We start from the raw sequence: 54,852 nt of genomic DNA, 5'->3' as shown, positions 1-54,852 counted from the left end.
CCCTAGGGTGCCCATTGCGCGCTCTCTAGACCACTCAGGGGGCTCGTAGGGCGGTAGTTCGTCACCGTCTGTGTCAGCCAGCTCAAACACGCTGTTGACCCACTTGAAGCCTTTGACCTGGTTCTCGAGAACGCCGTCCTTGTTCGCCTCTTTGTAGATCAGCGGAACTTGGACAGCCATCGCCTTTGAACCCTTGCGGACTTGTCGTCCTAGTTCGGTCCACTTCTTGTACGGTGCTACTGGGCCTGTGGCGCCCTGCATAAACAGAGCGACTTGATTGCCCAGCGAGTACTGCCGAAAACGGCTATACGTTGCCCCAAGGGCACCAGGTAGTGTCAGCGCTGTATCTAGTAGCTCAGCCCACTCAAGTTCTTTCGGGTTGATCTTCTCGCGTGGCCGGCTGTTCTGGATGAGTTCACTCATACACCAGCCTTCTTGCGAGCAGTGTGGTTGTCTGCCAATTGAATGAGGCAGTCAATGTGATAGTGGGTCTTCTGCTTGCGCGGTTCGCGGTTGAATACCCATTTGGCTACAAGAATCTGCTTATCGCATAGATCACAGAAGTACCCGGCGACCTTCAATACTCTTGTTTCAGGTCGGACTCGGTATGTCACAACCAACCGCATCTTCCTGCTCGCCCAGAACATGGGTGTTGCGCTTGCTGACGTGGACAGAAGCCGAGCCTGTGTTTCAGTTTTCTATATAGGTCTTTCATTCATGAGGTCTCCGTTTAGTTGTAGCTCTTTAGTGGCATAACGACGCCGGTAACTTCCACGTCACTACTGTTTGAACGAATGACTACAGGTGTGGCCGTTCCTTCGAAGAGTTCGAGAGTGACACTATCGATACCTTTGAACGCCTTAAGTACGTTTGTAAGGAACTCAGGATTGAGCTTTACTGTCGCGATTGCAGTGTCACTTGGCGGAATAAGCTCTTTGTAATCAGGGAAGTTCCCGCTTACTTGGTGATCATTGAACACAGTGGTGTGCTCTAGGTCAGTGATGATCACACCTGACTTGGTGACGTTGGCGTAGGCGAGAACTGGTAAGAGCTTCTGTGGTTTCATCATCGGCTTCAACTTCGCAGCTGTGGCACCCGTGATGCGCACATTGTCAATGGACGGGCTTCCGTTGGTTTCGGGGTATTGATCGGCGTCCTCTGCGTGTTGGCGTACTTCGGTAAGGATGTAGCCGTCCGTTGACGCCGCAACTATTTCATCGCCGTCTCGTTTGATATCAATGACTGTCAGTAGCGGCCGAGTTTGGTCCTTGCTTACTGTGTGTAATGCGCGCAGGTGGTCTTTACTAATTAGCATTCATAGTTCTCCTGTTTAGTTGTTTGATGGGCCAGTCACGGTCCAAGCAGGGCGCGCGGTGTATAGCAATTAAGCCCGCGTGCCCTGCTTGAATCACGATGCAGGTACTAGCTGGCTCGCAGTCCAGCTAGTACCTGTGGATAACTACCAGTAGGTTACGTATTTGACAGTCCTGAACGTTGATGCGTTGCCAAGCCTTTTATGTAATGACTTGGCTTGAATGTCTAACGTTTCAGCTAATTGACAAAGTGCAATGTTGTGGTGTTATTTGGTTTGAAGATGCGACCTCTGTTGGAAGCGTCGGGGAATACATGTTGGGCGACTCGACGTTATTGCGACCTGTCGGCATTCACGATCCGGACTAGAAGCTGCGTTCCACGAACACGGCAAGTCAAACAATCGCCTTCAATGATGCGAACGCCTGGGGGAATCGACACGGAGTTGACCACAAGGCAGTTCGTGCAATAGACCGTTGCGTCGTATCGTTTCTTACCTTCGGCTGCTTTTGCGTCGAGTTGCGCCTGAAGAGCTATTGCCCGGCGTTCCTCAGCGGAGGCTCGCTCTGATTCGAGTTGAGCAAGCTTTTTGTAGTTGTTGCGGGGCTTCTTTGATGGTGTCTTCGTTTCGGTCATATGACCTCCTGTGTTTAAATAGTCGTATTGTCTTCCGAACCGCTGATCTCGTTGGGCATAGAATTTCTTGCAATGACGAGCAAGCTAATTGCGCTCGATCTACTACTCAATGCGAGACCCTCGGCAGCAGAGATTTCCGGGTCATTCGATTTTGCTAAGTCTTCTTCAGCGGCTTCGAGTAGCCCAATGTTGTTACTTGCTATCCGTGACATTTTTGACCTCCTGTGTCTTAATGGATGTATTCATGAGTGACCTGTACGACCTAAATGAGATCCTCTTCCTCGCTAAACGCGGGATGTCCGCCTCGTTCATCCGAGAAGAGCTATCGCTCAATGTCTCGCTACGGCAGATCCAGAGAATCGTTTCTAGTCGTCTTGGCCGGCGCCCGACTCGAGCTTCCATTCAGAAGCCCAACATCCTGAGGGAAAGAGTCGTCGCCTACATGGTGTCTCGTGGGCTCAACCCGAAGCTCTGTTCAAACTGTGGGCGGGCGAGCGTGAGACCGGGCTTCATACGAGCGGTCAATAATGACCTGTCACTTGATGCCCTGGTGTTCGTTGGAGCTGAGTGCACTGTGCCTGGTGATGTCTAGGCGCTTACCTTCTTGCGTCGTCGAGAGATGAATCCACCTTTGGCTGAAGCCTCTCGAAACTTCACTGGGTCTACTTCTTTGAGGTAGGCGAACCCACCTGTGTGCCCGTTGGCACCTCCGATTTTTCCAATCTTCTTATAGTGATCAGGGTCGTTAGCGAGGTTCTTGGCGGCTGCTTTCAGCCCACCCGCTTTATTACCTGCCACAGTTACTTCACCAACGCAAGTATGAACATAGCTATTAATCCGATGAGCAATAGAACGAGAGATATACGGTGCGAGTTCACGGCGTACTCGACGTTTCTAACTCGTTTGTGTAGCACGGTGATTCGACCGTTGATTGCTCCGTCTATCAGCTCAAGCTCTGTACGTGTAGGAGTAGCTTCAAGCTTCTCTAACTCGGCTGCAAGTCTGGTCTCTTCCTGATCTATATACTTCTCACGTACCGCCAAGTCATATGCTTTCATGCGGTCCTCACCTGTGAGCGGTGAGAGGCCAGCTGCTTTTGCTCGTGCATAACGTGCCTTGGTTGACTGTGAAACAGTAGGCGATGTCGCACGTTTGCTTCGTACTGGCTTAGGAGCTTTAACCCCGGCTAAGTAGTTTCCCCAGGTGCCCGCCATATTGATGGAGTTAACCGAAGAGGCACTAACCCCATACTCCTTAGAGATGTCCGCTTGGAGGCGGGTGGTATTTTTGAGTTCACGCTTGATTGCTAAGAACTTGATTCGTTTGATTTTTCGTGGTCGTCCCATATTGAGTTGTTCCTTGGGCTATAGCCCATTATTTATTTAGAAGGGCATGCCTGCGGGATAGCGCTCGGCGCACATCCGACAGAGGTTGATGCCCTTGATGCTCGTTACGTAGGTGGTGTCGAGGCAGTTCTTGCAAGTGCCTTCGCTGTAGCCATCTGCTACCAATTTGTCGTGCTTTTGTTCGGCTTCCATGATGTCGCCTTCGGCTTTCATGTCCTCTTCGAAGGGGTTGTCATCGTTGCTGCGGAAGGAAGAAAGGCTGTCGTCATTCATTAGAGAGTCCCTTCATCATTCGGTGCTTCAGCCGCTTCATTCTCTAGTTGGTCCATTACCAGGTCAGCTTCATCGAGTGTGTCGATAGTGCTGTGCTTGAGAACTCTCACGATGAATGCCTTCTTGCCGACTGCGGTTCCATAGCCTTGTACCTCAAGCTCATCGAATATCTTCTTCTTTGCTCGGGCTAGAACATCTTCTTTCGGCTCTTCGGGATCATTCGGTGCAGATTGCTCTGGAGGATTTGGTGCGCCCGCTGCCTTACCGTCATCATCCACTTCTGTGGCTATGCCCAACGCTGCACCTAAGGCGTAACGCTTGTAGTAGGTGAACTGTGAACCAGCATCCTGAGCGCTCTTACCATTGGTGTTGATGTCCAGTAGTGAAGCCTTATGCTCCCCTGAGTCATGCCACACGATCGTTTCAAGCTGTGTCCATCCATCTTTTCCGCCACTCAGCTCCTGTGTCACTGCGAGTCCGTTAGCCATCATTGGCTCCCGGATGGCTGTAAATATATCGGCAAGATCAGCAAACTTGTAGCTGTACTTACCAGCGTCGGCAGTCTTGTTCTTAGGGATGATCGGCACTACACCTTGGAACTTGACCAGGGCTGATGCTAGCTTCGCTAGGTTTGGTTTCTCTACGCTATTGTTGGCCATACGAATCCTTGTGCTGCTGCTTTAAGCATCTGCTTTACATGTTGACGTGGTGTGGTGAAGTCTCTGCGGTTAGCAATGTGAACTTGGTCATTGTCAGCCAAGCGACGTGCGACACGCGCTCTGGTGGCCTTAGACGGTGTGACTACTCCGTGACGACTTATCTTTACTGTTTGCATGGCGATTGTTCTCCTTAGTTAGTTGGATGACTCGTTGGTTGAGTCGGCGGCGTACCTCTGTGAAGTAGGCGCTTCGTTGTGTGGCTAGGTTGCTGTTGAGTGTTGCGAATCCAATTTTTCGCCCACACTCGTTTGATACCTCGACCGCGATTTCCTTGGCTGCTTGCAGATAAATGGGGTTCCATTTATCCGTCTTTGTTTCTAGGCGGGTGCCGTATTGCTTACTGGGAAATACCCAGTTGGTTGCATCGTTCATGTGTAAATCCTTCTATGGCGTTTCCTCCTTGATATTGATGCTTTTGTAGCCGGTCAACTGCTGTCACGCTTTATATATTGAATGCGTCGCGTTTACCTGTGACGTATTATGAGCCATTGCTAGCAATAGTCAATACTTTTATTTGTGAATAGTTGCTACTACCTGTGGACAACTTCAACGCTTATCTGGGGGCTACTTTCTTGGTGTTCTTCTGGCTGTCCCTCTGATGTCATTTTCGCGGTACGCCGAAACGCCACCAGGACAGGGGAAAACCGCTGATTGACATGCGTACTACGTTCCCGCATAGTCACATATATGCTGACCCTCGATCGTGACCGCCAAATCATCCTCTCCGTGGACCGCTTCGGCCAGCTCGCAACGGCCCACATTGCCCAGCTCCATTTCGCCGACCTCACCCCGAAGCCAATGCAACGTGCTTTAACCCGCCTGGTTGAACGTAAGTACCTGGCACGTATTGAACGGCGCATGGTGGGTGGTACGGGTGCGGGGAGTGGGCAATACGTCTATCAACTGGGTTCGGCGGGGTGGAAGCTTGTCGGTCGTGTTGGGAAGTACTGGCCGTTTAGGACGGTGAACTATCACACGCTAGCTATTGCCGATTCATATATGGAACTACTAGCCCTAGAGCGTGAGAAGCGCATTGAGATTCTTGGGTTCACTACGGAGCCAGATACGTGGCTAGATATTGCGGGTGCTGACTTACGCCCTGACATGTTTATAGAAGTTCGCCAGGTATTTGAGAAGAAGAGTCTGAGCCTGTGGGTTGAGATTGACATGGGTACGGAACGGCAGAAAGCCTTGAAAGATAAGTTAGCGAGATACTGGCACGCATATCAACATGCGGATGCCGACAAGCTTCCAGTGTTCCCCCTGGTTCTATTCCTTGCCCCAGACCTCAAGAGAGCGCGTGAGATACGTTGGTTGATTGATAACGGGCCAAAGGAGGGGCAGCCATTATTCTTGGTTTCTACGGTGTCTGAGTACGCAGGGCTTATCTTTAGTTGATGTATATTTCGCAACGAAATAGTGTTGCCTATTTACGACCAAAGGCGCATAATAGTAACAGTTCGAAAGAGCATATAACTAAACAGGAACAACGCCATGAATACAGTCCCACTAAACGGTGCAGACGCTCACGTAGTAGCAAAACTAATTGGGGGCACACTTATACTCTGGAAAATCACAGACGACGAAGCGATGATTTCCGGCGGTGACTTATTCCTGCTTGAGGTAGTAGCGTAATGAACGACTATCGTACTCGCCGTCTAGCCCGTGCAGGCCGCCTCAGGGAATGGGCAGATAAACGTGCGCAAAAAGCGGAAGCCTCTTACAAAGCGTCGAACGCACTAACAGAGGGTATGCCACTAGGCCAACCGATTCTTATAGGGCATCATTCCGAGGGCGCTCATCGACGTCGCATAGCACGCGTTGATTCTCACATGAGTTCTGTCGTAGAGAACTCAAACAAAGCCGAAGAGATGCGCCAGAAGGCGGACAACATTGAAGCCGCCGATGCACGTGCAATCTTCTCAGATGATGAAGATGCTATTGCGCGCTTAGATGAACGCATCTCTGAAGCCACTGCTAAGAGAGTTGTAATGACGGCATTCAACAAGACAGCTCGCAAGGGAACGCCCGATTATGATTTGCTCACTGATGAACTGACCAATTCTTACGTTGACTACTACGTGTATAGCAGTATCAAGAAAGGTGAGCCCTTCCCTTCGTTTGCAATGAGCAACCTGGGTGCGAATACACGCCGCCTACAAAAACGGCTGGATGGCCTCAAGCGTGAGCAAAGTGCAAAAAATGCGCATTGCTTAACAGGCGCGCAGTCATGAGCGCTCTACAAAAATGCTCCAACTGTAGTTTCGTGTTTTCTGAGGGCTACTGCTACTGGTCCAACTGGGCTGTAGCTCTAGAGGTCGCAGCATGAGCCTCATCCCAGTCGAGAACCTAGACATGGGTGCGGGGCATGGAATAAGTGCGAGCTTCCTTCGTGAGATAAACCGGGTGTACGACAACATGCCTGAAGCTGAGCAGAACGACTTGGCTAAACGATTCAATACTTACGCGTTAGCACGCCGCAGGCTCCCTGGTGCAGTGGATCTGCTGTCTTCTGGTCGGTTCGCTTTTGATGCTGCCACCCGTCTGATTCCATACGACTACGCTGAGACCCACCTAACTGGATACATCGCAGAGTTGCGAACGGTAGCAGCCGACTTTGAAAAGTACGCTCGAGATTTGACCAGGGTTTTTGGGTGATAATAAGCACACCGTGGGGACCGACTCAAACAAAAACGGGGGAGATACTCGACCTCTCCCGTTTATCTCGTCCACCTAGGCGCACCAGGCACAACCGCCCAGTACGGCAGTACTACCCAAGTAGCCGGCCTCAGCCCCTAAATGACCTGGTTATCTGTCTTAGCGGTTGCTTCGTTGTCGCGGGCGCGCTTCTTCTCTTCTCGTAGGAGAGCAGCCTTACGCATATATTGACCAAGTTGGATGCCATAGTCTGGTGTCCATTTTTTGGTGTCGCTCTTACGGTCGTAATCTATAGCGCTCTGAGGGCGTGGTCCTTCTGGTGGGACTGTATGCCATTTACCTGTCAGGCCGAGGAGGTCATTACTGTGTTTGTTTTGCCCATTCATATCTGGGCAGTATTGTGCGGTAAGCCAAGCGGTTTGGCAATAGTGACTTATACCCCCGACCATGTTGCGGACGTGCGCAATATGGTTATCCACAGAAAGACCTAGATTGTCCACATACAGCATTCAATCGTCATTGACTATATGACGGAAATCTGACATAGTGATGGACAGCAAACATCTTAGTCGGTGCTTGCTCCTGAAGAACCTATAGGGGGTTGACTTCTAACACTAAAGCCTCATAATAAATGATGACTAAGATGTTTAGAGCGCTCCCTAACCGGGGCGCTCTTCTTGTATCTGTCTAGGGACGGTTTCCTACACCGACTTGGGGACGTAAAACAGCCAAGTAAATAAAGGGAACATGGCTATCCGTATGGCTTGTAATACGGAAGGTGCGTCAATAATGACCAGCACATTAACAATTCAGTTGTAGTTATAGATGGCAGTGAGCCGTGACCTATCTCGAGTGGGGTAAGTAAATACTAGTTGGGGCGTGCAAAGCGTCACACGGCTCTCTACTGTCTATAACAATTGAAGGTAACTGACCGGGCGCATTTGCTGGCGTTGCAACGTCTGACAATTCTTATGGTGAAATGAACTGATGCATCAGTTCTGGAGTCCATAGCGCTCGGCCACATACCTTCAATACCCATTTCTAATTACCTCGAATTCGATGGAATTAGCTTCAGGGGAATACACAACAGCAAGGAACATCAATGTCATTCCAATTTACACGAATCGGTGGGAATTAGAATTGAACACCTCGCACATGTCAGAGTCCCCCTGAGCGGTTACGTTCAAAAAAGGGGGACCACTTAGGGTTGGTTCCGCGGCGAAACCTCTGCGACCCAGCCCGACAAAAAGAAGACTGTGAAGCTAAATGCAAGGATGATGGCCGCAAGTCCAACACCAAAGACGATTTCCCGTACCTTGGGTGGAAGCCCAGATGTGAGTCGAGCAAACAGAACAACCGCACCTAGGAATGCCGCCAGTAAGAAACAGAGCCCTGATATCCACAGAGCGCTCAGTCCGATACTTAGAAGAACATCCGGTTGGCTAATCCAACCAAGGGCCGCCGCAATCCCAAGACCGACCAGGGCGATGACGCCCGCAGCGATTGATGCTGAGATGGTGCGCGTCGTTACGTCCTTCCAGAATGACTCATCAAAGCGCCAGGTCTTGGTCCAGCCCATGTACTGAACTATCCATATCGATTGCTTGGTCTTAACTGGTTCTGGGCTTTTTACGTTGGTCACCGGACAAGAGTAGTGGCCTACTTGACACCAAGAACGCGGAAGCTCACATTGGGCGCATGGAATTGCCAGTCACAATTTGGAAATCCTGGGTCGGATATTTCTGGATACTTCTCGTAGGTCTGACAGTGGCAGCAATACCTTGGGCCGGGATATTCACACTCGGTTACTCTGGTGACCTGGATGAGACTTCGTTCTGGATGTTAGTAATCACAAGCATCCTCGTACTCGTCGTAATGGTGGAACGCCTCTATGTCTACAACCTGAGCTACATCACGCTCACAAAGGATGGGATCAAGGCCGAGAACTGGTCCTCACTGTTTCATCAAGTAGATGCCGAAACTGAATGGCTAAGGGTCCAGGACGTTGCTATACATACGAACAATCTATTCTCCCTGCTCTTTAGCTTCGGAACAGTCACCATTCAAACAGCAGGCACCGGGCAAGAGATGCGCATGACTATGGTGCCGAATGTCGAAGCACTAAGAGATGTCATTTCACAGCTTGCAGACCAGGCGACAGGTGAAGACTCTGTGGAGTTATCCACAACTAACGCATAAGAATAGTGTTGACTATTTCAACCTATAAGCGCATATTTCCTCCAGTGTTACGACACAGCAATTAAACAACTCGAAACTGCGCATGGAAGTTAGTGGTTAATCCACCCACACCACCTACTAGCTTCCTTGTGCGAATTTGAGTTCATAACTAAATACAGGAGAAACGCCATGCGAATCAAAGCAAACCGAACCATCAAACCTAAAGCCATTGTCATAGTAGGAGTTGTCCTCTTACTGTTGGCCGGCTACCTCGCATTCATGGCGTGGACATTCAAGACCACTTCAGACGAGACGCGTACTCAATCCACTAGCCGCCAATCAAGTGTCAGCCAGGCAGTCTCACCATCCGAACCTGTAATCGAAGAGGCAACCACGGTTGAACTAGAAACGCCTGTCGTAACTGAACAACCAGCTCCATCACCAACAGCCAGGACAGCACCAGCCGAAACGATTCCAACTCCTGCTGCTACTCAACACTCCGTTGCAATGAGCGCAGCAGGTATCGCAGAGTCCGACCACGAGATAGCCGAGAGCATCGTGTTCATCGGCTCCGACTGGAACCTCTTCTACTGTGTCGCGGGACAGCTCGCCATGACCGCGACAGAGCCATCTGCTCGCCTCGGGGTAGTAAACCGCTACGTCATCAACAACTACGGCACTTGGTCCGCTGCACAAGCTCAAGCAGCTAAGGGGCAGTGGTAGTGAGTGAGTACCTACCAGTACCCGACCAAGAGCCAGCTGACGTCACCAAGCTCTCTGAAGACCAGCTACTCGACATAACAGCTGACATTGAAACTGCGCTCACTCCACTAGGTGAACAAGCCTTTGAGGAATACATGCGGCGCCAGGGCAAGAAGATCAACCAGGCCATTGAGGGCTCGCTATGAGTATGACTGATGAAGAAATCCGAATGGATTACCTGGTTGGCGTGGGCTTCCCGATTAAAGATGCCCGTCGGTACATTGTGGAACATTCAGACGGCGACTTGATGGTGGGGGAGGCGTTTGCAATCTTGGGCCAGCGATCGAAGGAATTTAATGAACCACTGTATAAAGGCCTAACTCCATTCAGGAAGTTCGTCTACAACCTACGCATGAGGTTCCACTTCTAATGGACTTCTCCTGCATCGTCTGCGAAACCGTATTCAAGCGCTACAGCACCATTCAAACGCGCTGTAGAGAGTGCGCGGCCATAAAGCTGCAAGGTAAGGCCCCGAAGCCTCGAACGCCCCTCAAGCGCAGCCAAAAGCCCGTCAAACAAAGAGGCAAGGCAGCCAAGCAATGGGACATCTTCCGCGACAAGGTAGCTCGCCCATATCTCGACAATAAGTACGGGATGCAATGCACCGACTGTGGTGTCTACCCACCGAAGAAGGAAGACGGCACTTACTACCGGCATGACGTCGACCACGTAATAGGTAAGGGCTCACACCCAGAGCTCAAGTTCGATGTAACTAACCTCGCTTACCGTTGTAGAAATTGCCACATTCAAAAAACTGGTGTTCCTCAGTGGACTCCGAGGGTGTCGGCATGATGGATAACGAACTATTTGGGCTATGTAAGGAAGTCTATGGAGCAACTGAATGGGGCTTGCATATAGCCGACCAACAACTGGCTTCATACGAAAAGTACATTTGGTTCTATCGTGATGACGGTTTAATTACAGACGAGCCAATTTATAACACAAGTTTCCAGAACCCAACGCCTCTTTACACCTCCGACTACCTACTAGAGAAGTTACCAAAAGAGCGAGGCGATGAAGAGCGTACGTATCTGACTTTAGACATCAACCCATTTGGAGATTGGTCTGCATACTATTCAGACGGTCAAGGTGGAAGCTCTATTTATATCGGCATTCACAACACCGCACTCAAAGCCCTCCTAAAGCTCACGCTAGCGTTGCATGCAGCGGGCGAACTCAAGTAGTGCTTGCGCCATCGAACACTGACTGGTACGTGCTCTACGAAGGCGACGACCCACTGGGAGTAGGGACACCCGAAGAGTTGGAAGCATCTTTCGGTATTCCAGCTCACATGATTGTCTATTACTCGTATCCATCAGCTCAGGCACGGGCAATGAAAAACGGTGCGATCAAACGGCTCATCTCTGTGCGAGTGAAGCAGAGCGAGCTACATGTACAGCCGAAGTGATTTGAGCGCCTGGTTTGTAGAGCAGCCGGCTGCGTCTTCTGGTTCATCTACATCAATAACTATTTAGGTGCAATTTAAAACCCCTCGAACGGGGTTAGCATTGCACACCCTTAGAGTGCCATCCCCCGGTAGCTTTAACGCGTGCCTCCTAAAACGCGTATTCCCGCCCTTCCAAGCTTCGTGAACCGGAAGCTCTATAAGACCGGTCAAACTCGCGGCGCTGACATGAAACAGATCTATCAGAATCGCGTTAGTCGAAACAGCACCGTCCTGATCCCGTTTTCAGATTGGGAAGAATGCAGGGAGCCAGCGCCCGGTGAGAAGTATGAAAATGGTTTCATCGTTCTTCTTCAACCGTCCTGGTATTTCGAAACGCAAGATGCTGACGGTGTCCTTGCAAAGGAAGGACTCGAGCTAGGAGTGAACGCACTGCTTTACTATCAGCGGCGTTCGGACTGGAACCACTACACCAATTACGGGACCGGACCGTTGCCCAACGGGAAGCTATTTCGTCCTGCCAACGCGCGACAAGGCGACCTCGACGGTATCTACGTCGCCCGTATCCATGGGACCACGGCTACTGAAGGTGTCGCGCAACTCGTGCACGGCTTCAACGAGACTTCCAGTCGCGGCGCTGGCATCAGGGTCTATGAATATGCTTCGAACGAGAACCTCGAACATACTCGCCTTCAGCTCGAAGCGCTTCTTTGGCTCTGTGAAGACGCGGTAGACGCACTAACGGATGCTGGTATGGACCGTAAGGACGCGGAAGCACGCCGAATCCTTCAGTTGAGTAATGCGGATGCCGCCGGGTTGTTAGACCTAGACCGTTTAGAGAAGATCCGCATGATTGATGGTGAGCACAGGACTGTTTGTCCCTTGTGTCTTATTCGCATCCCTGCGGCGGACTATCTGAAGCTTACAGTCCAAGCTGAAGGCCGTGAAGTCGAAGATCTTACGACCACCGAAGTCAGCCTCTTTCATATTCAAGAACTACGTGTCGGAAAGCTTGAGCACCGCCCCTACAACCTTGGCTGGGGTCATCACTTCTGCAATGTGGTCGTTAAGGATGCCGGTCTCATACCAACCCTTCAGTGGATGAAAGGCGTTCTCGACAACAACGGCGATAGCTGGGAGGCTATCGCGGAGGTTGCCGAGTCAATCGAAGAGGGCGTTGGAGACTAGTTCGAATGATCTTTGAGGCGCTTGTTTTACTGAACGCCGAGGGATGGCTTCTTCCGCGAGTGGTTCGACCTGTGCCAGGTCGCGAGTAATACGTTCTGCCCAGTCTTCTTCTATGTCCATACAGACGGCGAGACGCTCGAGTTCTAGAGCAGCTACACCAGTCGAACCCGAACCGGCAAAGCAGTCGAGCACGACGTCGCCGGGGTAGCTTGACGCGGTGATGATGTGCCGCAGCATGTCGATCGGCTTCTCCGCTGGGTGCTTCCCCTTATAAGGACGCACGCTCATGAAATTCCACACGTCTGTGAACTCAACGCCCCCATGGACGTTCATGGGCCGAATGATGTCCTCGTAGGGAAGCATCGCTTCAACTCCACGGCTCTCAAGTGCGGCAACTATCAGTGCATACTGCGCCCGACTCGGAATGTTGCGCCCCGCTTCCCAATTCGCAACGGCACCACCATGATTCACTTTTCCGTACGCGCCAGTTATCTCAGTTAGCTCTTTGCCAGAGATTCGAGCTGCTTTCCGGCACTGAGTTAGATACTCACCCATCAATGACTTACGGTTTGCGTTGATGTCGCCGTATGAGCCATGTTCGAACACCAAAATGCGCTCGGAATGCGGGTACCAGGTGCGTAACTGCTCCTTGTTCATCTTCCCCTTCCATCCGTCGTAGCCCGGAAGGTTTGGCTTCGTCCACGTAACGTGATTTATCGGACGCACATACTTCGACATCATCACTTCAAGTCGTGCGGACATCTCAGCTGAGCAGAAAACGTACAGCGTCCCGCTCGGGCGCAAGATTCGCTTCCACTCAACGGCGAACTGCTCCATCCAGTCGAGGAAGTGCTCGTCCTCTTGGAATGCCTTGTCGCCGTAAATGTTCCCCTTTTTGGTGGAATGATACGGGGGATCAGTCAGAATTAATGAGACGGATGCGTCGGGGAGCCGCTTCAGCAATTCAAGGGAGTCGCCGAGCGCCACTGTCGAATGCGGGGTAGATCCGGTGACGTGCTCAGCCAGTGAGAGGGTGATCGCTTCAAAATCGCGAAGTCGAGATGTGGAGTATGACACCGGATAATCCTACCGATGCTCACCTGTCACGCCGCGTAAAATCTCTCTGACGCATCATCAACACCACCAAACCGTGGACGCGAAGTAGCGCCGCAGGCCGGACGCAATTTTTCTAAGTGACGTGCGCTCGGTTCTCGCTCGGCGCTAGGCTCGCGCCATGGATTTCGGAAGCGTCGCAGATTGGCTAGCCGCCGTGGGCACGGTCGGGACGCTGTTATTGGGGCTCATTATTCTTGATCACGATCATCAACGTCAGCGCCGTCAGGAAGCGGACCAAGTATTGACATGGTTTGAGGGCGGTCACCGGGTGTTCACCGGAAGCATCTTCGATCGTGAATGGACCAGGCAGCGCTTCCTCAAGCGACGTAGCCACAACTTTTCTGAGGTGGTTTCTAAACGGGTGCTGCATATTCACAACACGGGACCCAACCCAATCCGGATGCTTTATGTTTACAGGCAGGACCCGAGAGAAGGCTGGGTTGCGGTGGCGGTTATCCACCGGAATTACTTCGCGGGGCGTGGTCACGATCAGCAGGCGGCAATATGGCTGCCAACCTACGCCATGCCGACGCGCATCGGCTTCATAGATTCCAGGGGGCAGAAGTGGGTGCGTGACGTCGGTACCGGTAAATACCTTTCTAAAAGGCAGACAAAAAGATTCTCGCCTCCCTACGATTTTGAGTACGAGGAAAAATGGAGCGGACTAAGAGGGCTCTTCACAAAACTGCGCCAGTGTGTATAAATAGACGCACATAATGTTGAAACCTGAAACACCAGTAATAGAAGATGATACAGCTCCCGTAGGACGACCGCTTCTATTCAAGAGTGCCGCCGAACTGCAAGAAGCTGTTGATAGCTACTTCGAGGACTGCGATCCTCACATCGAAAACCAGATGGGCCCGACTGGTACTTCGCTGAAGGGCGAGACCACTTTTGGTATGCGCAAGGTCATGACCGGGCAAAAGCCTTACTTGCTTTCCGGCCTGGCGCTTCACCTAAATGTTGACCGAAAAACCTTGCTCAATTATGCGAATAAAGCTGAATTTTTCCCCACGGTGCAGCAAGCTAAGGCCCGCTGTGAGGCCTACGCCGAGGGGCAGCTTTATACTGGTGCGTCTAGTGGCGCGCGCTTCAGTCTCACTAACAACTTTGATGAGTGGGTAGAACGATCGTCTATCGATCACACCACTAAAGACCAACCGATCGCGTTGGTGGAGTTTATCGGTGGCGTCACAACTCCCGACGGTAAAGATCAAGTTTCTTGACGAGTTCAAGGAGCTGTTCAATGAGTCCTGGCGAAACATCGTCTTCTACGGTGGGCGTGGTTCAGGTAAGTCAAAGCACGTAGGTCTCGCCCTCATACTTCGCGGCCGGCAGAAGCGCCTACGCATCCTCTGTACGCGTGAAATTCAAAACACCATCAGCGACTCAGTTCACAAGCTGCTGCGCGACATCATCGAGGAGAACGGCTTCATCGACTATGAGGTGACGGACAAGATCATCCGCAATAAGGTGACCGGCACCGAGTTCTTATTTGCTGGACTCAGGCACAACGTCAACGAGATCAAGTCGATGGAAGGTATCGACATCGCATGGGTGGAGGAAGCTCAGAGCATCAGTGAGGCCAGTCTTAAAGTGTTGGCTCCGACTATCCGTAAAGAGGGCAGCCAGCTAATATTCACGTTCAACCGATTCGCCGAGCTCGACCCTGTCTATGTCCGGTACGTGATGAAGAAACCAGCTCACACCTACAGCGCCCAGGTGAACTATGACGTTCTGGACCGCGCAGGGCTCTTCCCTGAGACACTGCGCATGGAGATGGAAGAAGATCGCAAGGATCCTGGTCTGTTCGCCCACGTGTGGCTAGGTGAGCCGGTAGACCAGGCAGACAACTCCATCATCAGCCGCCGCGCTGCACTCGATGCAATGAACCGGGTAGTAGATGACGAAGGTGCTATCCAAGTGGGTGTGGACGTTGCTCGCATGGGTGACGACCGGACAGTGTTCAAGAAGCGTAAGGGCCTCAAGCTGGTGGACAGCGCTTCATATACGCATCTACGGACCACTGAGGTGTGTGACAAGCTCGAACTCTTCGTGGCCCACGACAAGAACGTGCTCATCAAGATTGACGACACGGGCGTTGGTGGGGGAGTGACCGACGAACTGATTCTCCGCGGCTACTGGGTGATGCCGATTAACTTCGGTTCTATGTCATCAGAACCCGACAAGTACCCCAACCTCATCAGTGAGATGTGGTTTTATCTGGCCTCTATTATGCCGACAATAGATCTTCCAATGAATGACGGCTTACTAGGTGAACTTACGAGTCGCCTCTGGAAAATGGACACTAAGGGTCGTAGGGCAATTGAGAGCAAGCAGGACTATAAGAAGCGTGGCAATAGGTCACCCGATGAAGCTGATGCATTGATACTCGCCTTCTATGAAGCCAACATTGCAGTTGATGAAGTGACAGAAGACGATTACGACGATTTGGAATTTGAAGGATTGCTAGACCGCGACTTTTAGGTTATTTTGAAAGGAGATATGGCGTCTATTGAAGTAAAAGTAATCACCTCTAAAGAGTCCGGTAAATCCGGAACTACAATCAGCTCCGGTCAGATTACCGGTGAAGAGTACAACTTCAACCTAAGAGACGACCAAGCAATGAAGACCTACAACGAGATGCGCAGCAATGATGCAACTGTTGAGGCTTCTCTCGCAATCGTCAAGACACCTGTACTGGCCGCTGACTTTACAGTTGACCCGGCCAGTGATGAAGATGCTGACAAAGAAGTAGCTGACTTCGTTTACGACTGCCTTCGCCACATTATTGATTGGGACCAGTTCATTGGAGAGTGCCTGACCTACCTAGAGTTCGGCTTCTCACTGTTTGAGGCCGACTATAAACCACGAGTAGTGAACGGAAAGCTGCGTATCGCACTCGTGAAGCTGGCGTACCGCAAGCAGACAACCATCAAGGCGTGGGAGACAGCGGACGGCAAGCCAGGTGTTACACAGCACGTTGGCGCCGACCGTTTCAGCATCTCTCAAGTGAAGTTGGTCCGGTTCACCAACCGTCAAGAAGGCGACAACTATGTCGGGCGCTCTATCCTTCGGCCGGCTTACAAGCACTGGTACATGAAGGACAAGCTCTACAAGATCGATGCAGTAGGTCACGAGCGACAAGCTCTCGGCGTCCTGGACATCACCGTGCCTAAAGGTGCAACTGATTTAGACAAGCAGCGTATCCGGGCGGCTGCAAGGGCTCTACGCGCGTCTGAGAACTCATTTATCGAGCACCCAGAGAACTGGATCATCCAATTCCTCGACATGAAGGCAAAGAGCATGAAGGACACCGAACCTTCTATTAATCACCACGACCGTCAAATCATGAAGAACGTTCTGGCTGCATTTATGGAGATCGGCGCAGCAGGTTCAAGTGGTACACGTTCTACATCAGAGGACCAAAGCACCATTCTTGAGAAGGCTGTCGAGAACATCGCTAAATACATCGTCAACGTGCTTCAAAACACTGTGGTCCGTAACCTGGTTGACCTGAACTTCACAGACCGGGACTACCCGACTCTCCGTGTCAGCAAGACGAGTGATGACAACGTACCGGTGCTGAGTGAAGCCGTAGCTAAGTACACAGCTGCAGGAGTCCTCCACGCCCGACCTACTGATGAGAACACAGTCCGCAAGCAACTCGGCTGGGCTCAAGTCCCTGTGGATGATCTTGAAGAGGATTACAAGAAGCCCGAGCTGAAGCCTGTGGAAAAGGTTGATGCAAACCTCACCGCATCAATCAGGGAACTAAAAGCGCTCCGTGCGAGCGTAGAAAAAGCTCTTTATGCCCAACCGCCGGCAGCTGCTTGATGCGCATACGCACCTAAACGCGGCCATCCTCGAGAGTGAACCTTGGGAGGCTAGCTATAAGGCGTCTCCTTCTACGTTCAAGCGATTAGTACATGAAGAGGCTGCATTACAGGCCAGTGCCAACGAGTACCTTCTAGGGCTTGCCGAGCGCATTCCTAAGCTCATCAACTGGAACGACCCGAAGCTGATGCAGTTGAGAGCCGACACCACACTTCCAATGAGCGACGAGGTTTGGAAGGCCGAAGCGGCGCTGCTTATGGCCTCAGTCCTGGCAAACATCACTGAGCTCCAAGTAATCGGAGCAAACGCCGGAGAGATCATCTACAGCATCCCTATGGGCTTCTCAACGCTGAATGAAGCCATCCTTGTTGCAGCTGAGACACAGACGGCCCAGATGGTCAGCCAAGTCAATGAGAGCACCAGGCGATACATCCAGCAGTCGATTAAAACGAGCATCGAACTAGGGGAAGACGGTGCAGCAATGAAGGCTCGAATTATGAAGCGGATTTCTAATCCAGTACGTGCCGAAATGATTGCTCAAACGGAAGCCGTTACTGCTTACCAGTCAGGCATTGAACTCTTCGCAGTTGAGACCGGGGCTGAGAGCAGCACGTGGGACTGCCTCTTGGGCGCTTGCACACTCTGTAAGCCGCTGGACGGCGTCACTAAGCCAATAGGTGAGTATTTCATCCTAGGTAACGGCGACGAGAGACGGATGCCCCCTGGACACGTTAGGTGCCGTTGCGGACGCATCATCAATTACCCAAAGTAACCAAGTAAAGAAGCGCCACTGCGAGTAGGCGCTTCTTTGATGTTTGTTTAGGAGGTTTGGAGTGAGAGAGAGGTGCGAGTTCGAATTGTTTCGAACCTGTGCTTAATGTAAACCAATTCCTATTGACAAGGAATAGCGAACACCGCATATTCAGGGAAGATGAAGACCACTAAGACCCAGAAAGCCGTTTTACTAGCACACGCTCTAAAGGCTGATGCGACTGGTAAATATCCAACAGAGATTGAGATTGCTCAAGTTGGGTCTTGGCGAACACCTTGGCACGGCAACTTTGAACTTACAGTAAATGACTTCAATGAGGCTGTAACTCACTTTGATGCGGGTATCTACCGTGTAAACGGTACTGAACCGCTTCCTGGCACTCTTGACCACTTAGGTGGTGACACTCCTGCTGCATTCCGAATCAACAGTGTCTACGTCGTGGACAACAAGTTCATGGCATCCGTTACCTGGACTGCACTAGGCAAAGAAAAACTCGACCGTGATGAGTACCGGTACATCTCGTTTGAGTTCAATACTCGGGCTCAACCTTTCGTGAACCCTGAGAACGAAGACGAAGTACTGGTCAATGTTCTGACCGGCGCGACATTAACCAATGACCCACTATTCAAGAAGCTGAAGCCAGTAATGGCATCGGCCCGGAGTGGTTCAAATAAAGATGAAGGAGAAGATATGGATTTGAAGACAATCCGCGCAAAGAAACTGGAAGATCTCTCTGCTGAAGAGAAAGCATTCCTCGAAGAGAACAAAGCTGAACTGACTGCCGAAGAGCTAACTGCTTTTGGACTCGAAGTTGAAGCTGTCGAAACAGACGAAGCGAAGACCGCTCGTGAAGCCAAAGAAGCTCAAGATGCAATCGACGCTCAGAAGGTCATCGATGACCAGGCTGCTGCTGATGCACAGGCCGCTGACGAAGCGACAAAGCTCGAAGCTTCTACAAAAGGTATGAGCAAAGACCAGAAAGCAATGTTCACCAAGCTCCAAGCATCTGTATCAGCCCTAGAAGCTGACGCGAAGGCTGGACGTGAAGCACAGCAAGAACTTCTGAAGACTCGCCTCACCTCATCAGTGAAGGCACAAGTAGAACGCGGCGCAATCAAGAGCGACCAGCTCGAACACGGCGTTGAACTACTGATGGCATCTACGGAAGCCAACCGCACAAAGCTCACATCATTCCTAGAAGCGCTTCCTAGCAACCCACTGATGGCCTCAGCTGAGGGATCAGGCAAGGAAGAAGATGAAGAAGTCGAACTGACCAAGGAAGAAATCGAGCAAGCTGAACAGTTTGGCAACGACCTTGAAACAGTGAAGGCGTACAAGAAAGAACAACTTAAAGCAGCAGCTAAGAAATAGAAGGAGATCAGAATGGCAAACCTAACAGCATCACGACCAGATCAACAAAAAGACGGCATCTTACTCGATGTCGACCTTGCACCAGCAACGAAGGTGTTCTCAGGAAGCATTGTAAGTACCAACGCAGCAGGCTTCGCTAAAAAGGGCGCTGACGTCGCAGGCGAAAAATTCGCTGGTGTAGCGATGGAGACTGCGGACAGCAACATCGCAGCACAGTCATACGTACGCGTATGGAGAGAAGGAAGCTTCTCATTCCCGATCGTCGGAGCAACACAAGCAGCAGTGGGCAAGCCGGTATACGCCGTAGACGACAACGTAGTTGGTCTGACCACTACTAACCTCGTCCTCGTTGGCACCGTGGTGAAGTTCGTATCAGCAACCGAAGTGCGCGTAAAAATCTAAGGTCTGTAGAAAGGAACTTAACTAGATGACAGTAATTACAAAAGAACTCCTAGGAGCACTAAACACAAACATCAACGTGACATGGCAGGAACGTTTCAAGAACGCAACTGATGCCGACGCTTGGAAAGAAATCGCTATGCCAGTCAATAGCAAGAACCTCAGCGAGCAATACGCGTGGTTAGGTTCAATCCCAGGCCTTCGTGAGTTCAAGTCTGAACGTATCCCTGGCACATTGAGCAAGTTCAACTACGAGATTACGAACAAGAAATGGGAATCAACTCTTGACGTAGACCGCGATGCAATCGAAGACGACCGTACTGGTCAAATCATGATGGCTGTAAACGCTCTAGCTACTAAAGCTGGCAAGCACTACACATCATTGATCACTAAAGCCTTCGACCTAGGTTGGACAACTCCTGTATTCGATGGACAGAACTTCATTGATGCTGCTCACGCCACTGGTGGCAACAACCTGGGAACAGCTAAAGACATCACACCAACCAACATCGACGCAATGGAAGTATTGCTAGCTGGCCAAGTCGATGATGCTGGTGACCCACTTGGTTACAGCGGAACTCACTTGATTGTTGGTCCTGCATTGAAGTCAGCTGCGAACACATTCGTAAACTCAGCAATCATCAACGTTGGCGGAATCGCAGTAAGCAACCCTTACTTCGAAGCTTACAAAGTTGTTGTTTTGAAGAACCTCGACAAGACAAGCAAGAAATGGGCAATTGCAGACCTCTCACAAGGCCTCCTACCATTCGTACTTCAAATCCGTGTAGCTATCACTCTTCTCGCGAAGACTGACCTCAACAGCGACCGTGCGTTCGATAAGGACGTATTCACATGGGGTACTCGTGCTCGTCACAACGCCGGTTACGGCAACCACCAACTAATCGTCGGCGCAATCGCTAACTAGGAGGACTGAGAATGTCAGAAGTAACCTACAAAGTAACTCTTCCGTTCAACTTCCTAGCTGAGAGCCGAACTCGTGAGGGCGTTATCGTCCCTCGCGACGGTGGCTATGAAGGTCCATTGACTGATGAGCAGTACAAAGCCATCAGCAATGACCCAATCTTCACACTAGAAGGTGAAGCGCCGGCTGTTGAACGAACACTCACGATAAAGGAGAAGATTGCAGCTGCTGAAGCTGAAGGCCTAATCCTCGACGTGACTGGGTTGAAGACTCACAAAGACATCGACGCTGCTATCGAAGCAGCTCGTACACCAGTAGAGGTTGTGGAACCACCTGTTGAAGAAGTCCAAACTGAGACTCCAACTGAACCACCTGTTGAAACTGAATAACGTCAGTCAACTAGAAGGACTAGAGAGCACTCCACTACGGGGTGCTCTTTGCTTGCCTTAGCTGATTCCGAAGTGCTTTCGAACAGTCGACTCCAGTGCATCCAAAGACTTGGTTAGCCTCGTTGAGTCTTCATGCATCTGTTCCACGTTAGTAGCCATGAGCAAGAGAAAGCTATTGTCTCGAACCTCATTGACTTGGGCTCGTACCTCAGCGGTCGTCACGAGGCGCATCGATACTAGTTCGCTGGAAAGCGATTCGTATGTCGCCAGCAACTTGCTCAGCGTGGTTTCACTAATCGGCGACGACAGGGGCTCGCCTGGTTTTATCTCCACCGCCCTTCTGTGATCTCCGGAGTCTTGGATGAACTGGATTGTTAAGAGGATGACTCGTGAAGTGTGGTCGAGAACGTTCTGATCCCAGCGTCGTAGCTGTTCTCGCTTTGCCTTCTTTGTGTCCTGAAGACTGTTGGATACGTACCCCAGAACAGCACCTATGACGAGGAAGCTACCCGCAATGATCGGGACACCCCACCACGGCGCTGGCATAACAGCTACAGCTGCTTGGAGGAGGGGGGACAGACTGAGAATCGGGGTCACACCGCACTGTAGCAGCGCGCCACCTGGCTGAGTATGGTGACCAGCGTGGATGAAATTGATACGCCGAACTGCCCGGCCTGCTTGCAGCGCCTTGATGTCGCTGGCTTTGCGGAGTCGCCTTACTGGTTCTGTCCGTCTTGCAAGGTCGCTTACCTGGTTCCGTAGCTTCCGGGTACGTTCACCACATGGAGCACAAGGTCATCACTATTTCCGCACCCGTACACAGCTATGACGTGGACTACCTGCTAGCCAGCACCCGCGTCAGAGGTTGGACACTCGTATCAGTCAGCCAAAGCTACCCAACTGAGCCTATGTTCCTGTTCTGGCGTAAGGACTAGAGCTCTTTACATTCCTGCCCTGTTCGTTCATATTCAGGGCAGATGAGCGGAACGTATGACTTCACGATTGAACAAGGGATCACCTTCAGCAAGACGGTGTCTTGGAGCGTTCACCAAGACCCAACCAATCCACTCAGCCCCTTGATACCTGTCAACATGACCGGCATGGAAGCCAAGATGGCGATCCGCACACGTGATGGTCTTCCAATAGTTGAACCTCTCTGCACAGTAAATGGCGTAGCCGGCGAGATCGTAATCGGGATGCCTTACACGGTGACTGCAGCCCTGGACTTCGACACTGCTATCCATGACCTCGATATCTTTCAAGGGGGAGTGCCCATCAAGCGGCTGTTGAGAGGGATGGTGACACTGAGCAAGGACGTACCTGATGTCTGATCAGATCAAAGTTATTGAGGACCGCGTTTACGTCAGCGTTGATGAGACACGAATAGAAGTCGTTTCAGTGGGTAGCCCTGGAATTAATGGTGTCGGCGTCCCAGCTGGCGGAACAACTGGTCAGGTGCTTACGAAGACCGCTTCTGGCGACTTTTACACTGCATGGGCTAATACTGCCGCATCTGTAAACGGAAAGGTCGGGACCGTACTGCTCAACCAGGACGAGATCCCGGACGGCACTACAGCAAAGCAATACAGCCAGGTCGAGAAGACGAAGCTCGCAACGATCTCGTCTGGCGCTACTCAGAACGCATCGGACAATGCCTTACGTGACCGAACGACTCATACAGGGGTTCAACCAATAGCGACCGTCACAGGGCTTCAAACGGCGTTGGATGCTAAGTCGAGCAACGCGGCACTCACTGCTCACACATCAAACGTGTCTAACCCTCACGCTGTTACCAAAGCTCAAGTTGGCCTAGATAACGTAGACAACACCTCAGACCTCGCCAAACCTGTCTCTTCTGCCACTCAGACCGCCCTCGACACCAAACAGCCAACAGGTGACTACGCAACCAACACCGCCCTCACCTCTGGGCTATCAGGCAAGGCAAACACAGCTCACACTCACGCTCAAGCAGACGTAACTAACCTAACGACTGACCTCGCTCTGAAAGCCCCTCTTGCTTCTCCTACGTTTACGGGTACACCAACAGGCATTACTAAAGCCCATGTAGGCCTACCACTCGCTGATAACACAGCAGATACCGCTAAACCAGTGAGTACGGCCCAGCAGACGGCTTTAGATGGGAAGCGAGATATCCTCTCTACTCCCACTCGTCTTTACGCAACCGATGGCGCTGGCGCTCAAATAGCCTACCAATACGCCTATTCAGCAACACCGAACAGTGTCCCATCAAGAAACGTAAGTGGACTATTTCAAGTGGGCACTCCGACTGTAAGTGCTGAGGTTGCTAACAAAGGCTATGTAGACACAGCAGATGCACTAAAGCTGAACATCACAGATAACCGAGTAATACGCCAAGGCACTGGCTTCCCTAACGGAGTAGTAACCGCAAACGTCGGTTCTATCTACATTGATACAGCTTTCACTAACGGTGCAAGCTCTTGGATTAAGAAAAGTGGTACGGGGAATACTGGTTTTGAAATACTCGAAGGTGATACAAAGTGGCGTGAAATTAGCACCTTAGCGCCTGTAGGAAATATTACGAGTGGAAGCTTACAAATACGGCGGATTGGTTCTCGCATTTTTATTCAAGCTAGCAACCTTTATATACCCTCTACGTCAAACACCCCCCTAATAGCCGATATTGGGGTTAGCCTTGGCTCTTCTTTCAGGCCAATAGAAAACAACAGTGCGATTATAAGCGCCTCGGTTGCTTCGGGCGTAACTAAAATGCTGTCAATTGCGCCCCTAAGCACTACAAATGGCATTACTCATAGTGGAGAAATTAGTACAAGGTACTGGGCCGCCTCTTATGACACAGCTCAGCCTTGGCCGTCAACCCTCCCAGGAACAGCAGCCTAATAACTTAAACGAGAACTAAACTATGCAAGACCTAACTCAACTCACCGACCCACAACTAGAAGAACACCGAGTAGCACTACTCGCTGAACTTGATCGTAGAAACAAACTCCACGACATCCCTAACGATATTAAGCGGCTCGCCCAAGACTTCGCTCAGCTTGGCGGAGACAACGCCAAATTAGTAACCGCGGTTCAAGACTTGGAGACGCCGAGCAGCAATGAAAACCCGACGCTCGAATAGAGACTCTCAGAAGCCCCAGTGAGCCTGCACCGAATATGCGTTCTCAGTCGCTTCTTCAGCATCCACTTTGATTGCGTCTAGATCACTCTGAAGCTGCTCACGCTCACGCTCAGCGTCGGCGATTTCGTCGTCCTTCTCACTTTCGCGTGCATACACGAGCGTCTGCTCGGCAAACGCTAGGTTTTCCTCAGCAAGGGCAACAACGTAGTCCGCCTTAGAAGCAGCGTCACTTGCGGCTCTGATTTCCGCTTCGGCCTGTTCCGGGTTTTCGTCATATTTGGGCATGAGTTGATTATCTATCCTGAACGCGCATGTCGGTGGCAGTAGTTGACGAACTTGCTTTGCTGGCGCATATTGAGACCAGATATGGCGATAATTACTACCTACGCAACACTCGAAGACATCCGCATGAAGGCGGGCTTTGAAAAGGCAAGTAACCTAGCTGACCGCCACGTACGAGAAGCACGCAGAAGCGCACAGGCTGAAATCGACTCTGCCCTAGCTATCCGCTACACAGTTCCATTCGTTCCGGTCCCTGAGAAGATACGGACACTCACCATCAAGCTCGCTGCATACACACTGAAGCACGACGCCTATGGAGACGTAGCCAGTCAGAAGGCCCTAGAAGCTCTACGTAAGCAGCTACAAGACCTCGCAGACGGTGACACCCCTATTACTGATGAGCTCGGTGTGGACCTGTCGACTTCTGAGGGTGTCGCCTATGACTTTGGAGACCAGGACAGAGCGTTCACGATTGGGCAGAGGTTCTAATGGCTGATAGTGACATCACTGTCACGATCCAGGGGGACAAGGAGCTCGTGGCAAAGCTAAAGGGATTCATTGGCTCTGACGGTGTGAACTTGAAGCGAGGCCTGGGAGCTTCGGGACTGTACCTAACGAAGTTCTTTTCGGGTGAAGTGTTTGCCTCACGCGGTGGTGTTATCGGTAAACCTTGGCCGCGACTAAATGACAGCTACGCGGCTTGGAAAGCAAGACGCTGGCCTGGTCGTCCACCGCTCATCCAGTCCGGGGAAATGTTGCGCAGCTTTCAATTTAAGGACAGCGCAAGAAAGCTTGAACTTTGGAATAGCTCTGATCACTTTCAATTTCATCAGGACGGCACGAAGCACATGCCGCAGCGCATGATGATGCGCATCGACCAACAACGTGCAGCCCGCGTTGTGAAGTACATGATTGGTGACATTACCGAGCAGATGGATAAGGCGGATCTCCTATGAACGAAACAAAAGAATCAGTTGGCCTAGTTCTGGACCTTATGAAGCTCACGTTCGGTAAAGACGTGAAGACCTACTACAACGGCGACCCTGAAGTGATTCCATCGTTTAACCTGCCAGCCATCATCGTTGTGCAGCTCACAGATGACACCAAAGAGGCTCAGCAAGGCGAGGATGACGTGTCGGATCAGATACGCATCAAGGTTCTACGAGACAAGCGTGAGGATTACACCGGCGATGTCATAGACCCACTGGACCTAACGGAAAAGAAGATTCGTGACCTCATTGCAGGGCAGGAGTTTGTGGATGGCTCTCGACGCTACAAAGCCAAAACCGTAAAGGGTGCACTTCGCAATGCGCTTCTCGATGGCGTTGATGCCATTGCTTCCAATATGAGTTTGCAATATGGCGTAAACCCACGCGAGACGCTTGGAGACGCTGAGAACAACGCTGAGTGGACGTCTGAAGGATGGGTTACCTTCAATATCGAATACAGCGTCGATACGTATCGATAACTCTTGCAGTTTCCTAAGTCATAGTTCATATTGAGGGCACATGACAAAGAAGAAGGAAACTAACCCAACAGAAGCACTTATCAAGACTTGGTATTTCCCTACCTTGGGCCTCAGCGTGAAAGCTGATACATACGAAGAAGCATTGAATAGTGACGAGGTAACAGCGGCACTTAATCCAGCCGAGAAAGAAGAGGACGGTGATGTCGACTCATAATTCATATAAGAAGCGACGAGAGCTTGCCGTACTTAGCCTTGAAACGGCTCCTGGCGTTGCAGCTACTAAGAAGTACACATTTGGTTGGCTCAATAAGGGCCTTCGTTCAATTCCCTCAATTATCGAGAACGTGTCTGCGCTTGGTAGCGACATTATGGTCAACGACTCGGCCATCGATGTATGGCACTCTGAAGGACCACTAGGCGGCAAGGTCACAGAAGATGGCTTCGGACTCCTGGCGAATGGGATGTTCAACAAGATCACGTCTATCAGCAATGGCGACAGCACTTATACGCACACGCTTGAACGAGACCCATCTCTTCCTCGCAAGACCTTCTCTTTCTGGGATGTGCGCCCGGCTAATATCCGCCTCTTCAAGTCTCTCTACATGGACAACTTGAACCTGAACATCGAAGTCGGCGACGCGGGTGCCTGGTTGGAGTGCAGCACTGCCTTCAAGGGCTGGAAGCACCAAGACATCGGTAGCTTGACACCTCCTGCGTACATAGCTGGGGAGAAAGAGTTCACCAGCCGCCAGGTCAAATTACTCATCGCAGCAAACACAGCTGGACTCGTGAATGAAACGACTTCAAAAGTTCGCCCTCGCAGCGTCGAGTTCAACTTCGAAGAATCAACCACTGTTGACCACTACCTAGGTGAGGTCAATGACGACCCAGAGTTCGACAGCGCTCCTGCTGTGGTCAAGGGCTCAATGGTGGTCAAGTACCGCAAGACTGACTTTGAGGACGAATACTTCACCAACGCTGTCCACGCCATGAGCTTCAGTGCTATCAACGGCACATCAAAGATTGAAGTCATCGGTACCAAGGTTCGTTTCCGTGAGGTCACTGACTCGGACGGTATGGACGACACCGTGATACAAACAATCAGCTTCTATTTTGAATCTGACCTAGCGAACGCTGGAAAAGACTGCGTTATTAAGATCACTAATAACTTAGCAACCTTCACTGTCTAGTTACATCGTTGACTAATAATCCACCCTATGCGTAAATAGGGTGGATTTTATATTGATAAACAAGGACAACTACATATGCCATTGAATTTGAGAGCGACCCGAAGATTAAGCCTAAGTGGATTCGGCATTGGCTGGGATGAATGTTACCTCATCGTGAAAGCTGTGAGTGGTTCGGAAGCTCAAGAGTCCGCAGACCAGATCGAGGAGCTTAAAGAATCTAACGATGTTAAAGGTTTGAACAAGCTTGTTCGAGACTACTGCATTCAAAACATCACTAAAGGTGTCGTCATCAACACTAAGGACGATGGAAGCCAAGAACCGTATGAATTCACGTCTGACGAAGTTTCGGGCGTTGTAGACGCTCTCAACCTTGCATGGCAATTGGAAGTCCTTGCCGTCTCTACTGGTTCCGACCGTTTAAAAGCGTAGAACTACTCCGGGACCATATAGTTCATGGTCTCACTCAAAGCATCCCCGAAGATATTCGCGAGATGCTTTTTGAGTTTCGTTATAGAGAGCACTTTCATCTCTCAGGTGCGCAGTATGAAGCCGACTCTTATGATGCTAAATGGCTTGTTCGTACTATCTGGGAATTGAAGGACGAACGTGTTAATTTAGGTGCAGGAAGCGGCAATAAACCTTATAACTAAATAGCGCCGCCACGAGAAGTTCTTAGTGGCAAACAACATCAACATCGTCATCACCGCTGAAGACAAGGCCTCAAAGCCGATCCGTTCGATTTCAGATGAGATGGATGGAGCGTCAGGTAAGTCCAGCAAGTTCAAGTCTGCCCTTGGGTCTCTAGGTGGCGTTCTCAAGACGACGGCCATTGCAGGCGGTATTGCAGCTGCCGCATTTGTAGGGACGGGTGCAGCGCTCGGGTTTAGCTTCAACAACTCTGTCGAGCAGGCCCAGACGAAGCTCCTGGCCTTCATGCAGGACGGTGACAAAGTCGCCAAGACCTTGTCCTGGGTGAAGAAGGAAGCAGCGCTCACTCAGTTCAGCTTTACAGACCTCGCTAATGCGACCGCAAACCTGGTGCCGATGGCAAACAGTTCTGGCATTGCGCTAGAGGACCTCGTGAAGCAGGCCGAGATTCTGGCTTCAGTAAATCCGGAACAGGGATTGATGGGCGGTATGTTCGCCCTGCGTGAAGCTCTCTCAGGCGACTGGGTATCTATAGTCGACCGCTTCAACCTGCCACGCAAACGTATCAATGAGCTCAAGGCTCAAGGTGTCCCGGCAATGGAAATCATCTCTAGGACCCTTGGCGAGATGGGTATCAACTACGACCTTGTTGCTAAGCAAGGTAAGACGACTGCAGCACGGTTCGAGCAGGTAAAGGACAAGCTGGTCATGATGGCCGGCGCCGCGTCTAAGCCAATCTTCGACCGTGTGTCGAGCGAGCTGGGGAAGCTGGGCGAGTTCAACTTTGAAGCTCTTGGTGACCAGCTCGGTGGCATCGCGTCCGGAAGCATCGCAGCCTTTGACTCGTTCATTCCGAAAGTCCAAGAGGTCGCAAGACAAATTGGTGACTACCTCGGTCCGAAGATTGATGCCCTCTGGCAAAGCGTGAATACTAACCTGGTGCCGATTCTTGAGGATCTCTGGCACAACGTCATCGAGCCTCTCATTCCAGTTCTCGGAACGTTACTCGTCGGGGCACTTGGCTTAGTAATAGACGCGTTCAAGTTTGTCTCAGACGGCATTGGCTGGCTGGTTGAAGGAATTGAAGGTGGAAACCCTGTCATCTGGGGTCTTGTAGGCCTATTCGGCACTCTCGCAACGGCTATGGCATTCAACGCCGTGTTCAACGCTCTCACGGTCGGCTTCGCCACCTTTCAATTGGTGACCATCCCTTCCATGATGACATCGCTGGGTCTTTTGAAGGCCGCCATCCTGGCTCCTATCGTCATGCCCGCAATCGTCATTGCAGCCGCGCTTGCTTCGATGGGACTAATACTCGATGCAGCGAACAAAGCTAAGGACGCGATTGACAACGCTTCAAGAGCTAAGCAAAAAGCATCCGACGACGACATACGAGTTATTAAGAACGTGAATGACCGCTACAACCGTGGCGAGATAACACTCGAAAAGAAGAAACAGCTTCTCAAGATCGTCAGCTCGAATGCAGCCGGTACCAACTCTGACCGCGGTGGCTGGTCACTTGTGGGTGAGCACGGTCCTGAGATCGTGAACCTTCCTACTGGGGCTGGGGTTACGCCTGCGTACCAAACTCGCGCACAAGGCTCACCGGGAGCAAGTGGGCACACTGTCCTGGTAGAGAACATCAATATCAATAATGGAGGCGATTATCACCGAATGCTCAACGACATCGGTTTCGCCTTGGAGCTAGCGTCATAAAAATCTTTCTCAACAACTTCGAACTCAACAACCCTGCAACCAGGACATATCTTGATGCGCCTATCGACGGTCTTGAAATGCCAGCGATTAGAAGCAGCCGCGGGAGTCGAAGCGGTCAGGCGGGCGGCTACTTTGGCGCTCAGCTTTACGACGTTCGGCGCATCACACTAAACGGGCGCATCTTCAGTACTGACATCGCTGAAGCGAAAGCTAAACGTCGAGCCATCCAGCAGGCTCTTCCTCTGTTCCCTATGCCAGTCACCATGCGCTACGTCGATGATGACGGACAGGTATATCTGATCTACTGCCAGGTCATGGACTTCAAGATGCCAATCGCCCGCTTTCAAGGGAAGTCCATCTTCAAGATTGAACTCGAGGCGTCTGATCCAGTCATCTATGACGACACGGCCGGCAGCGCACTAAGCGCGACCATCTTGCAGGCGCTACCAGGCGGTGTTCAATTCACGGACACGACTCCGCTGTTCGATTCCTTCTACTTCTCGGCTGGACAGACTGATGTCACGGTCACGAATACAAGTGGCATTGCATCTTTCCCTATCATCACCATTCCTGGGGCAATTAACAACCCGGTATTCACAAACAGAACTACAGGGGAGTCCTTCAGGCTCGCTGGCTACTCAGTAGGAGCTGATGCCGTCACTATCATCAACATGGGGGAGCGCACGGTCACTCTCAATGGAGGCAACGCCTTTGCTTACGCCCCTTCAGACGTTAACTGGTGGGCATTAGTTCCCGGAAACAACCGCATTGAGTTCTCATCTGGCGGTGGAAGCGACGGCACTCAAGCGACAATGACTTGGCGCCCCGGCTACTGGGGTATCTAGGAATGGCCCGACTACCTAAATATGAAGTCGAGCTATGGACGAAACAGGGCAGTCGCATTGCCGACATCACATGGCTCTGTAAGAACATCGCTTTTACTGAGGAGCGAAACGAAGCTGAAGACCTCCGCTTCTCACTCGACCTCGACGCCTTCGAGGGATACATGCTCAAGGCTGGTGCAGACCCGGTCAGTAACTTCCGAGAGGGCCAAACAGAAATCAAGGTCAAGAAAGACGGCCAGTATCTCTTTGGCACTCAACTCTTCGACGCCCCGATCAGTCTGAATCAGGACAACGAGCTAACCATAGACGTGGTGGCCACCGGCTATCTCAACTTTCTCAAAGACCGCTACCCGAACCCTGTCATCAAGTACACAAACATCGAGACCGTGGAGATCTTCTACGACCTCATTAGACAGGCTCAGGTAGTAGCGAATGGAAGCTATGGCCTGATTATCCCAACAAGTGGCTACTACGTCACAGGCGTCCTGAGAGGCCGTGAATACGAGTACTACACGTCCAGTACCAAACTCAACATGCAGCGCCTCACTTCATTGGTAGACGGCAACTTCGACTTCAAGGTACTCGCGGATAAGACCGTCATGACCTACGAATCGGTTGGCTCACCTCGAACTGACTTCAAGCTGGTGTTCGACCGAAAGAACAATCGCTCCTCCTTTAGCAAGGCAAAGCTGAACCGCAGCTCCAATGGGCTCTACAACTCCGTCATTGGCCTTGGCTCAGGTTTCGGCGGCGACATGATGCTGTCCACTCAAAACGACGTACCGAGCCAAATTGAGTTCGGGCTTCGACAACTCCCGGCACAGTTCAATGAAGTATCCGTACAAGGCACGCTCAATGAGAATGCACTCGCCCGACTAGGCCAAGTGAAGAAGCTCCTCCGTCTCCCACAGATCACCCTGTCAGGTAGTGACATGCCGGCCAACGGGATAGAGATTGGCGACTTGATTCCCCTTGAGTTCACCGGGCGAAAGCTCATAGAGGACATGACTGGTGTGTACCGAGTGGAGCGCAAGGAAACCACGCTTGATGAAAACGGCTTTGAGTCTTCAATCACCCTCTACTTCGAGCAGATGGACATCGTCTAATGAGCGACCTCATCAACCGGATACCCGGTAACGAGTCCGCTATGGCAAGTCTTGCCACCATTTCACGCAATACGAATCAGACGAAAGCTCGCCAGCGCATCACAGGTAGGGCCGGACAACTTGGCTATGCCATTCAATCGGTGAACGCTTGGGATCTCACCGAGACCTTTCCCACAACATCGGGAGTCGCCTTCTCGAATGCAAGCTACCGCGTCACCTACACCTCAGATGGTACGCAGCGATTCCCTATCGTCATCCCCGCAACTGACATCCGCATAAACGGCACAGGGGACGCCAACAAACCGAGCATCATCCCTAACAGTGGTCTCTACAGCTATGCAGACGGCTCCGGGGAGGTGCAGATACAAACATTCGAGCTTCCAGACCAGGCGTACTTCGCAAGTGAGACGCAGCTTGCTTGGCAATTCGACATGCTCTATCGAGGCGCTGTAACTGTGCGCTTCAAACTACGCGGCAACGCAACCAGTAACGGCGCGTTCAGCATCGTGAGGACTGCGTAATGGGCGTCACCCAGCTCGACAACCTGCCCGAGAATCAACTCGTCCGGACGATTGTCGATGCACGTCAGACCGCCAGAGAACTGAAGGGCTCTAACCAGCTCGTGAGTGGGGCTAACCTCGCCTTCTTCGTGAGCCAAAGCGCAAGCACCTATGACTGGTCTGGTCTTCTTGATGGACTGGCTGGCATACCTACATATGGTCAAGCGCGTTTCGTCATTACCCTCACGTCTCCCATAGCCGTTGTCCCATTAGTTGACGTTGCTGTGGTTGCTTATTACTCAGCAGATGGCGTTACTTGGGGCGAGTACACCTACAGACGCGGTCTGAACGATCAGTACAACGGAATTGCCCCAGAGCTTCGACGCTCACTAGAAGTGCTTCCAGGTATCGAGAACGGTCCAGGCGAGGCCAAGTTCATGCTCCAACTCTTCGGTAAGCAAAACAGTCGTGTCGCCTTCAAACTGCAAGTCACCGGTACGGATGAGGTTTCTATCACCGTCACTAGGGTTGCTTAATGGGTCCACTCGACAGGATTCCCGAGAAGGCGCTAGCTAGAGAGCTTGCCCGGCGCTCGGCTGAGGGCTCTGAGCTAAAGGGCTCGTTTCAAGCGCTGGGAAGTCAGAGCGTTGTCACCCACCGCATTTTCAGCACGAACATCTTCGATTTGCAGTTCACTGCCTCAACTGTTGCGGACACGATTATCTTTCACCAGGCGGATATTGAATTTGTACCGGGCGACATGACCTTCGGTGGAGCTTTTAGCCATCGTTTATTCGTGCGAGTCCTAGACACCTCAAATAACGTCATCACGTACATAGATCCTTTTCTTGAGCGAAGGATTACAGCGGACGGTAAGCAGAAGTGGTCCATCTATCACACGACGTTTGGTTATCCTTCCGACTCAATACGCATGAAGTTTTATTTCTTCACAACTGGTACTGGTACTTTCACGACGTCTGTTGTAAATTAGGCACATAAGAGACCTAATACATGTTTAATGATTTCAAAGTAGCAAACTATTCAAAAGCCCTATTGTCCCCAGAGTTATATGCTCGACATCTTTCTCGCCTCTTTAGCGGAGATGTAGCGGACGGCCTCACTGTCACTCCTGGCACTGGACTTCAAGTTGTACTTGCTCCCGGCAACGCCATGGTTCGCTATGGCTCAGCTAACGTTGCCTCAGCTCGCCTTGTAAGTCTGGTTGCTAGCTTTAACCTGGCTATCGGAACAGCAGACGTCAGTAACCCGCGCATCGACCTGGTCGTTGTCTACATCGACAATGCGGTGTCGCTTCCTACCGGAGTACCAACCACTGCGAACCTTGATGGTCTTGGTGTCGCTAAGGCGAAGATTGTTCCAGGAACAGCGGCGGCGAGCCCTGTAGCAGCGAATGCAACGGCTATTCAAGCGTCAGTTGGCTCTGGCAATCCGTACACAGTAGTTGCGCAGGTCCGAGTGGATGCTGGTGTGAGTGTGATAGCGAGTAACAAGATTACTGATGTGCGCGCGCTATCAACTCCAGTGATAGCCAATGGATCCATCCCGTTCGCTAAGACGAGTGGTATCTGGTGGGAAGAAATTGGTCGTACTACCATTGGGACGCCAACAAATACCATATCTGTGACGGGACTACCTATTCGTAAGCATCTTCATGTAATCGTCACACTATTCTCCACTGCACCAAACTACAACATCGGAGCCATTGTTAGATTCAATAATGATTCAGGCTCAAATTACGTAAAGCGCTCGGCAGATAATTATGGTGCACCTGGTACTGTGCTTGTTGCTCAAAGCAATATATCGCTAACTGCTACTACAACCATAAACTCTCTTATTTCTAAATTTGATGTGCTCAACTATACTGCTTATGAAAAATCAATCACAGGTGTCGAGAATATAAATGTAGGTAATAGTAGTTCAAATGCCTCCGTTATTGCGCAATTTTCTGCAAAGTGGGCGAATACGACTGCTGCAGTCAGTCAGATTGACATTGTTAATGCAGGCACAAGCCAATATGCTATCGGATCAGAGGTGATTGTTTTGGGGCGTGACTGATGGAAAGTTCTATTTCACTTACGCCTTCCGCTGACCACGATCTTCTCATTACTCTGAATGCGAACGTCATCAATCTCACGACCAGCATCAATGCTGCGACCCTATCAAACACGACAATCAATACCGATCACGAGACGCGAATACGAGGGCTAGAAGCATCCGACCAACAGAGCAAGGGCGCTTTAAAGTCTCAGAAGAATCAGATGTATATCATTTCGTTCATATTCGGAGCCGTCTCAATCGCATTGGCGGTGTTTTCGTTCATCAATAAGTAAGGAGGTGACATATGAAACCAGCAATAGCAACCAACACTATCGGCGACGGTATCTAATATGAGTTTCCGATGGCCACTAGACATAGCAATCACAATCACCCAGGGCTTCGGCGGTAATGCCGAGTACTACAAACAGTTCGGCCAGATCGGGCATAACGGCCTTGACCTTAGAGCACCAGCCGGCACGCCTGTGTTCGCTGCCGATGAAGGCACTATCTCCTTCGAGGGATGGGGACAGAACCACTCATGGATGGGCAAGCCTGCTGGTATCTGCGTTCTCATCGACCACATCGGTTCATACGCTGGCTACGCTCACCTGAAGAGCACCGTAGTAAGTAAAGGCCAGAAGGTCACCAAAGGCCAGCTCATTGGATACTCTGGCGCAACTGGAGTAGGCACTGGACCACACCTGCACTTCGAGATGTTCCCGAAGAGCCCGAACTTTAAGAACGGCTACGCGGGGCGCATCAACATCATGCCGTTTATCGAGACTGCTCAGGTAGTAGGTAAGGCAACTGAAGCCGAGGTTCGCCAGGCTTACTGGGAGATTCTCGAACGTGCAGGAGACCAAGAAGGCATAAACACGTACAAGCAATACCCGCTTGCATTCGTTCGCAACGCTCTTGCTACCTCACCTGAGAAGCGCACCCTGGAAGCCAACAAGGCAGAAGCAGCTCGTGTGGCCGCAGTACGTGCCGTAGAAGATGCTGCTCGCCTAATAGAGGATGCACGGAAAGCTTCAGAAGCTAAGGCTGCACAGGAAGCCGCACAGAAGGCTGCCGATGAACTCGCCGCAGCGGAAGCCGAGACGGCCCGCATAGCTGAGCTCGAACGACTAGCTCGTGAAGCCGCCGAGAAGAAAGCCAAGGAACAACTAGACATTCAAATTAACGCGAAGGAGGATGCAATGGCAACCGCAGCAGAACAACAAAATCAAGGACAGGAACTAGCTGACGAAATCGCTTCAAGCGATGCTGTCCAGCAACTCGTGAGCAAAGTATCGCCTAGGACTAAGTTCATCGTTTATGTAGTTGGTGACTCACTCATCGGCTTCGGCCTCATCGTGCCAAGCCTTGCAGTCGTAGTTGGATGGGGCGACATGGTGCAGGTAGTTGCATTGAGTGGACTACTCGCAACAGCCGGTGCCTTCCTGCTAACGATGTTCTCTATCTACAAGTCAAAGAAATAGACGCTCCCTAAGCTCATCACAGGCGCTCTAGCGAAGCGCTCAACACAAAGATGAACACCAACACGTAATCAAAACATAAGGCTCCATGTAGAACGCATGGAGCCTTTGCTGTATGTTCAAGGCATGGCCAAGAAAACTGAAACAATCACCCACTATGTTGATGACCTTGACGGCACGTCTTACGACGAAGGCAAAGGCGAGACTGTTAAGTTCGCACTCGACAATGCTTCTTTTGAGATTGACCTGAACGAGAAAAATGCCAAAGAGTTCCGCAAGTTCTTCGCTCCCTATGTGCAGAAGGCTCGCGTTGCAGGGCGCAGCACGACGTCCCGTTCAACTGGCACTTCAAGCAACAAGGAAGAACTCGCCCGCATCAGAACTTGGGCTAAGGAAAAAGGCATTGCAGTTTCGGACCGCGGAAGAGTCAGCGCTGATGTCAAGGCCGCATATTCCGCTGCGAACAAGTAAATAGTTCACTCAAAAGACAACGTCCGCGATTAGCTCGCGGACGTTGTCTTTTAACCTCATACGCTACATATAGCGCCCTCTCGCCCTTCTCCGGCACCGAGAGGGCAAAACTACCCATTGTTGTACGTGTCACAACATTGACCCCTGTTACGGATAGAGAGTAACGGTAGGGGAGGGGAGTCGGTCAAAATTCTCTAACCCCTTGAATCGAAAAAAACAGTCGATCCCTTGGACAAATAGGGGAGTGCCCCATACGTGTGCGGCACTCCCCGCTTGCCTTTAGGTAGTTATGATCCCCAAGCAGTCGCAACCGCCGACCGTAAATCAAATGTGTAACCGTCTATTTTGCTAGCGATTGAATCAAGTTCTTGGCTAGTTGAAGAGAGCGCAACGGCGACGTTGTCTACCTGCCGGTTGGTCTCGCCTTCCAGGTTTGTCAGCAGCCGAAGTTGCTCTGCCGTGTCCTTGAGCTGCCTGTACTTGTCGATGATTGAATCCAGCATGCGAACGTCGCTGTCGACATTGCGCGTGATGTGGTTTGCCCATTCGTGAGAGTCCATTTCACCATTCCTTTATTCCGATGTCGGGTCTCTTGCCTGTAGGTCCATCATCGCCAGGGGAGCGTCGAGCATTTATTTCAGCAATGACTTCTTGCTTGGATTTCGCGTACTTGTCGCGGGACTCTTGACGTAGCTGGCGTGGATCATTGAAGCCCTCCGGCAAGTCCTTCGTCCGCATTGTGAATGGTTGAGAAACGCCAGTTGATGTAGCCACGCGGGCTATCGCTTCCCGCCTTTGCAGGTTTAGTAGGTCTTCCGGTCTCACCTTCCCTCCAAGCTCTGCTGACATTCGCCGTGCATCATCAATCGTGGTTTGGAAAACAATCTTCGAACGCGCATTGGCTAGCGAGTCAATCACGTCAGACCGGAGCTGCTTTAGGTGTTGGTTTGCAACGGTCATTCCTAGGCCGAATGAACGAGCCTGGGCAAACATTTCTTTGAGACTGTCGCTGTGCGCAATGAAGTTTTGAAACTCATCCATATAGAGCATCACGGGGCGATCGTGGTGTGTCTCCCGAACAGTTTTCCAAAGCTCGCTGAGTAGAAGCGTGCCCATAATGTTTGCAGCTGACTGCCCGATGATGACGCCGTTTAGGTTGATGAAAAGCAGCTTTCCCTCACCCACCACGTCACTCATCTTGAAGCTTGACTTAGATTGACCGAGACTGTTTCTGATATGCGGTTCAGTTACGAAGGGCCACAAGCGACGTCGCAAGGCTGCACTCTCGATGTCCTGTTTCGCCTTGTCCTTTGTTAGATAGTCATCCCAGTACGCCTTGATCTCTGGGTTCTTGATTTTGCGGACTACATCAATGCGCCACTTCCTCTCCTCGTCTGTTGTGGGGGTAAGGAGTGCCGGAAGATCGACCAATGTCCCGCCTTCCATGTTTGCAAGCGCATGAAGTCCGTGATAGAGGACTGCTGGAGCAGTGACGGTTTCGGGATACATGCTTGATATGAGCTGAATCAACTCCCCAATCGCTGTTGACGTTCGCGACTGGTCCAAGATGTTGAAGCCAATCGGGAACTCTTCGTCGGCTAGATCCCAAACGATGAGGTGTTTGCGGCGGTGCTCAGGCACCCTTGCTATGGCAGCTTCAAAAAGGTCTCGTTTGGTTTCGATAAGGACTACACCGAGACCGTCATTCATGTCCTGTTCAAGCATTGAAGCCAGAAGGCTCGTCTTACCGCTTTCTGTTGGTCCAAGTACATGTAGGTGCTTCAGGCGGTCAATCGTATTGATGCCAATGTCGCGCTTGCTCTTCGCGTTGGATGCACCGATGACCGTGGTGCCCTTACCTCCCGTTGGGACACTGTTATTGACGTGCATGTATCGTGTGCGGCTCTGGGCGACACCAGGAACGTAGGGGGAGTCGATAGGCCAGGTAAACACGGCCGACAATTCGTTGATGTTGAACTGGGCAGGGAATCGACTTGGTGTACTAGCAAGGGATACCCGTCTTGATGCCCCCGCGGTGGTGACGTTGATGAAGCGGTTGGCCGCGGTGGTTCCTGAAGAGATTGCGCCTAGAACCTTGTTCATAATTTCTTCTGATGCTTTGGACTTGGCGCTAACCGCCACCCTGCCGACCGCATAGAAATTTGGGGTGGACAGTTTCTTGCGTCGGTCCTCAACCTCAGCAGCACTAGCTTCTAGCTTGCCCATGAGTGCTCGGCTTATTCGGAAGTCACTTGTCAAGGCCGGCTGACCAACTACAGGCATAGCTTCTCTTGGCTTGGGTGTTACGACCCATTGGATAACTGCTACCTGCCCTTCTTCCAGCGCCTGTATACCCGTCAACAAGGACGTCGAAAACACACCGACATTGGGGACGTTTAATGTTCGAGGGAGGTTGCTGGTGCCGAGTTCGGTAACGAGTGTCCATCTGATCTCAGGGCGCTCAGTGTCCTCTTCCACGGTGATGCCAGGGATGAGGTTCTCAAGCTGCTCGATGAGAAAGGTTGCTCTGGATGACGGGACTAGTAAACGATGGATAAACCCCTTGTCATCCGACCAGGTTTCAAGAACGATCGAAGCGACATCGGACGGGAGTAGTCCAAAAAGTTTAGGTTTGGCCCACAAGCTTCCACTGATGGCATCAAGCCAATTCCACACCGCTTGGCCCGTGAGGTCTGAAGGGTGAGTAAGACGGTAGGTCTTCCTCGTTGAATCCGTTTGTTCTTGATACTTCATGTTGATACTCGCCCTTACTTAAGCATGTCAGTGGATGAAATAAAAGAACCGCCGGGCTACGAGTCATGCAGGGCGGCGGTTCTCTTACCTATTGATGAACTGGCGGTTCTTGCGAATTGTGCCGAAGACCTTGATGACGATGAGGGCTAACACGACGATGCTGAACACGATGGCTACGGAGACCATGTAGGGCTTGAGCAGGTCGGCGATTATGACAAATGCAACCACCGAGGCCACGACAAGCCAGAAGAGCGACCACGCTTTATTCATGGCTTCTGACCTGACTCACGGAGAATCTTGGCAGCGACCTTCTTCTGCACAGCCCTGTCGGCAATGTCCTGGCGCATCTCGGCTTCAATAGCACGCGCCCGCCGTTGCTTGGCTTTCTCGGCACGGTACTTCTTCAGGTGGTGAGCGCCCCAGAGAGTCAGGGCAAACCAGACGATGAGAACGGCCAGGATGATGGAGCCTACGAATCCAGTTTCCATGATGACTCCTTATTAGAGAGGGGCTACTTGCCCCAGGTTTCCGAGTACTCTTCGTGCTCGTCTTCATCCAGTTGCTCGATGGAGCCTGTGACTCGCCCAAGCGCATCGCGCTGAATGGCGAGAGTGCGGTGGCGGGACTTCGTTGCCCCATGGTGCTTCGTTTGAAGCGGCCAACCAGCGAGTTCCCGAAGCGCAAGGTTGACGTCATCGTCTAATGGCTCGGGCTCTCCCGAGTTGAAGAGGCTGATTCTCTTTCCCATGACGACTCTCCCAACTCAGCTACCTAACTTCGTCATATTTGGCGAATTAGCAAAACTGTATCTGAAGGTTAGAACTTCGTCAATATTGGCGAGATATGATCACAGCATGGAAGAGTCAAGTCCCCTCGTACTCGGTGAGCCCGATGAAGAGCGTGTCCGTTGGATCAAACGTCTTCGGCAGCGCGGTGGCTTGCAACGTGAAATATCTGGGGTGCCTTATGCACTCTTCGGTGCACACGATTGGGACTCGCTAGTTGGGCAATTTGCCCAAGCACGGCTTCTGGCAACGCCCATGCCGGAACTAGAAGCACTCTTTGCTGCGCTCGGAAAGAGCTACTACTTCTATGCGCCATTTGAGAACGGACTGTTCGACTTTCCAACGGTTGTAGAGAGGCGTCAGTCTCTGTCTCGTTCTTGGGGAAAGAGCGTGCGCACACTAGAGCGCCTTGAGGAACGGGGCGCTCTAGTGCTGGATTATTACTTCCAGAAGATGCTCGACTCCCGATACGGAATGCAGTTGATATCCGACATTGATGACCGTTACAAGGCGCTTAAATGGTGGATGGATCAGCGTGGTCTGTCTGTGCCCGATGAAGAGTGGGATGTCGACGTGGTCCCCGAACGGATTTATCGGGTCATTAATCTCTACGTGAATGGTTACCCGGAGTCTGCACATGCTGTCGCTGAACGCGGTTTAGAGGCCGAGAAGAACGTTCGAAAGTACGAAATTCGCGACACAGCTAACGACGCATAGAGCGAGTAGCATCGACCTGTTCGCCCCGCGCCGCAACGCGGCCACCCTGACGGGCCTCGGACTGGCTGACCACGTCGTCGCCTGCGGCCTCGCCGACCCGGTCGGGATGGCCCGGTTCCTGCGCGCCTGGGTGGACCTGGCCGAGGTGGTCACGACCGAACAGGTCAGCGTGGTCATGAACCGGGTGCGCCGGGGTGCGGTCGGGCTGGATGCGAACGGGCAGGTCGTGTCGGCGCTCCGCCGGTTCGGCGGTATCGAGTCGCCGATCCTGGTGCCGCAGGACCAGGTGTCCACGGATGCGGCCATCGTCGCCGGGCGCACGCTGCGGGATGCCGCGCCGAAGTCCCCGGCGCGCACCAGCATCCGTCGCTTCGTGCGCACTGAGCTGCTGCCGGTGCCCGCGCCCGCCACGGGGCGACGGCGCCGGGAATCGAGATGGCGCCGGCCGGCGGTGGCCACCTGAGCCCACCGTCGGCGTCGAACCCCGCGTCGAACCCCGCGTCGACTTGTGCGCCGACCCCGGTGCGGGAGGCCGCACCGCCGCTCATTCCTGAAGCGGGATCACCTCAACCCTGTCGCCGGGGCCGGTGACGACCAGCACCCGCTTTCCGGTTACGCCGGTGAGGGCCTGGGCGAGATGCTCCGCCGTTGCCGAGCTACCGGCGCCGTCGGCGCGCTTCAGCACCGAGACGGCCGCGCCTCCGGTCGCTGCGCCGATTGCGAGGCTGAGGGGTTCCGGGTCGGCGTCCGTGACCAGGAGCACGCGGCCGATGGTGCGCGCCGGCTGCGGGGCCTCTGCACTCACTGCGCGGTCGCGTCGCCAGACAGAGAAGTGGTACCCGGCTGCGAGGCCGGTGGCTACCAGCAGCCCCAGCGGGGCCCGCACCCGGTCGATCAGGCTGTCCCCGGTGAAGTCACCGAGGGCGAACTCGAAGAGCCGGTAGCCGATCACCAGAAGCGTCACGATGGCGACGACCGCGCTCACGCCGAACACCAGGATCAGGTACACCCGTCGTCCCGCGGAGCGGACCTCCGCGGGGGAGAGCGGCGTCGTCGGCTGCCAGGCCAGCCACCATACCGGGCCGCCGACGATGAGGGCGCTGATGCCGCCCAGCAGGAGGGTTCGGGTCCCTGAACCGGCGAGCGGGGTGGTCGTGGCGGCGAGGATCGCGTTCACGACCACGCCCAGCCCGGAGGCCGCGGCAACGAGACCCACGCCGGAGGTCATAAGCTTCGTCGCAACCCTCGTTGTGTCCGACCGGGCCAGGGTCAGGCCCCGGTGGTAGCTCCAGACGAGCGCGCCGATGAAGGCGACCGAGATGCCGAAACCCAGTAGGTCGAGGATGTCGGTGACCGGGTCGGTGCGGTCGAAGGCCAGTCTGAGCAGCAGGAACAGTACGGTTCCGGCCCCGCTCAGCGTCAGGATGGCCGCCCCGGCCACGCCGACGGCCACGACCGCCAGATCGGCGAGGCCGCCGCGCAGGTCGCGGGCCTGGCTGCGGATCCAGTGCCACCACCAGATGACCAGCCCGCCGGCGAACCAGATGAGCGCCTGGAGGGTCAACTCCCACCAGGGTTCGCCCGGGGTAAGGCTCGGTGCCGCGTTGACGACGCCGTCGACGGCGGCGTCGAGCAGAGGGCGGAGGGCCGTGACGGCGCCGCCCACCGAGATCACGAGACCGAAGACGGAACCGAGGATCGGGGCCACGGTGACCAGCTGGGTGGGGCTCTTCTCCTGGTGCCGGGACATCCACAGGTGCCAGACCCACACGCCGGCCCAGACCACTCCGGTGGCGAAGAGACGCGGTTGCCAATCACCGCGTACGAGCACGGCCGCCGTGGTCAGCAGGGCGGTGCTGAACGTGACAAGGGAGACCGTATACAGGCCGGCCAGGTAGAGCCCCCAGGCGAAGGATGATCGTTCCGCGCCGTCCATTCGGCGCCACAGCACCCACCAGAGTACGGCCGCGAACGGGCCGGCGATGAGGGTGAACGCGAGTGAGCGGGCGAGCCCGGTGACGTCGCTGGAGGCAAGTGCGTTGCCGGCGTCGAGGAGGCGCCCGAGCAGCCCGCTCACTCCGATAGCGGCAATCACGACCAGGGCGAAGAGCAGAATGTATACGATCACCCGGCGTACCGTTGGCTGGGCCGCACTCTCCCCGGACGGCGTCGATTTGCGCACCGCGATGACGATGCCGGCGATACCGCCGCCGATCACGAGGACGGCAACCAGCAGCACCACGCTGACCATCAGGAACCGGCCTTCGGGTTCGGGCAGATGCTGAGTTCGTAGGGGGCGTCATCGATCAACCACGTGCCGTCGACGGCCACCAGGTCGAAGACGCCCTGGGTCTCGTACTCGTCGGCTCCGAAGGGGCCGCTGCCGTAGGAGGTGACGATGGACACCTTCACGTCAGCGGACTCGGCCCGCTCGGTGGTCGACACGAGGGTGACCCGCATGTTGTCGGTGGGGCCCCGGTCGAAGTCCTCGCAGCCATCGAACGCGTCCTCGGTGAGGTACGCGCCTGCGGCCTGCTCGTCGCCGTCGATGACGGCCGCGGAATAGTCCTGGACGAGGCCTTCCGGGGTGTCGGCGTCAAGCTGTTCGGGTTCGCCGCCGGAGAAGACGATGATGAGGGCGATGACCACCAGCGCCCCGATCACGGACAGTAGGACAACCAGGGTCCGATCGGGCTTTCCACTTGCTGTGCTCATCTGTTCAGCATGGCCCAAACTAAGCGACGGCACCACGACGACGGTGGCACGTGTCCGGGGGACCTAGGCTATTGCTGTGTCGACGCTCAGTAATCTTGTACTTGCCCAGGGCCGCAGCAGTGCGGAGGATGTGGACTGGCTCCATATGCTCGTCGCGGATGGCCAGCTCCTGGCCGACCTCGCCTTCGCGGACATCGTCGTGTGGGTGCCCAGCAGCACCGGGAGCTTCGTGGCCGTGGCTCACGCCAGGCCGTCGAGCGCCGCCACCCTCTTCTATCGTGACTTCGTCGGGCAGAGCATCAAGGTCGAGTGGCGCCAGCAGGTCACCGAGGCTTTCGAAACGGCGAAGATCGTCGACACCACGGCCCCCGACTGGTACGAGGAGACCCCTACCCGGGTGCGCGCGATCCCGGTGCGGCGGCGGCTCAGTTCCACGGGTTCCCAGATCTCGGACAAGCCGGTGGCGGTGCTCACCCGGCACACCAACCTGAGTGAGGCGCGCACGCCGAGCCGACAGGAGCTGACCTTCAACGACTGTGCCAATGACCTCTTCGCCATGATCGCGTCCGGCGATTTTCCCGATCTGGGCGCCCCCACCGGCCCGAGGCGCGGCGCCCCGCGCGCCTCGGACGGACTCATCCGTCTCGACGTCGACGGCGTGACCACGTTCGCGAGCCCGAATGCCCTCTCCGCCTTCAACCGGATGGGGTTCGCCGACGAGCTGGAAGGCGAGTCCCTCGCCGAGGTGACCACGAGCCTGCTCACCGGAACGGCGGTTGTCGACGAGACCCTGCCGCTCGTGGTCACCGGCCGGGCGCCATGGCGCACCGACGTGGAGGCCCGCGGCGTGACGGTCTCGCTGCGCGCCATCCCGATCCGCAACCGGGGCGAACGGATCGGAGCCATCGTCCTCTGCCGGGACGTCACCGAGCTGCGGCACCAGGAGCGTGAGCTGATCACGAAGGATGCCACCATCCGGGAGATTCACCATCGGGTCAAGAACAACCTGCAGACGGTGGCCTCGCTCCTGCGGATCCAGGCGCGCCGCACGCATTCCGACACGGCCAGGGAAGCGCTCAACCAGGCGATGCGCCGCGTGGCCGCCATCGCCGTCGTGCACGACACACTGTCCGAGGGCCTCAGCCAGAAGGTCGACTTCGACGTGGTGTTCGACCGGGTGTTGCTGCTGATCATGGAGGTGGCGTCCGCACACAACACGACGGCGCATCCGAAGTCGTCCGGCAGTTTCGGCATCCTGCCCAGCGCCTACGCGACACCGCTCGCCCTCGCGCTGACAGAGCTCGTGACGAACGCCGTCGAACACGGGCTGGCCGGACGCGAGGGGGAGGTGTCGATCGAGGCCGAGCGTAACGAGGAGACCCTTACCGTGCGGGTGCGGGACAACGGCACGGGCCTGCCGGAGGGCAAGGTCGGGTCGGGACTCGGAACCCAGATCGTGCGCACCCTGATCCAGGGAGAGCTCAGCGGCAGTATCGACTGGCACACCATGATGGGCAGCGGCACCGAAGTGACCATCGAGATCCCGCTGCGGTACATGCGCGAAGCGTAGCGCCGGGGGCGGGGTGGCGCCTCGGAATGTCGCCTCAGCGTGGCGCTTGGGTGCCGAGCACGTCGCGCGCAACAGAGAAAGGCCCGGCTGTTCAGCCGGGCCTTTCTCTGTGATCTTGTGGAGCGGGGGAGCAGTGGTGCGGGGGGGCGCCGTGTTAGGACGCGCGCCGGGCCCGGGCCGCGCGTCGCTTGAGCGCGCGACGCTCGTCTTCGCTCAGTCCACCCCAGACGCCGGAGTCTTGACCGGTTTCGAGGGCGTACTGCAGGCACACCTCGGTGACGTTGCAGCGGGCGCAGACCGACTTGGCCTTCTCGATCTGGTCCACAGCGGGGCCAGTGTTCCCGACCGGAAAGAAAAGTTCCGGGTCGGCGGTGAGGCAGGCAGCTTTGTCGCGCCAGTCCATAGGGGTGCTCCTTTATTGCGGGGATGCCTGGCCGATTGGCCGAAGATGAGAGGCTGCCGATTGCAGGGAGGGTACTGGATCTACTCGTTCAGATCGACTCACGTCCCTGTGAGCGTCAACCGGGCCTCAAAAATGATCGCATAATGGTGGAGTCAAATCAATAGTTTTGAATGGGATATCTCTGTGAATGCACGGTCAGACCACAGCGGCGACGACGAGAACCAGGCCGGCCGGGTGCGTCGGCCGCGGGCCCTGCTTCTCCTCGCCGCGATCCTCTGCGCGGAGGCCGCCCTCCTCTGGGTCGCGGTCGCGTGGCTCATTCTCGAGTTGCTGATCGCGGCGCCGACCTCCCTGGCCACGGCCCTCGCCATGCTGGTGCTGGTGCTGATCGCCGCGTTCTGGGTGACCGCCATCGCGGTCAACTCCCTGCGGCGCCGGTCCTGGATCCGGGGCGCGGCCGTCACCTGGCAGCTGGTGCAGATCGCCGTCGCCATCGGCTCCTTTCAAGGGCTCTATGCCCGGCCCGACCTCGGCTGGGCGCTTCTTCTGCCGTCGGTCGTGGTCCTCGTGCTGCTGTTCCAGCGGCGCGTAATCGCAGAAACGACGTCGGCGCGCTCCGAGGACGGCTTGCCGCGGTAGCGGCGCAGCAGGGCCGCTCCGGCGGCGGCAGCGGCGGGGTGGTCCTCGACGCGCGGTCGAGTGCTCCAGGGGCCGGTATGGGCCACCTGCGGCCGGTGAGGGCAGCGCCGGGACTGTGCCGGGACTGTGCCGGCCGCGTGGCGGCATCCGTGTGGTCAGGCCGGCAGGCCGAGCCTCTTGCGTAGGCTCGCGACATGGCCGGTGGCCTTCACGTTGTAGAGGGCCAGCTCGACCATGCCGGTCTCGTCGATCACGACGGTGGAACGCAGCACGCCCGTGACGGTCTTGCCGTAGAGGTTCTTCTCGCCCCAGGCGCCGTAGCCCGTGTGCACCGCGAGGTCGGTGTCGCTGAGGAGCGCGAACGTGAGCTGCTCGGTCTCCTGGAACTTCTTCAGCTTGACCGGGGCATCCTTTGATACGCCGAGCACTTGGTAGCCGGCCGACGCCAGTGAGCTGAGGTTGTCGCGGAAGTCGCAGGCCTGCTTCGTGCAGCCGGGCGTCATCGCCGCCGGGTAGAAGTACACGACGACCTTCGAGCCGGCGAAATCGGCCAGCGACACGGCGTTCCCGTCCTGGTCGGACAGGGTGAACGGAGGGGCCTGGTCGCCGGCCGCGAGCCGCGTGGAATCGGTCATCCCCCCACGCTACTGGTCCCGCCTGTACCCATTTTCCGCCCATCCCTGACGAATTCGACGGAGATTGGGGGTCAAACACCCGGTTTTTGGCCCTGAGCGCTTTCTAGAGCAAAATCTCCGTCGAATTCGTTCAGTGCAGGGGCTGCCGGCTCGGGGGTGGCGGGTGACAGGGGGCTAGTGGGTGGGGGCGGAGGCGAAGGTGGCGAGCAGGCGCTGCAGCGAGTCCAGGCGCACCTTGCCGGTCTCGCCGAGCTTGCCGGCGCTAACGGCCTCATTGATCGCGCAGTCGGGCGAGTTCGGCAGGTGGGTGCAGCCGCGCGGGCACTTTTGGGAGATCAGGGCCAGGTCGGTGAAGGCCTTGAGGATGTTGTCGGTGTTGATGTGGCCGAGACCGAAGGAGCGCACGCCGGGGGTGTCGATGACCCAGCCCCGGCCGGCATCCGTTTGCAGTCGCAGCGAGATGGTCGACGAAGACGTGTGCCGGCCGCGGCCGGTCACCGTGTTGACGACTCCGACGGCACGGTGGGCGCTCGGCACGAGGGCGTTGACGAGGGTGGACTTGCCGACGCCGGAGTGACCGACGAAGACCGTGTCGTGGCCGACCAGGGCGGCGGAGATCTCCGCCAGCGGCATGGCGTCGTCGCGGCTCTCGAAGACGGGCAGGTCGAGGCCGGCGAAGTTGCGGAGGAAGGCGGTGGGGTCGGCCAGGTCGGTCTTGGTGATGCAGAGAATGGGATTCACGCCCGCGTCGTAGGCGGCGACGAGGTAGCGATCGACGAGACGGATGCGCGGCTCCGGGTTGGCGGCGGCCACCACGATCAGCATCTGGTCGGCGTTGGCGACGATCACTCGCTCCACGGCGTCGGTGTCGTCTGCGCTGCGGCGCAGCAGCGTCGTGCGCGGCACGATCCGCACGATCCGGGACAGGCTGCCCGGTGCTCCGGTCGTGTCGCCGACGATGTCGACGCGGTCGCCGGTGACGACGGCCTGCTTGCGCAGTTCACTCGCCCGGGCGGCGGTCACCCGGCGCTCGGCAGGCAGGTTCTCGTCGAGCATGACGGTGTACCGGCCTCGGTCGACCGAGAGGATGCGTCCGGTCAGCGCGTTCTCGTGGTCGGGGCGGGTCTTGGTGCGCGGTTTGCTGCCCTTTCGGTTGGGGCGCACACGCACGCTCGACTCGTCGAACTCGGGCTCATCGTCGTCGGCACTCGCCCACCACGTCACGACGGGGCTCCGGAAACGAGCGTCGACCAAAGGTCGGTGAACTGGGGGAGGGTTTTCGCGGTCGTGCCGATGTTCTCGATCAGCAGGCCGGGAACGCGAAGCCCGATCAGCGCGCCCGCGGTTGCCATGCGGTGGTCGTCGTAGGTGTTCCACGGCCCGCCGCGCAGCGGGCGCGGGTCGATCCGCAACCCGTCGGGCAGCTCGGTGACGGCGCCGCCAAGCCCGTTGATCTCCGCGGCGAGGGCCGCCAGCCGGTCGGTCTCGTGGTGGCGGATGTGCCCGATCCCGGTGATCGTGCTTGGGGACTCGGCCAGGGCAGCCAGGGCCACGAGCGTGGGCGCGAGCTCTCCGCCGGTCGACAGGTCGAGCTCCACGCCCCGGATGCAGCCGGTCCCGGAGACCGTGAGCCGGTCGCCCTCCCGGGTGACCGCGGCGCCGAAGCGCGGTAGCAGTTCGGCCAGGTCGGCGCCGACCTGGGTGGTGGTCTCGGGCCAGCCGATGATGGTCACGCTGCCGCCGGCGACGAGGGCCGCGGCGAGGAACGGCGCCGCGTTGGAGAGATCGGGTTCGATGTCGACCTCGACACCCTGGATCGGGCAGGGCGCGACGATCCACTCGCCGACGGCGGGACTCTGAACGGTGACGCCGCGCCGGGCCAGCGTGGCGATGGTCATCTCGATGTGCGGCATGCTCGGCAGGCGCTCGCCGGAATGACGAAGGTGCAGGCCTAGCTCGAAGCGGGGCGCGGCGAGCAACAGGCCGGAGACGAACTGGCTTGATGTGGACGCGTCGATGGTGATCTCTCCGCCGGCCAGCGTGCCGGTACCGTGCACGGTGAAGGGCAGGGCGCCGCGACCGTCGTCGTTGATGTCGGCGCCGAGGGCCCGCAGGGACGAGATGGTGGTGCCCATCGGGCGACGGCGTGCACCGGCGTCCCCGTCGAAGGTGGTCGGCCCGAGTCCGAGCGTCGCGACCGGCGGCAGGAAACGCATCACGGTGCCGGCAAGACCGCAGTCGACGGTCGTCGACCCGAGTAGCTCCCCGGGGGTGATCCTCAGGTCGGCGCCGAACTCCCCGGCTCCGGGGACCTCCTCGATGACGGTGCCCAGTTGACGCAGCGCCGCGACCATCAAGTCGCTGTCCCGCGAGTGCAGCGGGGCACGCAACAGCGACGGATGCGCGGCGAGGGCGCTGAGAACCAGCTCCCGGTTGGTCAGCGACTTCGACCCCGGCAGGGACACGGACGCGCAGAGCGGGCCGGCGGCCGTCGGAGCGGGCCAGCGGGCATCCGTCACCTCGGGCGACGTGTCGCCGTAGGGATCGAACTCAGGCTTGGAATATCTCGAGATCAACATCGGTTATCAGAATAGTCGGTGATGAAAGAGAGAGGGAGGCCCGGGTGACGCTGTCCATGGTGCTGGAGCGACCTGCGGTCGTTTCACGCGACGGCTTAGGATTGTCCGTGATGACAACCGATGCGATCGAAATGCGAGACCTGTTCGAAGAGCAGGCACTGCCCTTTATCGACCAGCTGTACGCCGCGGCCATGCGCATGACGCGCAACCCCTCCGACGCCCAGGATCTGGTTCAGGAAACGTTCGTGAAAGCGTTCGCTGCGTTCAAACAGTTCGAGCAGGGCACCAATCTCAAGGCCTGGCTGTACCGCATCCTGACCAACACCTTCATCAACACGTACCGCAAGAAGCAGCGTGAGCCGTTCCAGGGCACCATCGACGATCTCGAGGACTGGCAGCTCGGCGGCGCGGAGTCCCGCACGGCGACGACGAATCGTTCGGCGGAGGCCGAGGCCATCGACCACCTGCCGGACAGCGCCGTCAAGGACGCGTTGCAGTCCATCCCGGAGGACTTCCGGCTGGCTGTCTACTTCGCCGACGTGGAGGGGTTCTCCTACCAGGAGATCGCCGAAATCATGAAAACACCCATTGGCACCGTGATGAGTCGCCTGCATCGTGGCCGGCGCCTCCTGCGCGACCTGTTGGCCGGTTACGCCATTGAGCGCGGCCTGGGAACAGCGGCGGGCCAGACTCGAACCGGGAGCACACCAGCATGACCGATTGTGGCTGCGAGAAGGCCAAGGCCGAACTCGAGGAATACCTGCACAACGAACTGTGCGGCGAAGATGCGTCTGACATTCAAGAGCACCTCGCCCACTGCATCGACTGCAGCGACGAGCACCTGGTCGGGCGCACCCTGACCGAGGCCGTGCAGCGCGCTTGCCGTGAAATGGCCCCCGAAGACCTGCGCGACCAGGTGTTGCTGAAGCTGCGCACCATCCAGTCCGCCCACTAGCCGATCGGTAGGTCGGCGTCCTCCTCACCGGCGTCGTCGACGTTCTTCTCCTCGGCGAGCGGCTCGTCGACCGAGCCGAGCACGAACAGGGCGCCGGTCGGGTCGGTGACCAGCGCGAAGGTGCCGAACTCCGCCGTCCACGGCTCACGGACGACCGTGCCGCCGAGCTCTGTCACGGTCGCCGCGGCCGCGTGCACGTCAGGCACCCCGAGATAGAGCTGCCAGTGCGAGGGAACGCTGTCGGGCAGGTGGTCCGCGGCGTCGAAGACGCCCGTCACCATCTCGCCCTCCGCCCCGATCGTGCTGTAGCGGAAGTCCTCCGTGTCGCTCAGGACGACCGGTTTCCAGCCGAACACCTCGGTGTAGAAATCGAGGGCGGCGGAATAGGAGCGGGTGTTCAGCTCGTGCCAGACCGGTGAGCCCGCCTCGCCGAAGACGTCGAAGCCGGTGAACTCGTCGGCCTGCCACACCCCGAAGGGCGCACCCGTCGGGTCCATCAGGATGGCCATGCGGCCCATCGTTCCCACCGTGATCGGCTCGGCCAACACGTCTGCGCCGGCCGCGCGGGCGGCGGCGACGGCGGCGTCGGCATCCGTCACCGACAGGTAGGTGGTCCACGTGTCGGGCAGTTGGGAACCCGGCTCCTGTGAGCCCATGCCGGCGACGTCCGCGTCGCCCTTACGGAAGGTGACGTAGTTGCCGTCCTCCGAACCGGAATCGCTGGCCGTCCAGCCGAACAGCCGGGTGTAGAACTCCCGGGCGCGCGGCAGGTCGGAGGTCATCAGGTCGGCCCAGCAGGGCTGGCCGGTTCGGTTCGCGTGCGGTGCGGGCATGGCGGATCTCCTTGTCGGTGGCCGATGCGTCGGCGGGCGGTGCGGCCAGCCTAGATGAGTGAGTCCTGATAGCCGAGGGGTGATAGTGGTTCGCGGTTCCGAGACGGTTGTGCCCGATGCCGATGCCGACGCCGGGCGATCAGGGGACCGTGACGCTGGATGAAGTGTGGACCGCCGTGTCTCTCGAGTCCGAAGCCGTGCAGTAGCGCTGTCTCGAACTCATTCGACGGTTCTGCTGGTCGGCGCAGGTTACAGGGTGAGCGCCTGGCGGAGCAGTTCGGCCTGCTCGACCGCGTGACGCTTCGCCGAGCCCGCCGCCGGCGACGCCGACGCCGCCCGGGAGAACAGGGTCACCGCGCGCGGGCCCAGCTTGTTCGTCTCGAGGTAGAAGAACGGCCACGCACCCTGGTTCTCCGGCTCATCCTGCACCCAGGCGAGTTCGGCGTCGGGGTACTGGTCGGCGACCTGCTTGAGTTCGACGGCGGGCAGCGGGTAGAACTGCTCCATGCGAACCAGCGCGATCTCCGGGTTCGGGTTCTTGTCGAGTTCGGCGAGCAGGTCGTAGTAGAGCTTGCCGGCCAGGAACAGCACCCGCTTGACCCGCGACTTGTCGGTGATCCGGGCGTCGTCGATGACCGGTTCGAACCGGCCGGTGGTGAAGTCGGCCACCTCGCTGGTCGCGCCGCGCAGGCGCAGCATCGACTTCGGAGTGAAGACGATCAGCGGGCGCCGCGGGCGCATGTAGGCCTGACGGCGCAGCAGGTGGAAGTACGACGCGGGCGTCGACGGGCGAGCGACGGTCATGTTGTCTTCCGCGCACAGCTGCAGGTAGCGCTCGATCCGGGCGGACGAGTGGTCCGGCCCCTGGCCCTCGTAGCCGTGCGGTAGCAGCAGCACAACGGATGACCGCTGGCCCCACTTCTGCTCGGCGGAGGAGACGAACTCGTCGATGACCGTCTGGGCGCCGTTCGCGAAGTCGCCGAACTGCGCCTCCCAGAGCACCAGGGCGTCGGCGCGTTCCACCGAGTAGCCGTACTCGAAGCCCATGGCCGCGTATTCGCTGAGCAGCGAGTCATAGATCCAGAACCGGGCCTGGTCTTCGCTGAGGTTCGCCAAGGGCAGCCATTCCTGGCCGTTGATGCGGTCGTGCAGCACCGCGTGACGCTGCACGAACGTGCCGCGGCGGGCATCCTGGCCGGCGAAGCGCACCGGGGTGCGCTCGAGCAGTAGGGAGCCGAGGGCGAGGAGTTCGCCGAAGCTCCAGTCGATTTTGCCGTTGCGACTCATGTCGTTGCGCTTCTGCATCAGCTGCTGCAGCTTATTGTGCACGGTGAAGCCGGTGGGCTTGTTCAGGAAGGCGTCGCCGATCAGGTGCACGACCGCCTCGGGCACCCCGGTGGTGGCCGGTTCCCCGATCCCGTCGTCGTGCTTGTCGGTACCGTGCTTCTCGGCACCGATGCCCTGCGGCGCGGCACCGGCCGCGCTGACGACCGGGATCGACGAGGACTGCGCCGCGTGCGTCTCCATGAACGCGCGCTCAAGGCGGTCCTGGAAGTCGGCGTGGGAGGCCTCGTATTCCTCCTCCGTGATGTCCCCGCGACCGACGAGAGCCTCGGTGTAAAGCTTCCGAACGGAGCGCTTGGCCTCGATCAGGTTGTACATCAGCGGCTGGGTCATCGAGGGGTCGTCGCCCTCGTTATGGCCGCGGCGGCGGTAGCAGACGAGGTCGATGACGACGTCCCGCTTGAATTCCTGGCGGTAGGCGAAGGCGAGCTCCGCGACCCGCACCACGGCCTCGGGGTCGTCCCCGTTGACGTGGAAGATGGGCGCCTGGATGGTCTTGGCGACATCCGTCGAGTACACCGACGTGCGCCCGTCGCCAGGTAGCGTGGTGAAGCCGACCTGGTTGTTGACGACCAGATGGATGGTTCCCCCGGTGCGGAAGCCGCGTAGTTGGGACATCTGGAGCGTCTCCAGGACGATGCCCTGGCCGGCCATGGCGGCGTCGCCGTGCACGAGGACCGGCAGGGTGGAAAAGGTGCCGATCGGCTTGCGGTCCTGCTTGGCGCGCACGATGCCTTCGAGGACGCCGTCGACGGCCTCGAGGTGGGACGGGTTCGCGGCCAGGTAGACCGGCATCTCCGTGCCGTTGGTGGCGCGGAAGGTGCCCTCGGTGCCCAGGTGGTACTTGACGTCGCCGGAACCCTGCACGGTGCGGGGATCCTGCGTGCCCTCGAACTCGCGGAAGATCTGGCCGTAGGTCTTGCCCGCAATGTTGGTCAGCACGTTCAGGCGTCCGCGGTGGGCCATCCCGATGCAGACCTCGTCGAGGCCGGCATCCGCGGCACCCTGCAGGATCGAATCGAGCAGGGCGATGGTGGATTCGCCGCCCTCGAGGCTGAACCGCTTCTGGCCGACGTACTTGGTCTGCAGGAAGGTCTCGAAGGCCTCGGCCTCGTTGAGCTTGCCGAGGATGCGCATCTGCTCGTCATGCGTGGGCTTGACGTAGCTCTTCTCCATCTTTTCCTGCATCCACTTGCGCTGGGCAGGGTCCTGGATGTGCATGTACTCGATGCCGGTCGTGCGGCAGTAGGAGTCGCGGAGTACGCCGAGGATGTCGCGCAGAAGCATCAGGCGTTTGCTGCCGAAGCCGCCGGTGACGAACTCACGGTCCAGATCCCAGAAGGTCAGCCCGTGGTTCGAGATGTCCAGGTCGGGATGCGAGCGCTGCGTGTACTCGAGCGGGTCGATGTCGGCCATCAGGTGGCCGCGAACGCGGAACGCGTTGATGAGCTCCTGCACGCGGGCGGTCTTGTCGACGGCGCTGGCCAGGTCGACGCTGATGTCGGGGGCCCAGTGGATCGGGTCGTACGGGATGCGCAGGGCCGAGAAGATGTCCTCGTAGAAGTTGTGCTGCCCGATCAGGAGCTCGTGCACGATCTTGAGGAACTCGCCCGAGCCGGCACCCTGGATGACCCGGTGGTCGTAGGTGCTGGTCAGCGTGATGGTCTTGGAGATGGCGAGGCCGGTCAGGGTCTTGACGCTGGAACCCTGGAACTCGGCCGGGTAGTCGAGTGCGCCGGCGCCGATGATGCAACCCTGGCCCTTCATCAGGCGCGGTACGGAGTGCACAGTGCCGATGCCGCCGGGGTTGGTGAGGGAGACCGTGGCGCCGGAGAAGTCATCCGCCGCCAGTTTGCCCTTGCGGGCCCGGGTGACGAGGTCTTCGTACGAGGAGAGGTACTCGCCGAAGGTCATGGTGTCCGCGCGCTTGATGGCCGGGACCATCAGGGAGCGGGTGCCGTCGGGCTTGGGCAGGTCGATCGCGATGCCGAGGCCGACGTGCGCGGGGGCGATGACCGAGGGCTTGCCGTCGATCTCGTTGTAGTAGACGTTCTGGCTGGGGAACATCTTCAGCGCCTGGATCAGCGCCCAACCGATCAGGTGCGTGAACGACACCTTGCCACCGCGCGAGCGCTTCATGTGGTTGTTCATCACGATGCGGTTGTCGATGAGAAGCTTCGCCGGGATGGTGCGCACGCTGGTGGCGGTGGGCACGGTCAGGCTGGCCGCCATGTTCGCCGCGAGGCTCTTGGACATGCCGCGGAGCGGGGTGACGACGTCGACCTCGGTGGCCTCGGTGGCGGTCGGCTGCGAGTTCGTGATCGGGATGTCGGCCGGAACGGGAACCCGCTTGGGCGCGCTGGACGTCGTGCGCGCGGTGCGCTGCCCGCCGGCGACGGGGATGGGCGCCGTGATCGGGGCCGGCTCCGCCGCTGAGGCGGCCGGGGTTGCGGGAGCGCTTGCCGCGGGTGTGGTCACGTCGGGAGCGATCACGGCGGGCGCGTCGCCTGCGGGTGCGTTGCTCGCGGGAGCCTCTGAACCGTCGCTGCGGCCGTTCGCGGTCTGGTGGTAGCTCTCCAGGACGGGCCACCAGGACTCGTCCACCAGCTTCTTGTCGACGAGGTACCGTTCGTATAGTTCGTCGACGAGCCACTCGTTCGCTCCGAATTCACCCGACGTCGTCTCGTCGGATCCACTACCGGTCAACTGGCTTGACACAGCCGGTTCCCACTCTCTACGTTGATTTTGAATGTCCCGA

General features: G+C 55.8%; 66 protein-coding genes (1 of these 66 only partly in view). 42 read left to right on the top strand and 24 right to left on the bottom strand.

All coding sequences use genetic code 11. From position 1 onward, the window contains the following. The 7 genes from E3O62_RS02650 to E3O62_RS02615 form a co-directional block, all read right to left on the bottom strand. On the bottom strand, window positions 1–423 hold the 5' portion of the coding sequence (locus tag E3O62_RS02650; protein ID WP_134397449.1) for an ArdC family protein. The gene continues 387 nt to the left of window position 1, outside the view; the window shows 423 of its 810 coding nt (coding positions 1–423); its start codon is at window positions 421–423; its stop codon lies beyond the left edge, outside the window. A 307-nt stretch (window positions 424–730) separates the two neighbouring features. After that, window positions 731–1,315 carry a hypothetical protein gene (locus E3O62_RS02645; protein ID WP_134397448.1) on the bottom strand — a complete coding sequence of 195 codons (585 nt, stop codon included), beginning with the start codon at window positions 1,313–1,315 and terminating at the stop codon, window positions 731–733. 329 nt (window positions 1,316–1,644) lie between these two features. Beyond that, window positions 1,645–1,947, bottom strand: a complete 303-nt coding sequence (locus E3O62_RS02640; protein ID WP_134397447.1) for a hypothetical protein — start codon at window positions 1,945–1,947, stop codon at window positions 1,645–1,647. 800 nt (window positions 1,948–2,747) lie between these two features. Next, window positions 2,748–3,293 (bottom strand): hypothetical protein, encoded by a 546-nt coding sequence (locus tag E3O62_RS02630; protein WP_134397445.1) that lies wholly within the window; start codon window positions 3,291–3,293, stop codon window positions 2,748–2,750. A 36-nt stretch (window positions 3,294–3,329) separates the two neighbouring features. Then, window positions 3,330–3,566: a hypothetical protein gene (locus E3O62_RS02625; RefSeq protein WP_134397444.1), complete on the bottom strand. Its 237-nt coding sequence runs from the start codon at window positions 3,564–3,566 to the stop codon at window positions 3,330–3,332. Beyond that, entirely contained in the window at window positions 3,566–4,225 is a 660-nt protein-coding gene (locus E3O62_RS02620) for an ERF family protein (RefSeq protein ID WP_134397443.1), read from the bottom strand. The genes E3O62_RS02625 and E3O62_RS02620 overlap by 1 nt, the downstream gene beginning before the upstream one ends. Before the next feature lie 129 nt (window positions 4,226–4,354). Continuing rightward, on the bottom strand, window positions 4,355–4,657 hold the full coding sequence (locus E3O62_RS02615) for a hypothetical protein (protein WP_134397442.1): 303 nt from the start codon (window positions 4,655–4,657) through the stop codon (window positions 4,355–4,357). Window positions 4,658–4,972: 315 nt separating this feature from the next. On the opposite strand from E3O62_RS02615, the gene E3O62_RS02610 reads away from it, so the two are divergent. The 3 genes from E3O62_RS02610 (at window position 4,973) to E3O62_RS02600 (ending at window position 6,943) form a co-directional block, all read left to right on the top strand. Continuing rightward, a complete protein-coding gene (locus E3O62_RS02610) occupies window positions 4,973–5,683 on the top strand; it encodes a replication-relaxation family protein (protein WP_134397441.1) in 711 nt (236 codons plus the stop codon). Window positions 5,684–5,919: 236 nt separating this feature from the next. After that, the gene (locus tag E3O62_RS02605; RefSeq protein ID WP_134397440.1) at window positions 5,920–6,519 is read left to right on the top strand and encodes a DUF3560 domain-containing protein; all 600 of its coding nucleotides are present in this window, start codon (window positions 5,920–5,922) and stop codon (window positions 6,517–6,519) included. Between the two features lie 91 nt (window positions 6,520–6,610). After that, window positions 6,611–6,943, top strand: a complete 333-nt coding sequence (locus E3O62_RS02600) for a hypothetical protein (protein WP_134397439.1) — start codon at window positions 6,611–6,613, stop codon at window positions 6,941–6,943. Between the two features lie 137 nt (window positions 6,944–7,080). Here the strand turns inward: E3O62_RS02600 and E3O62_RS02595 are convergent, their stop codons facing one another. Continuing rightward, window positions 7,081–7,452 carry a hypothetical protein gene (locus tag E3O62_RS02595; protein ID WP_134397438.1) on the bottom strand — a complete coding sequence of 124 codons (372 nt, stop codon included), beginning with the start codon at window positions 7,450–7,452 and terminating at the stop codon, window positions 7,081–7,083. A 692-nt stretch (window positions 7,453–8,144) separates the two neighbouring features. After that, window positions 8,145–8,585, bottom strand: coding sequence for a hypothetical protein (locus E3O62_RS02590; RefSeq protein ID WP_134397437.1), 441 nt, complete (start codon window positions 8,583–8,585; stop codon window positions 8,145–8,147). A 56-nt stretch (window positions 8,586–8,641) separates the two neighbouring features. Here E3O62_RS02590 and E3O62_RS02585 point away from each other — a divergent pair, with 56 nt between their 5' ends. The 5 genes from E3O62_RS02585 (at window position 8,642) to E3O62_RS02560 (ending at window position 12,476) form a co-directional block, all read left to right on the top strand. Next, a complete protein-coding gene (locus E3O62_RS02585; RefSeq protein WP_134397436.1) occupies window positions 8,642–9,142 on the top strand; it encodes a hypothetical protein in 501 nt (166 codons plus the stop codon). Between the two features lie 168 nt (window positions 9,143–9,310). Further along, window positions 9,311–9,844: a hypothetical protein gene (locus E3O62_RS02580; protein WP_134397435.1), complete on the top strand. Its 534-nt coding sequence runs from the start codon at window positions 9,311–9,313 to the stop codon at window positions 9,842–9,844. Beyond that, window positions 9,844–10,029, top strand: coding sequence for a hypothetical protein (locus tag E3O62_RS02575; protein ID WP_134397434.1), 186 nt, complete (start codon window positions 9,844–9,846; stop codon window positions 10,027–10,029). Before E3O62_RS02580 ends, E3O62_RS02575 begins: the two co-directional genes overlap by 1 nt. 642 nt (window positions 10,030–10,671) lie before the next feature. Beyond that, window positions 10,672–11,067 carry a hypothetical protein gene (locus E3O62_RS02565; protein ID WP_134397432.1) on the top strand — a complete coding sequence of 132 codons (396 nt, stop codon included), beginning with the start codon at window positions 10,672–10,674 and terminating at the stop codon, window positions 11,065–11,067. A gap of 365 nt (window positions 11,068–11,432) precedes the next feature. Further along, a complete protein-coding gene (locus tag E3O62_RS02560; protein WP_198413750.1) occupies window positions 11,433–12,476 on the top strand; it encodes a BstXI family restriction endonuclease in 1,044 nt (347 codons plus the stop codon). On the opposite strand, the gene E3O62_RS02555 is transcribed toward E3O62_RS02560, so the two are convergent. Then, the gene (locus tag E3O62_RS02555) at window positions 12,450–13,553 is read right to left on the bottom strand and encodes a site-specific DNA-methyltransferase (RefSeq protein WP_198413749.1); all 1,104 of its coding nucleotides are present in this window, start codon (window positions 13,551–13,553) and stop codon (window positions 12,450–12,452) included. The two genes, E3O62_RS02560 and E3O62_RS02555, sit on opposite strands and share 27 nt — an antisense overlap. Before the next feature lie 157 nt (window positions 13,554–13,710). On the opposite strand from E3O62_RS02555, the gene E3O62_RS02550 reads away from it, so the two are divergent. From E3O62_RS02550 to E3O62_RS02510, 9 genes are all read left to right on the top strand, one after another. Then, on the top strand, window positions 13,711–14,295 hold the full coding sequence (locus E3O62_RS02550) for a hypothetical protein (protein WP_134397431.1): 585 nt from the start codon (window positions 13,711–13,713) through the stop codon (window positions 14,293–14,295). Window positions 14,296–14,308: 13 nt separating this feature from the next. Then, a complete protein-coding gene (locus E3O62_RS02545) occupies window positions 14,309–14,818 on the top strand; it encodes a terminase small subunit (RefSeq protein ID WP_134397430.1) in 510 nt (169 codons plus the stop codon). Further along, on the top strand, window positions 14,778–16,079 hold the full coding sequence (locus E3O62_RS02540) for a PBSX family phage terminase large subunit (protein WP_166786395.1): 1,302 nt from the start codon (window positions 14,778–14,780) through the stop codon (window positions 16,077–16,079). The genes E3O62_RS02545 and E3O62_RS02540 overlap by 41 nt, the downstream gene beginning before the upstream one ends. Before the next feature lie 18 nt (window positions 16,080–16,097). Continuing rightward, complete coding sequence (locus E3O62_RS02535; RefSeq protein ID WP_134397428.1) at window positions 16,098–17,429, top strand: DUF935 family protein; 1,332 nt, start codon at window positions 16,098–16,100, stop codon at window positions 17,427–17,429. Continuing rightward, the gene (locus E3O62_RS02530; protein ID WP_134397427.1) at window positions 17,404–18,201 is read left to right on the top strand and encodes a hypothetical protein; all 798 of its coding nucleotides are present in this window, start codon (window positions 17,404–17,406) and stop codon (window positions 18,199–18,201) included. The genes E3O62_RS02535 and E3O62_RS02530 overlap by 26 nt, the downstream gene beginning before the upstream one ends. A 159-nt stretch (window positions 18,202–18,360) precedes the next feature. Continuing rightward, entirely contained in the window at window positions 18,361–19,572 is a 1,212-nt protein-coding gene (locus E3O62_RS02525; protein WP_134397426.1) for a phage protease, read from the top strand. Between the two features lie 12 nt (window positions 19,573–19,584). Next, window positions 19,585–19,974 (top strand): capsid cement protein, encoded by a 390-nt coding sequence (locus tag E3O62_RS02520; RefSeq protein ID WP_134397425.1) that lies wholly within the window; start codon window positions 19,585–19,587, stop codon window positions 19,972–19,974. A 25-nt stretch (window positions 19,975–19,999) separates the two neighbouring features. After that, window positions 20,000–20,896, top strand: a complete 897-nt coding sequence (locus tag E3O62_RS02515) for a Mu-like prophage major head subunit gpT family protein (RefSeq protein ID WP_134397424.1) — start codon at window positions 20,000–20,002, stop codon at window positions 20,894–20,896. Between the two features lie 11 nt (window positions 20,897–20,907). Next, window positions 20,908–21,282, top strand: a complete 375-nt coding sequence (locus E3O62_RS02510) for a hypothetical protein (protein ID WP_134397423.1) — start codon at window positions 20,908–20,910, stop codon at window positions 21,280–21,282. Window positions 21,283–21,339: 57 nt separating this feature from the next. On the opposite strand, the gene E3O62_RS02505 is transcribed toward E3O62_RS02510, so the two are convergent. After that, on the bottom strand, window positions 21,340–21,879 hold the full coding sequence (locus E3O62_RS02505; RefSeq protein WP_134397422.1) for a hypothetical protein: 540 nt from the start codon (window positions 21,877–21,879) through the stop codon (window positions 21,340–21,342). Between the two features lie 380 nt (window positions 21,880–22,259). Between E3O62_RS02505 and E3O62_RS02500 the strand changes: the two genes are divergently transcribed. The 3 genes from E3O62_RS02500 to E3O62_RS02490 are packed head-to-tail and all read left to right on the top strand — an operon-like array spanning window position 22,260 to window position 24,403. Next, entirely contained in the window at window positions 22,260–22,613 is a 354-nt protein-coding gene (locus tag E3O62_RS02500) for a hypothetical protein (protein ID WP_134397421.1), read from the top strand. Continuing rightward, window positions 22,606–24,162, top strand: coding sequence for a hypothetical protein (locus tag E3O62_RS02495; protein ID WP_134397420.1), 1,557 nt, complete (start codon window positions 22,606–22,608; stop codon window positions 24,160–24,162). The genes E3O62_RS02500 and E3O62_RS02495 overlap by 8 nt, the downstream gene beginning before the upstream one ends. Window positions 24,163–24,184: 22 nt before the next feature. After that, entirely contained in the window at window positions 24,185–24,403 is a 219-nt protein-coding gene (locus tag E3O62_RS02490; protein WP_134397419.1) for a hypothetical protein, read from the top strand. Between the two features lie 6 nt (window positions 24,404–24,409). Here the strand turns inward: E3O62_RS02490 and E3O62_RS02485 are convergent, their stop codons facing one another. Then, window positions 24,410–24,688, bottom strand: coding sequence for a hypothetical protein (locus E3O62_RS02485; protein ID WP_134397418.1), 279 nt, complete (start codon window positions 24,686–24,688; stop codon window positions 24,410–24,412). 81 nt (window positions 24,689–24,769) lie between these two features. Between E3O62_RS02485 and E3O62_RS02480 the strand changes: the two genes are divergently transcribed. From E3O62_RS02480 to E3O62_RS02415, 15 genes are all read left to right on the top strand, one after another. Beyond that, the gene (locus tag E3O62_RS02480) at window positions 24,770–25,174 is read left to right on the top strand and encodes a phage protein Gp36 family protein (RefSeq protein ID WP_134397417.1); all 405 of its coding nucleotides are present in this window, start codon (window positions 24,770–24,772) and stop codon (window positions 25,172–25,174) included. Further along, window positions 25,174–25,641, top strand: coding sequence for a hypothetical protein (locus E3O62_RS02475; RefSeq protein WP_134397416.1), 468 nt, complete (start codon window positions 25,174–25,176; stop codon window positions 25,639–25,641). The genes E3O62_RS02480 and E3O62_RS02475 overlap by 1 nt, the downstream gene beginning before the upstream one ends. After that, window positions 25,638–26,153, top strand: coding sequence for a hypothetical protein (locus E3O62_RS02470; protein ID WP_134397415.1), 516 nt, complete (start codon window positions 25,638–25,640; stop codon window positions 26,151–26,153). The genes E3O62_RS02475 and E3O62_RS02470 overlap by 4 nt, the downstream gene beginning before the upstream one ends. Before the next feature lie 40 nt (window positions 26,154–26,193). Beyond that, window positions 26,194–26,367 carry a hypothetical protein gene (locus E3O62_RS16480; RefSeq protein WP_166786394.1) on the top strand — a complete coding sequence of 58 codons (174 nt, stop codon included), beginning with the start codon at window positions 26,194–26,196 and terminating at the stop codon, window positions 26,365–26,367. Further along, the gene (locus tag E3O62_RS02465; protein WP_134397414.1) at window positions 26,354–27,343 is read left to right on the top strand and encodes a hypothetical protein; all 990 of its coding nucleotides are present in this window, start codon (window positions 26,354–26,356) and stop codon (window positions 27,341–27,343) included. Before E3O62_RS16480 ends, E3O62_RS02465 begins: the two co-directional genes overlap by 14 nt. Before the next feature lie 75 nt (window positions 27,344–27,418). Beyond that, the gene (locus tag E3O62_RS02460) at window positions 27,419–27,772 is read left to right on the top strand and encodes a hypothetical protein (protein ID WP_134397413.1); all 354 of its coding nucleotides are present in this window, start codon (window positions 27,419–27,421) and stop codon (window positions 27,770–27,772) included. 246 nt (window positions 27,773–28,018) lie between these two features. After that, complete coding sequence (locus tag E3O62_RS02455) at window positions 28,019–29,707, top strand: hypothetical protein (protein WP_134397412.1); 1,689 nt, start codon at window positions 28,019–28,021, stop codon at window positions 29,705–29,707. A gap of 77 nt (window positions 29,708–29,784) precedes the next feature. Then, the gene (locus E3O62_RS02450; protein WP_134397411.1) at window positions 29,785–30,552 is read left to right on the top strand and encodes a phage tail domain-containing protein; all 768 of its coding nucleotides are present in this window, start codon (window positions 29,785–29,787) and stop codon (window positions 30,550–30,552) included. A 2-nt stretch (window positions 30,553–30,554) separates the two neighbouring features. Continuing rightward, a complete protein-coding gene (locus tag E3O62_RS02445; protein WP_134397410.1) occupies window positions 30,555–31,658 on the top strand; it encodes a hypothetical protein in 1,104 nt (367 codons plus the stop codon). Beyond that, on the top strand, window positions 31,658–32,179 hold the full coding sequence (locus tag E3O62_RS02440) for a hypothetical protein (RefSeq protein ID WP_134397409.1): 522 nt from the start codon (window positions 31,658–31,660) through the stop codon (window positions 32,177–32,179). Before E3O62_RS02445 ends, E3O62_RS02440 begins: the two co-directional genes overlap by 1 nt. Next, on the top strand, window positions 32,179–32,694 hold the full coding sequence (locus E3O62_RS02435; protein WP_134397408.1) for a hypothetical protein: 516 nt from the start codon (window positions 32,179–32,181) through the stop codon (window positions 32,692–32,694). Before E3O62_RS02440 ends, E3O62_RS02435 begins: the two co-directional genes overlap by 1 nt. Further along, entirely contained in the window at window positions 32,694–33,149 is a 456-nt protein-coding gene (locus E3O62_RS02430; protein ID WP_134397407.1) for a hypothetical protein, read from the top strand. Before E3O62_RS02435 ends, E3O62_RS02430 begins: the two co-directional genes overlap by 1 nt. 20 nt (window positions 33,150–33,169) lie before the next feature. Further along, window positions 33,170–34,234, top strand: a complete 1,065-nt coding sequence (locus tag E3O62_RS02425) for a hypothetical protein (protein WP_134397406.1) — start codon at window positions 33,170–33,172, stop codon at window positions 34,232–34,234. 332 nt (window positions 34,235–34,566) lie between these two features. Continuing rightward, window positions 34,567–35,697 carry a M23 family metallopeptidase gene (locus tag E3O62_RS17385; RefSeq protein ID WP_134397405.1) on the top strand — a complete coding sequence of 377 codons (1,131 nt, stop codon included), beginning with the start codon at window positions 34,567–34,569 and terminating at the stop codon, window positions 35,695–35,697. A gap of 123 nt (window positions 35,698–35,820) precedes the next feature. Continuing rightward, a complete protein-coding gene (locus E3O62_RS02415; RefSeq protein WP_134397404.1) occupies window positions 35,821–36,165 on the top strand; it encodes an Lsr2 family protein in 345 nt (114 codons plus the stop codon). 287 nt (window positions 36,166–36,452) lie between these two features. Here the strand turns inward: E3O62_RS02415 and E3O62_RS02410 are convergent, their stop codons facing one another. From E3O62_RS02410 to E3O62_RS02395, 4 genes are all read right to left on the bottom strand, one after another. Further along, entirely contained in the window at window positions 36,453–36,725 is a 273-nt protein-coding gene (locus tag E3O62_RS02410) for a hypothetical protein (RefSeq protein WP_134397403.1), read from the bottom strand. A 1-nt stretch (window position 36,726) separates the two neighbouring features. Then, window positions 36,727–38,919, bottom strand: coding sequence for a type IV secretory system conjugative DNA transfer family protein (locus tag E3O62_RS02405; RefSeq protein ID WP_134397402.1), 2,193 nt, complete (start codon window positions 38,917–38,919; stop codon window positions 36,727–36,729). An 84-nt stretch (window positions 38,920–39,003) separates the two neighbouring features. Then, on the bottom strand, window positions 39,004–39,189 hold the full coding sequence (locus tag E3O62_RS02400; protein WP_134397401.1) for a hypothetical protein: 186 nt from the start codon (window positions 39,187–39,189) through the stop codon (window positions 39,004–39,006). Continuing rightward, window positions 39,186–39,407, bottom strand: a complete 222-nt coding sequence (locus E3O62_RS02395; RefSeq protein WP_134397400.1) for a hypothetical protein — start codon at window positions 39,405–39,407, stop codon at window positions 39,186–39,188. Before E3O62_RS02395 ends, E3O62_RS02400 begins: the two co-directional genes overlap by 4 nt. A 53-nt stretch (window positions 39,408–39,460) precedes the next feature. Between E3O62_RS02395 and E3O62_RS16475 the strand changes: the two genes are divergently transcribed. From E3O62_RS16475 to E3O62_RS02385, 3 genes are all read left to right on the top strand, one after another. Then, window positions 39,461–39,622: a hypothetical protein gene (locus E3O62_RS16475; RefSeq protein ID WP_166786393.1), complete on the top strand. Its 162-nt coding sequence runs from the start codon at window positions 39,461–39,463 to the stop codon at window positions 39,620–39,622. 151 nt (window positions 39,623–39,773) lie between these two features. Beyond that, window positions 39,774–40,421, top strand: coding sequence for a hypothetical protein (locus tag E3O62_RS02390; protein WP_134397399.1), 648 nt, complete (start codon window positions 39,774–39,776; stop codon window positions 40,419–40,421). 106 nt (window positions 40,422–40,527) lie between these two features. Further along, a complete protein-coding gene (locus tag E3O62_RS02385; protein ID WP_134397398.1) occupies window positions 40,528–40,884 on the top strand; it encodes a hypothetical protein in 357 nt (118 codons plus the stop codon). Between the two features lie 81 nt (window positions 40,885–40,965). On the opposite strand, the gene E3O62_RS02380 is transcribed toward E3O62_RS02385, so the two are convergent. Next, window positions 40,966–42,672 (bottom strand): DUF5671 domain-containing protein, encoded by a 1,707-nt coding sequence (locus E3O62_RS02380; RefSeq protein ID WP_241973271.1) that lies wholly within the window; start codon window positions 42,670–42,672, stop codon window positions 40,966–40,968. Beyond that, window positions 42,672–43,136, bottom strand: a complete 465-nt coding sequence (locus E3O62_RS02375; protein WP_134396000.1) for a hypothetical protein — start codon at window positions 43,134–43,136, stop codon at window positions 42,672–42,674. Before E3O62_RS02375 ends, E3O62_RS02380 begins: the two co-directional genes overlap by 1 nt. A gap of 76 nt (window positions 43,137–43,212) precedes the next feature. Here E3O62_RS02375 and E3O62_RS02370 point away from each other — a divergent pair, with 76 nt between their 5' ends. Then, a complete protein-coding gene (locus E3O62_RS02370; protein ID WP_134395999.1) occupies window positions 43,213–44,706 on the top strand; it encodes a sensor histidine kinase in 1,494 nt (497 codons plus the stop codon). Between the two features lie 154 nt (window positions 44,707–44,860). On the opposite strand, the gene E3O62_RS02365 is transcribed toward E3O62_RS02370, so the two are convergent. Next, complete coding sequence (locus E3O62_RS02365) at window positions 44,861–45,109, bottom strand: WhiB family transcriptional regulator (protein ID WP_035837005.1); 249 nt, start codon at window positions 45,107–45,109, stop codon at window positions 44,861–44,863. 183 nt (window positions 45,110–45,292) lie between these two features. On the opposite strand from E3O62_RS02365, the gene E3O62_RS02360 reads away from it, so the two are divergent. Continuing rightward, complete coding sequence (locus tag E3O62_RS02360; protein ID WP_241973270.1) at window positions 45,293–45,748, top strand: hypothetical protein; 456 nt, start codon at window positions 45,293–45,295, stop codon at window positions 45,746–45,748. Window positions 45,749–45,903: 155 nt separating this feature from the next. On the opposite strand, the gene bcp is transcribed toward E3O62_RS02360, so the two are convergent. From bcp to aroA, 3 genes are all read right to left on the bottom strand, one after another. Next, complete coding sequence (gene bcp / locus E3O62_RS02355; RefSeq protein ID WP_134397397.1) at window positions 45,904–46,383, bottom strand: thioredoxin-dependent thiol peroxidase; 480 nt, start codon at window positions 46,381–46,383, stop codon at window positions 45,904–45,906. A 174-nt stretch (window positions 46,384–46,557) separates the two neighbouring features. Further along, window positions 46,558–47,607, bottom strand: a complete 1,050-nt coding sequence (rsgA, locus tag E3O62_RS02350; RefSeq protein ID WP_134395998.1) for a ribosome small subunit-dependent GTPase A — start codon at window positions 47,605–47,607, stop codon at window positions 46,558–46,560. Next, on the bottom strand, window positions 47,604–48,962 hold the full coding sequence (aroA, locus tag E3O62_RS02345) for a 3-phosphoshikimate 1-carboxyvinyltransferase (RefSeq protein WP_134397396.1): 1,359 nt from the start codon (window positions 48,960–48,962) through the stop codon (window positions 47,604–47,606). Before aroA ends, rsgA begins: the two co-directional genes overlap by 4 nt. A 110-nt stretch (window positions 48,963–49,072) precedes the next feature. Here aroA and E3O62_RS02340 point away from each other — a divergent pair, with 110 nt between their 5' ends. Continuing rightward, a complete protein-coding gene (locus tag E3O62_RS02340) occupies window positions 49,073–49,678 on the top strand; it encodes a sigma-70 family RNA polymerase sigma factor (RefSeq protein ID WP_241973274.1) in 606 nt (201 codons plus the stop codon). Further along, the gene (locus E3O62_RS02335; protein ID WP_134395996.1) at window positions 49,675–49,917 is read left to right on the top strand and encodes a zf-HC2 domain-containing protein; all 243 of its coding nucleotides are present in this window, start codon (window positions 49,675–49,677) and stop codon (window positions 49,915–49,917) included. The genes E3O62_RS02340 and E3O62_RS02335 overlap by 4 nt, the downstream gene beginning before the upstream one ends. Here the strand turns inward: E3O62_RS02335 and E3O62_RS02330 are convergent. Both E3O62_RS02330 and E3O62_RS02325 read right to left on the bottom strand, forming a co-directional pair. Then, on the bottom strand, window positions 49,914–50,750 hold the full coding sequence (locus E3O62_RS02330) for a VOC family protein (protein ID WP_134397395.1): 837 nt from the start codon (window positions 50,748–50,750) through the stop codon (window positions 49,914–49,916). The genes E3O62_RS02335 and E3O62_RS02330 overlap by 4 nt on opposite strands. Before the next feature lie 249 nt (window positions 50,751–50,999). Next, complete coding sequence (locus tag E3O62_RS02325) at window positions 51,000–54,812, bottom strand: multifunctional oxoglutarate decarboxylase/oxoglutarate dehydrogenase thiamine pyrophosphate-binding subunit/dihydrolipoyllysine-residue succinyltransferase subunit (protein WP_134397394.1); 3,813 nt, start codon at window positions 54,810–54,812, stop codon at window positions 51,000–51,002. Between the last annotated feature and the right edge of the window lie 40 nt (window positions 54,813–54,852).

Origin of the sequence: Cryobacterium sp. TMT2-15-1, from assembly GCF_004402345.1 — a bacterium.
Lineage (GTDB): Bacteria > Actinomycetota > Actinomycetes > Actinomycetales > Microbacteriaceae > Cryobacterium > Cryobacterium sandaracinum.
Note: the sequence above shows the minus strand (reverse complement) of the source record. Positions and strands in the feature narration are given on the sequence as shown.

Excerpts from the sequence above, each read along its gene's own strand:
- E3O62_RS02600 (WP_134397439.1), top strand. The coding sequence starts at position 6,611 with ATGAGCCTCATCCCAGTCGAGAACCTAGACATGGGTGCGGGGCATGGA.
- E3O62_RS02385 (WP_134397398.1), top strand. The coding sequence starts at position 40,528 with ATGGCCCGGTTCCTGCGCGCCTGGGTGGACCTGGCCGAGGTGGTCACG.
- E3O62_RS02390 (WP_134397399.1), top strand. The coding sequence starts at position 39,774 with ATGGAAGAGTCAAGTCCCCTCGTACTCGGTGAGCCCGATGAAGAGCGT.
- aroA (WP_134397396.1), bottom strand. The coding sequence starts at position 48,962 with ATGTTGATCTCGAGATATTCCAAGCCTGAGTTCGATCCCTACGGCGAC.
- E3O62_RS02480 (WP_134397417.1), top strand. The coding sequence starts at position 24,770 with ATGGCGATAATTACTACCTACGCAACACTCGAAGACATCCGCATGAAG.
- E3O62_RS02585 (WP_134397436.1), top strand. The coding sequence starts at position 8,642 with ATGGAATTGCCAGTCACAATTTGGAAATCCTGGGTCGGATATTTCTGG.
- E3O62_RS02365 (WP_035837005.1), bottom strand. The coding sequence starts at position 45,109 with ATGGACTGGCGCGACAAAGCTGCCTGCCTCACCGCCGACCCGGAACTT.
- E3O62_RS02430 (WP_134397407.1), top strand. The coding sequence starts at position 32,694 with ATGGGTCCACTCGACAGGATTCCCGAGAAGGCGCTAGCTAGAGAGCTT.
- E3O62_RS02580 (WP_134397435.1), top strand. The coding sequence starts at position 9,311 with ATGCGAATCAAAGCAAACCGAACCATCAAACCTAAAGCCATTGTCATA.
- E3O62_RS16480 (WP_166786394.1), top strand. The coding sequence starts at position 26,194 with ATGACAAAGAAGAAGGAAACTAACCCAACAGAAGCACTTATCAAGACT.
- E3O62_RS02535 (WP_134397428.1), top strand. The coding sequence starts at position 16,098 with ATGGCGTCTATTGAAGTAAAAGTAATCACCTCTAAAGAGTCCGGTAAA.
- E3O62_RS02520 (WP_134397425.1), top strand. The coding sequence starts at position 19,585 with ATGGCAAACCTAACAGCATCACGACCAGATCAACAAAAAGACGGCATC.
- E3O62_RS02460 (WP_134397413.1), top strand. The coding sequence starts at position 27,419 with ATGCCATTGAATTTGAGAGCGACCCGAAGATTAAGCCTAAGTGGATTC.
- E3O62_RS02620 (WP_134397443.1), bottom strand. The coding sequence starts at position 4,225 with ATGGCCAACAATAGCGTAGAGAAACCAAACCTAGCGAAGCTAGCATCA.
- E3O62_RS02400 (WP_134397401.1), bottom strand. The coding sequence starts at position 39,189 with ATGAATAAAGCGTGGTCGCTCTTCTGGCTTGTCGTGGCCTCGGTGGTT.
- E3O62_RS02610 (WP_134397441.1), top strand. The coding sequence starts at position 4,973 with ATGCTGACCCTCGATCGTGACCGCCAAATCATCCTCTCCGTGGACCGC.
- E3O62_RS02425 (WP_134397406.1), top strand. The coding sequence starts at position 33,170 with ATGTTTAATGATTTCAAAGTAGCAAACTATTCAAAAGCCCTATTGTCC.
- E3O62_RS02395 (WP_134397400.1), bottom strand. The coding sequence starts at position 39,407 with ATGGAAACTGGATTCGTAGGCTCCATCATCCTGGCCGTTCTCATCGTC.
- E3O62_RS02340 (WP_241973274.1), top strand. The coding sequence starts at position 49,073 with ATGACAACCGATGCGATCGAAATGCGAGACCTGTTCGAAGAGCAGGCA.
- E3O62_RS02410 (WP_134397403.1), bottom strand. The coding sequence starts at position 36,725 with ATGGACTCTCACGAATGGGCAAACCACATCACGCGCAATGTCGACAGC.
- E3O62_RS02605 (WP_134397440.1), top strand. The coding sequence starts at position 5,920 with ATGAACGACTATCGTACTCGCCGTCTAGCCCGTGCAGGCCGCCTCAGG.
- E3O62_RS02375 (WP_134396000.1), bottom strand. The coding sequence starts at position 43,136 with ATGAGCACAGCAAGTGGAAAGCCCGATCGGACCCTGGTTGTCCTACTG.
- E3O62_RS02525 (WP_134397426.1), top strand. The coding sequence starts at position 18,361 with ATGAAGACCACTAAGACCCAGAAAGCCGTTTTACTAGCACACGCTCTA.
- E3O62_RS02615 (WP_134397442.1), bottom strand. The coding sequence starts at position 4,657 with ATGAACGATGCAACCAACTGGGTATTTCCCAGTAAGCAATACGGCACC.
- E3O62_RS02445 (WP_134397410.1), top strand. The coding sequence starts at position 30,555 with ATGGCCCGACTACCTAAATATGAAGTCGAGCTATGGACGAAACAGGGC.
- E3O62_RS02440 (WP_134397409.1), top strand. The coding sequence starts at position 31,658 with ATGAGCGACCTCATCAACCGGATACCCGGTAACGAGTCCGCTATGGCA.
- E3O62_RS02645 (WP_134397448.1), bottom strand. The coding sequence starts at position 1,315 with ATGCTAATTAGTAAAGACCACCTGCGCGCATTACACACAGTAAGCAAG.
- E3O62_RS02515 (WP_134397424.1), top strand. The coding sequence starts at position 20,000 with ATGACAGTAATTACAAAAGAACTCCTAGGAGCACTAAACACAAACATC.
- E3O62_RS02545 (WP_134397430.1), top strand. The coding sequence starts at position 14,309 with ATGTTGAAACCTGAAACACCAGTAATAGAAGATGATACAGCTCCCGTA.
- E3O62_RS02530 (WP_134397427.1), top strand. The coding sequence starts at position 17,404 with ATGCCCAACCGCCGGCAGCTGCTTGATGCGCATACGCACCTAAACGCG.
- E3O62_RS02550 (WP_134397431.1), top strand. The coding sequence starts at position 13,711 with ATGGATTTCGGAAGCGTCGCAGATTGGCTAGCCGCCGTGGGCACGGTC.
- E3O62_RS02465 (WP_134397414.1), top strand. The coding sequence starts at position 26,354 with ATGTCGACTCATAATTCATATAAGAAGCGACGAGAGCTTGCCGTACTT.
- E3O62_RS02470 (WP_134397415.1), top strand. The coding sequence starts at position 25,638 with ATGAACGAAACAAAAGAATCAGTTGGCCTAGTTCTGGACCTTATGAAG.
- E3O62_RS02450 (WP_134397411.1), top strand. The coding sequence starts at position 29,785 with ATGCCAGCGATTAGAAGCAGCCGCGGGAGTCGAAGCGGTCAGGCGGGC.
- E3O62_RS02565 (WP_134397432.1), top strand. The coding sequence starts at position 10,672 with ATGATGGATAACGAACTATTTGGGCTATGTAAGGAAGTCTATGGAGCA.
- bcp (WP_134397397.1), bottom strand. The coding sequence starts at position 46,383 with ATGACCGATTCCACGCGGCTCGCGGCCGGCGACCAGGCCCCTCCGTTC.
- E3O62_RS02625 (WP_134397444.1), bottom strand. The coding sequence starts at position 3,566 with ATGAATGACGACAGCCTTTCTTCCTTCCGCAGCAACGATGACAACCCC.
- E3O62_RS02500 (WP_134397421.1), top strand. The coding sequence starts at position 22,260 with ATGAGCGGAACGTATGACTTCACGATTGAACAAGGGATCACCTTCAGC.
- E3O62_RS02335 (WP_134395996.1), top strand. The coding sequence starts at position 49,675 with ATGACCGATTGTGGCTGCGAGAAGGCCAAGGCCGAACTCGAGGAATAC.
- E3O62_RS02405 (WP_134397402.1), bottom strand. The coding sequence starts at position 38,919 with ATGAAGTATCAAGAACAAACGGATTCAACGAGGAAGACCTACCGTCTT.
- E3O62_RS02475 (WP_134397416.1), top strand. The coding sequence starts at position 25,174 with ATGGCTGATAGTGACATCACTGTCACGATCCAGGGGGACAAGGAGCTC.
- E3O62_RS17385 (WP_134397405.1), top strand. The coding sequence starts at position 34,567 with ATGAGTTTCCGATGGCCACTAGACATAGCAATCACAATCACCCAGGGC.
- E3O62_RS02330 (WP_134397395.1), bottom strand. The coding sequence starts at position 50,750 with ATGCCCGCACCGCACGCGAACCGAACCGGCCAGCCCTGCTGGGCCGAC.
- E3O62_RS02490 (WP_134397419.1), top strand. The coding sequence starts at position 24,185 with ATGCAAGACCTAACTCAACTCACCGACCCACAACTAGAAGAACACCGA.
- E3O62_RS02485 (WP_134397418.1), bottom strand. The coding sequence starts at position 24,688 with ATGCCCAAATATGACGAAAACCCGGAACAGGCCGAAGCGGAAATCAGA.
- E3O62_RS02640 (WP_134397447.1), bottom strand. The coding sequence starts at position 1,947 with ATGACCGAAACGAAGACACCATCAAAGAAGCCCCGCAACAACTACAAA.
- E3O62_RS02380 (WP_241973271.1), bottom strand. The coding sequence starts at position 42,672 with ATGGTCAGCGTGGTGCTGCTGGTTGCCGTCCTCGTGATCGGCGGCGGT.
- E3O62_RS02495 (WP_134397420.1), top strand. The coding sequence starts at position 22,606 with ATGTCTGATCAGATCAAAGTTATTGAGGACCGCGTTTACGTCAGCGTT.
- E3O62_RS02435 (WP_134397408.1), top strand. The coding sequence starts at position 32,179 with ATGGGCGTCACCCAGCTCGACAACCTGCCCGAGAATCAACTCGTCCGG.
- E3O62_RS02595 (WP_134397438.1), bottom strand. The coding sequence starts at position 7,452 with ATGCTGTATGTGGACAATCTAGGTCTTTCTGTGGATAACCATATTGCG.
- E3O62_RS02630 (WP_134397445.1), bottom strand. The coding sequence starts at position 3,293 with ATGGGACGACCACGAAAAATCAAACGAATCAAGTTCTTAGCAATCAAG.
- E3O62_RS02415 (WP_134397404.1), top strand. The coding sequence starts at position 35,821 with ATGGCCAAGAAAACTGAAACAATCACCCACTATGTTGATGACCTTGAC.
- E3O62_RS02510 (WP_134397423.1), top strand. The coding sequence starts at position 20,908 with ATGTCAGAAGTAACCTACAAAGTAACTCTTCCGTTCAACTTCCTAGCT.